The sequence below is a fragment of the Chryseobacterium lathyri genome (assembly GCF_030812195.1).
In the GTDB taxonomy this organism is placed as follows: Bacteria; Bacteroidota; Bacteroidia; order Flavobacteriales; family Weeksellaceae; genus Chryseobacterium; species Chryseobacterium lathyri_A.
Genome location: NZ_JAUSSF010000001.1, coordinates 1,326,444 through 1,384,114, shown reverse-complemented (window position 1 = coordinate 1,384,114; position 57,671 = coordinate 1,326,444). Strand labels below are relative to the sequence as shown.

Here is a 57,671-nt window from a genome sequence, read left to right as displayed (position 1 = left end):
CAGACAGAAACGTCAATCTCAGAACTGGATGAGCTTCCGGTAGAATATCTTTTCAGAGATTTTGAGGAGATGAATGATATTGAGCAGGAAGCACTTGAGCTAGCTCAAGGGAAAATTCTGGACATTGGTGCCGGTGCCGGCTCTCATGCCTTATATCTTCAGAATAAAAGAAACCTTGATGTGTTAGCGTTGGATATTTCACCGAAATCTATTGAAGTATGCAAACTGAGAGGAATTAAAAAGACAATGTGTGAAAATATGCTGAATTTTTCCGGGGAAAGTTTTGATACCGTTCTGCTTCTGATGAATGGAACCGGAATTTTTGAAAGTCTGGAAAAAATTGATGCCTATCTTCAGAAATTGTATGCTTTAATCAATGATAATGGACAGATCCTGATCGACAGTACAGATATTCTATATATGTTCGATCGTGATGAAGATGGGGGAGTTTATATTCCGGCAGGTGGCTATTATGGTGAACTGGATTATGTGGTTCATTATAAAGGAGAATCGGAAGACCCTATCAAATGGCTCTACCTGGATTTTACAACTTTGAAAAATGCTGCAGAAAATAACGGCTTTAAGGTGGAAAAAGTAATGCAGGATGAAGATTCTTATCTGGCAAGCCTGACTAAGAAGTAGCTTGAGAATAGATCCTGAAAAGTATAGATTATTACAATCATTAAAACGGAAATAAGAATTGGGACAATATAGGAAGCTGCTCTGTAAGGCAGCTTTTTCGGTGTAAATGATACCGATAATATAAGCAAAATTAACATTCCGATTCCACCCACAGAAAGCTCAGGATTTCTTGTAAGTCTAGAGGTATTTTGAGTCCCGATTTTATACAAAAAAGAAACTAAGAAATGCTGAACAGGCAGATAGAGAAATCCAAAAATAAAAGTAAAAACGGCTGGTGCGTATTTTTTTAATTTAATAAAATTTATTCCCAATAATATTGATCCCGGAATGGTTCCCAAAATAAAACTGATCATTAAAATGGCATTCCTTGAAAATAATTGTATGGCAGTTGGATCTTCTGTAATATGATCTTTCCACATTTCCTGCTCTTCTTGAAGTTTTAAATCTTCCTGAGCTTTTTTATGCTGAATGATTTGTTGGATCTGCGATTTTTCCTGTTCCCTGAAAATTTTTCCTCTTTCTCCCAGTACTTCAAAAGCCATTTGAACAGCTTCAGGAGTAAAGCGATTTCCTTTTCTTAGATAATTTTCCAGTTCGGGATCGGATAATTTTCGTAAAACACTCTTTTTAACCATAGCTTTAAAAATAAATGGGCATTTAAGAATGCCCATTTTTATTCTTGTAAGTTTAAAATTATCCTATTTCAATACCATTTTCCACATTGCTGTCATCCGGTGTTACGAAAGACAGTTTTCCATCAGGTTTTGTTGTTAATAAGAACATTCCCTGAGATTCAATTCCTCTGATCTTTCTTGGGGCAAGATTCAGTAAGATCATCACCTGCTTTCCGATCAGTTCTTCCGGTGTGAAGCTTTCTGCAACCCCAGAGACCACAGTTCTGATATCAACCCCTGTGTCCACTTTAAATTTCAGTAATTTATCAGCTTTTTCTACTTTTTCAGCTTCTAAAATGGTGGCTGTTCTAAGGTCTATTTTAGCAAAATCATCAAAAGAAATCTCTTCTTTCATAGGGTTGGCATTAGGGTTTGTTTTTTTATTGTTTTGTTTGGTCTGTTCCAGCTTTTCAATCTGAGCTTCGATTACACTGTCTTCAATTTTTGAATAGATTAATGGAGCGTTTTCGACAATTTTATGTCCTGCTTCAATTAAAACCTTTGAATGTTCAATTGTATTCCAATCTAATTGTTGGACGTTGAAAATATTATATATTTTTTGAGCAGTAAAAGGAAGGAATGGTTCTGCCAAATTCCCTAATGCAACGGCAATTTGGGCTCCGATAAATAATGTGTTTTTAGTTTTTTCTACATCATTTTCAAATGTTTTCCAAGGTTCTTCAGCTTGAAGATATCCATTTCCAAATCTTGCTAGATTCATGAAAGCTGTTAAAGCATTTCTAAATTCATAATTGTCTAGATAATTTCTAATTTCAATTGCACTTTTACTTATCTGTTCAAGCTCTGGAGCATTAATGTTTCCTTCGGGTACTCTACCTTCGAAAAATTTATTAATTAAAACAGCCACACGATTAATGAAATTACCAAAAATATTTACTAACTCAGAATTATTTTTAGTCTGGAAATCTTTCCATGTAAAATTATTATCCTTTGTTTCAGGTGCTGAAGAAAGAAGGGCATATCTTAAAACATCCTGCTGTCCAGGGAATTCTTCTACATATTCATGGGCCCATACCGCCCAGTTTCTGGACGTTGAAATCTTATCGTTCTCCAGGTTTAGGAATTCAAAAGCAGGAACATTTTTTGGCATGATGTAATCACCATGAGCTTTCATCATCGCCGGGAAAATAATGCAGTGGAATACAATATTATCCTTCCCGATGAAATGAACAAGATCACTGTTTTCGCTCTGCCAGTAATCTTTCCAATCTTTTCCGTTTTTCTCTGCCCATTCTTTCGTAAAAGAAATATAGCCAATAGGTGCATCAAACCAAACATACAGAACTTTCCCTTCTGCATTCGGAAGTGGTACAGGAACTCCCCAGTTCAGGTCTCTGGTCATGGCACGCGGCTTTAATCCGTCGTTTAACCATGATTTAACCTGTCCGTAAACATTGGGTTTCCAGTCGTCTCTATGGCCTTCAATGATCCATTCGTTTAGAAAATCTTCATATTCATTTAAAGGAAGGTACCAGTTTTTGGTATCTTTAAGAATAGGAACATTTCCGCTTAACATGGATTTCGGATTGATCAGCTCTGATGGGGATAGGGTAGAACCACATTTCTCGCACTGGTCTCCGTAAGCATTTTCGTTGCCACAGTTCGGGCAGGTTCCTACAATATATCGGTCTGCCAGGAATTCTCCGGCCTGTTCATCAAAATACTGCTCAGAAACCTCTTCCGTGAATTTCCCTTTTTCATACAAAACTTTAAAGAAATCCTGGCTGGTTTCGTAATGTTTTTTGGAAGTTGTTCTGGAATATTCATCAAATGAAATTCCCAGATCCGAAAAAGACTTTTTTATGATCTCGTGGTATTTATCAACGATATCCTGAGGCGTTACTCCTTCTTTTTTTGCTCTGATCGTAATAGGAATCCCATGTTCATCTGACCCGCAGATAAACGCTACATCTTTTCCTAATCTTCTCTGAAATCTTGCGTAGACATCCGCAGGAATATATACACCTGCCAAATGTCCTATATGAACCGGTCCGTTTGCATAAGGCAAAGCTGCCGTAATCATCTTTCTGTTTGACATTTATAGTAAAGTTTTAACTGCAAAGATAAGGATTATCTGTCTAAAAGCGCCTAAACTTCTGCTATAATAAGTTTTTTACCACCTTCAAAGGATTTAATATTACATTTAGTTAAACAATTGTTTAACTAAATGTAAAAATACAATATATGTTATGCATTACATACGGTAATGTAATGTTGTGAGAAACAGATATTTGATTTTTTAATAGACAAGCAATTTACATAAAATTATCCAAATTTTCAATAATATTATAATAATTCTAATTTTTTTATAAATTGCAAGGCTGGTTTGTACAGCCTTATTAAGAAAACGAAACTAAAAAAAACGATATTGTGAAAAATTTTACAACGGTATTAAAAATTGCGCCTGCCTTTTTATTGGCCAGCTCAATGATACATGCACAGACACAAGACACTATAACCAAGGAGAAAAAAATCGAGGAGGTTGTATTGATAGGGTATGGTAAACAAAAGAAATCTGACCTTACTGGGTCTATTACTTCTGTCACTGCCAAAGATTTCAACGGTGGTGCAACTTCTGCCGGTCAGCTGATCCAGGGCAAAACACCCGGGGTGCAGATTACGAATAACAGTGGTGCTCCTGGATCCGGAACCAAGATCAGAATCAGGGGTACATCTTCTTTAAGTGGAGAAAACTCTCCGTTGATCGTAATTGATGGTGTTCCTCAGGATTTTGTAGGAATGAATGGCGTTTCTGATCCTTTATCATTAATCAATCCAAATGATATTGAAACATTTGATATCCTGAAAGATGCTTCTGCTACTGCTATCTATGGTAACAGGGCTTCTAATGGTGTTATTTTGATCACAACTAAGAAAGGAAGCTCAGGAAAATTTAAAGTTAATTTTTCGACAGTGGCTTCAGTTTCCACTAAAATGGGAAATGTAGATGTATTAAATGCTCAGGAATTTAGGGATTTTGTTAATTCTAATCCTTACGCACCGGCAAAGTATAAAACTAAACTGGGAAATGCTGATACCAACTGGCAGGACCTGATTTACCAGGCTGCATGGGGTACAGATAATAATGTAGCACTTTCAGGAGGTATTAAAGGTTTACCTTACCGTTTGTCATTAGGGTATAATGAGCAGAATGGTATTGTAAGATCGAATTCTTTCCGCAGAACTTCAGTAGGATTGAACCTAAATCCTAAATTCCTTGATAACCATTTATCTGTGAATATTAATGCAAAAGGAACCTTTACGGATAACAGATTTGTGGATGGGGGAGTGATCAAAGCAGCTACTTATTTTGATCCTACACAGCCCGTATATTCAGGAAATTCCAACTATGGAGGCTATTACGAATGGCTGGATGCAGGATCTGCAACCGGATATAATGTGAATGCCAATACCAACCCTCTTGGACTAATTGATGGAGTACGAGATGTATCGTCTGTAACCAGAGGATTAGGAAATATTCAGTTGGATTATAAACTTCATTTTCTTCCAGACCTGCATTTTAATGTAAATGCCGGGTATGATTATACAAAAAGTGAAGGGCACAAATTTAAAGATGCAATTTACAGACCTGGTTATGGTGATAAGGGAAGCTCGAATTTCTATTCAATGGAAAAGAAGAACAAGCTCCTGGAAACCTATTTTAATTATGTTAAAAATATAGCTCCCATTAATACGGGAGTAGATATTACAGCAGGATATGCTTACCAGGATTTCCGAACAATTGTCCCGGGAGCTATTACATATAAAGGAAATGGTACTACCTTGCCACCTGATCTGGATTTTGAAACACAGAATACACTGATATCTTTTTATGGAAGAGCTATTTTTACAGTAGCTAACAAGTATATTATTTCCGGATCTGTTCGTAAAGATGGTTCTTCAAGATTTTTTAACGGGACAAGAGATAATGTTTGGGGTGTTTTTCCTGGAGTTTCCTTAGCTTGGAAACTTAATGAGGAAAACTTCATTAAAAATATTTCAGCCATCAGTACTTTAAAACTGAGAGCAGGATGGGGGAAAACCGGACAACAAGAGCTACCGGCTCTGAACGGTAACAAGCCTAATAATTACCCGGCATTTGCTGCCTATAATCCGAGTTACCCAGGTGCTAATTATCAGTTTGGAAACGAATATTATTTTATGTTCAGACCTGCTAATTATAATCCAAATCTTACTTGGGAGACTACCACTACGAAAAACATCGGATTGGATTTTGGTTTTACTCAAAATAGAATTACCGGATCTATTGACCTTTTCAGAAAAGATACTAAAGATCTGTTGGTATACGCTGATGAAGCAGCTGGAGGCTTAAGTAATGCCAGCTGGCAAAATGTAGGGGATATGAAGAACGAAGGTATTGAAGGAAGCATTACCGTAATTCCTGTTAAAAGTGAAAAAACTACTTGGGAACTTAGTTTTAATGCTACTCATTACAAACCAATAGTGACTAAGTTGAAAGACAGAGCTGACGCATCATTCAATATGGAAGTTGGTGGTATTGAGGGAGGTGCCGGAAACAGAATTCAGGCACATGCTGTGGGATATGCTCCAAACTCATTTTGGGTATACCAACAGGTGTATGATACTAATGGAAAACCTGTAGATGGGGCATTTGTTGACAGAAATGGAGATGGTGCAATCAGTACAAAGGATATGTACTATTACAAGTCTACTACTCCGGATGCTATTTTAGGTTTCTCTACTAAGGTTTCTCATAAAAACTGGGATTTTGCCCTTAGTGCCAGAGCAGTATTAGGAAACTATGTGTATAACAATATGGCATCCAACAGCTCATTGCAGTCTGCATCTACCAATGAATACCTCCAGAATGTATTCTTCACTGCTCCGGAATATAAATTCTCATTACCTCAGTATAAATCAGATATTTATGTGGAGAATGCGTCGTTCTTAAGATTGGATAATATAAACATTGGCTATAATTTCGGTGAAGTTTTTTCTAAAGGAAGCAATCTGAAAGTATACGGTATGGCACAAAACGTTTTTGTAATCACTAAATATACAGGAGTGGATCCTGAAGTTTTTGGGAACATAGACAACGGTTACTATCAGATGCCTAGAATATATTCATTAGGCTTTAATTTTCAATTTTAAATAATAATTACGATGAAACTAAATACAATCAAACTTAAAAATATAGTACTGCCTCTTTCTGCTGCATTTCTACTGACTACAGCATCATGTATAAAAGATTTGGAAAGAGAACCGATAACAGACGTTACCTCTGCAAGTATTTATAAAGATTTTTCTAACTATAAAAATATTTTAGCAAAACTTTATGGAGGTCTTGCTATGGGAGGACAGATCAGCGGGGATGGTGACCAACCTGACAGTGATATTAATGGGATTAACGGAGGTTTTTCGCAATATACAAGACTACTTTATACTCTGAATGTAATTACTACAGATGAAGCTGTAATAGGCTGGAATGATGGAAACTTACATACTCTTCATAAAATGACCTGGGATGCTTCTAATGAATTTATTGCAGCCATGTATTACAGAGTATATACGGAAATAGCTTTTTGTAATGAATTCCTGAGAAATGTTACAGACGAAAAATTAGCGGCCAACAATATTACCGGAGACAACCTTGCTCAGGCAAAATTAATGAGAGCTGAAGCCCGTTTCCTGAGAGCACAATCATATTATCATGCTATAGATATGTTCGGGAATGTTCCTTTTGTAGATGAAACATACCTTCCGGGATCTATAAATCCTCCACAGAGAATAGACAGAAAATCATTATTTAATTTTATAGAATCTGAGCTGGTAGCCGTAGCAGGTGAATTAAAGGATCCTAAAACCAACGAATATGGTAGAGCCGATAAAGCTGCAGCCTGGTCACTATTGGCAAAATTATATTTAAATGCTGAAGTATATACCGGAACACAGAGAAATACAGATTGTATCACTTATTGTAACAAAGTAATTGCAGCAGGTTATTCTTTAAAGCCAAAATATGATGATTTGTTCCTTGCAGATAATAATATCAGTAATCCAGAACAGATCCTAAGTGTAAATTTTGATGGAATTAATACTCAAACCAATGGTGGAACTACTTATCTGGTTCATGCGGCAGTAGGGGGAGGTATGAAAGCTTCTGATTTTGGAATCAATGGTGGTTGGAGTGGTATTCGTACTACTAAGGCATTTGTAAATCTTTTTCCAACTAACGGAACTGATAAAAGAGGAAGATTTTTTACGGCAGGACAGAATTTGGAAATTAACGATCTGGGTTCTTTTACAGATGGATATGCATTTATCAAATATAAGAACATTAAAAGCAATGGATCTGTAGGAGCACACGACAACTGGGTGGAAGCCGATATTCCTTTGTACCGTCTGGCGGATATTTATCTGATGTATGCTGAAGCTGTTCTTAGAGGCGGTGGCGGTGGTAGCCAGGCGACTGCAGTAAGTTATGTTAATCAGTTAAGAGAGCGTGCATATGGTAATACAAATGGAAATGTAACCTCAATAAATCTGAATTTCATTTTAGATGAAAGAGCAAGGGAATTATCCTGGGAAACGACCAGAAGGTCAGATCTAATCCGTTTCAATAAGTATACTACAGGAGATTACCTATGGCCATGGAAAGGAAATGTAAAAGACGGAAAAGCAGTGGAAAGCTATAGAAACCTTTTCCCTATTCCAAATAAGGACATTGTCGCTAACCCTAACCTGATCCAGAATCCTGGTTACTAACCTTTAAATACTGTTAAAATGAAAAATCTATTCAAAATATTATCCCTGTCAGTATTGGGAATATTACTGGTATCCTGTGAAAAGGATGAAGATAAAGCAGTAATCAGTGAAACTTCTGCAGGTAAGATTTCCTCTGATAAAAATACAATCGTTCTCAGTGAGCTTACAGCAAATGAAGCTGTAATTAGCTTTTCATGGACAAAACCTTCGTTTAATATTGCCGTAGTTCCTTCTCAGCAGATAGAATTTGGGATCAAAGGTGATAACTTTAAAAAAAGTGCTACTGTTGATTTTTCCAATGATGTAATGGCAGGTTCCGTTACACATGCTGCAATGAATGCTGCCATGTTCAATATCGGAGCGATACCGGATGTTGTAAATGATATTGAAGCAAGACTGAAAACATCTGTAGGATCAGCAGCTTTTTATTCCAATGTAATAGCTCTTAAAGTAACACCTTATACTCCAAACCCGGATTTAGTATACCCTAAAATTAATGTTCCAGGAAGTTACGCAGGAGCAGCAGGTTACGCAGATTGGACACCCGGAAATTCACCAAATTTATTCTCTCCCGGAAAAAATAGTGAATATAGAGGATTTATCTATGTGACTGCAGCCAATAGTGAATATAAGTTTACAATCAATGAAGATTGGGCAGGTGACAAAGGCGATGATGGAACTTTCACTGGAAAATTAGTAGAAGCAGGTGAAGTTAATGTAAAAGCTGCAACAGCAGGTACTTATTATCTAAAAGTTGACTGGGCCGCAAATACCTATTCCTCAGTATTGGCCAACTTTGGTATAATCGGAGATGCTACACCTGCAGGATGGGGCTCAGATACAGATTTTGTCTACAATCCGGCTACCAAAACTTATGTGATCAATTCCATTATGCTGAACAGCACAGGAATGTTTAAGTTCAGAGGAAATGATGACTGGACATTGAAATTCCAGCCTTCAAAATATGACCAGACGCTGGTTTCAGGAAAAGCCGTGCAAACTTATTTCAATGCTGAAAATACAGTAACCAATGATCCTGGCTATAAAGTATCTGAAGCAGGAAACTATAAAATAGAACTGGATTTACATAATTCAGCATATTATAAGTTAACGGTTACAAAATTGTAAAACGTATAAAATAATTTGATAAAGTGTTGCTTTACCGCAGCACTTTATCTATTTTTAAGTTTATAAATAATCATTATGAAGAAAATTACAGTTGGAGCTATGCTGCTCTCAATGATGTTCGCGGGTGTTAATGCACAGTCTTTGAAATCACCGGATGGAAAATTTGAAATGAATTTTCAGCTGAAACAGGGAGTACCTTATTACAACCTGAAATATAACGGAGCTGTGGTCGTAGAAGATTCTAAGTTAGGATTGAGATTATTTAAAGATACAGCTATCAAATTTGCTTCCGAAATTGCTAAAGCTGAAGATGCAAAATTTGACCTGAACAACGGGTTCACGAAAACAGAAGAAAAGCGTGACTCTAAAAACGAAACCTGGCAGCCGGTTCTCGGTGAAAAGAAAAACTATGTTAATCATTATAACGAGCTTGCCGTTACTCTTGATCAGGCTTCTACAAGCAGAAGTATTGTTGTAAAGTTCAGACTGTTTAATGATGGACTGGGATTCAGATATGAATTTCCACAACAGAAAAACCTGAATTATTTCGTGATCAGAGAAGAAGATTCCGAAATTGATTTCCCTACAGATATGAAAGCGTGGTGGATGGTTGCAGATTATGATTCCCAGGAATACCAATACCAGGAAACAAAGATCTCTGAAATTCCTTCCCAATGGGATAAGGCCTTCGATGCTAATGCCTCCCAGGCTCTCGTTAAAAATGCTGTCCAGTCTCCATTAATGCTTAAGAAGGAAGGTAAAGCTCCATTGTATGTGAATGTGGCAGAAGCAGCTGTTTTAGATTATCCTGCTTCCCATCTTGAAGTGGATGCCCAGAATTTTAAGTTCAAAACACATCTTACTGCTGACAGACAGGGAGCAAAAGGATATATTCAAACCCCTTCAGTAACGCCTTGGAGAACAATTATCGTGTCCCCGAAAGCAGAAGAGGTGATGGAATCCAAAATGATCTTCAATCTTAATGAACCCACAAAATATACCGATACTTCCTACATTCACCCTACCAAATACATGGGCGTATGGTGGGAAATGATTATCGGAAAATCCCAGTGGGCTTATTCTACTGCAGAAAACGTACATCTGGACAAAACAGACTTTTCAAAATTGACTCCGAACGGAAAACATGCGGCAAACAATACCAAAGTTAAAGAATACATCGATTTTGCAGCTGAAAATGGTTTTCAGGGATTGCTGATTGAAGGCTGGAATATCGGTTGGGAAGACTGGTTCGGTCATTCCAAAGAATTTGTTTTCGATTTCATTACACCATATCCGGACTTTGATATCAAAATGCTGAATGATTATGCCCACTCAAAAGGCATTAAGCTTATTATGCACCATGAAACTTCAGGTTCTGCAACCAATTATGAAAGATGGTCGGACAAAGCTTTCCAGCTGATGAATAAATATGGTTATGATGCCGTAAAAACAGGCTATGTGGGAGATATCATTCCAAGAGGAGAGCATCATTACTCACAGTGGACAATTAACCATTTTTACAGAATTGCTGAAAAAGCAAACGATTATAAAATTATGGTCAATTCCCATGAGTCTGTACGTCCTACAGGAGAAAGCCGTACCTATCCGAACTATATTTCTGCAGAAGCAGCTAGAGGAACTGAATATGAAGCATTCGGAGGAAATAAGCCGGATCACCAGACTGTTCTTCCGTTCACAAGATGGATGGGTGGGTCCATGGATTATACGCCGGGAATTTTCCAGACCAAGCTAGACTATTATTTCCCCGGAGATAAGCGTTTCGTGAAAACTACACTTGCCAAACAGCTTGCTCTCTATATAACCATGTACATGCCTCTTCAGATGGCAGCAGACCTTCCTGAAAACTATAAAAAACACATGGATGCATTCCAGTTTATCAAGGATGTTGCAGCAGATTGGGATGACACTAAGATCTTATCGGCCGAGCCGGGGGATTATGTTATCACAGCCAGAAAAGCAAAAGGGACTGACAATTGGTTTGTAGGCGGGATTACCGATGAAAATAAGCGTGAATACACCGTAGATTTCTCTTTCCTGGACAAAGGGAAAAAATATGAGGTAACCGTTTACGAAGATGGAAAAGATGCAGATTATATCGATAATCCACAAAGCTATAACATCTACAAAAAACAGATCACCAGCAAATCTAAATTGAATTTCAAAATGGCGAGAAGCGGCGGTTTTGCAGTTTCTGTTAAGCCTGTCAATTAAGATTAAATTCATAAGTTTGTTATGCCCCGGTTCATTATATTCGGAAAAATGGGCTGGGGCATAACTTTTTTAAACTAAAAAACACTGACAAAAATATAAGTTATACTGAACAGAGTTGACCTTGTTGATCAAAATACAATCATAAATGAAAAAAATATACACAATTTTTGCCCTTTCAGCAGCTTCTGTAGCTTTTTCTCAAATTCAGAAAGTAGAACCTGCTTTTTGGTGGAAAGGAATGAAAAATCCTGAACTGCAGATCCTGGTATACGGAAAAGATATTGCCCAACATGAAATTGAACTTTCCGACGGTATTCAGGTAAAAGACATACAAAAAGTTGAAAATCCCAATTACATTTTTGTCACGGTCAATACCAATGAGATCAATGTTCCGAAATTTAAGATTAATCTTAAGAAGGGAAAGAAAAGCATCAGCTCCTACACTTATGAGCTGAAACAAAGAGTGCCCGGATCCGCAGACCGTGAATCTTTTACGTCAAAAGATGTCATGTATCTTATCATGCCGGACCGTTTTGCCAATGGTGATGAAAAAAATGATTCCAGACCCGACCTTATTGAAAAGGCAGACCGCAGCTTACCGAACGGAAGACATGGCGGAGACCTTCGCGGAATCATCAACAACCTTGATTATATCCAAAACCTTGGAGCCACGTCCGTTTGGCTTACACCCGTGAACGAAGACAATGAAAAAGTATATTCCTATCACGGATATGCGCAAACTGATCTTTATAAAATCGATGGCCGCTACGGGACCAATGAGGAATACCGCGAACTTTCCCAGAAGCTGAACAAGCGGAATATGAAACTGGTCATGGATTATGTGACCAACCATTGGGGAGTCTCCCATTGGATCATCAAAGACCTGCCTTCAAAAGACTGGATTCATTGGTTTGATGAAGGGAAAAATGGTTTCTACCGGTCCAACTATAAAACAACGACCCAGTTTGACACCAATGCCTCAGAAATTGATAAAAAATATGCACTGGATGGCTGGTTTGATACCACCATGCCGGATGTCAATCAGAAAAATCCATTGGTTTTAAAATATCTTACTCAAAATGCTATTTGGTGGATTGAATATGCCGAATTGGGCGGACTGCGCGTAGATACCTATCCGTACAATGATAAAGAAGGTATGGCCAAATGGGCGAAAGCAATTACCGACGAATATCCTAAATTCAATATTGTAGGTGAAACATGGCTGTATACGGCAGGACAGATCTCAGCATGGCAAAAAAACTCTAAAACCGGAGAAGCAGCAGGCTACAATTCAAATCTGCCTTCCGTTATGGATTTTATGCTGTTTTCCGATATGCCGAAAGCCCTTAAAGAAAAAGAAAGCTGGGATAACGGAATGATTAAACTGTACAATGTTTTTACCAGTGACTTCCTGTATCCGGATATTAATAATCTTCTGGTTTTCTTTGAAAATCATGATACTGAAAGATGGAATGAGATCTTCAATGCTGATCCTAAAGCCTATAAAATGGCATTAACCATCATTTCTACGGTCAGAGGGATTCCACAGATTTATTACGGCTCAGAAGTAGGCATGAGAGGAGATAAGACTAAAGGAGGCGATGCCGATATCCGCAGAGATTTTCCTGGTGGATGGAAGTCGGATGCGCAGAATGCTTTTAATCCTTCATCACAGACGCCAGAACAGAAAGAATTTTATCAGTTTAGCCAAAAATTACTAAACTGGAGAAAAGGAAAAGAAGTGATTCATACCGGAAAAACTAAAAATTACGTTCCTCAGGAAGGTGTATTTGTCTATTTCAGATATGATGCTAAGGATAATGTAATGGTAGTCATCAACAATAATGAAAAAGATCAGACATTAGACCTAAAACGTTTTGCAGAATCATTAAACGGTGTGGCAAAAGGTAAAGATGTTATTTCAGGAAAGGAATTTTCTATGGAAAAAAGTCTCACTGTACCTGCAAAAACTTCAATGATCATCGAACTCTAAAACTAAATCAATCATACAATGAAAAAAATAACAACTGTTTATACATTCGTGTTTTTTATACTTGGTTTTATGGGAATACATGCCCAGTCCAACGTGACCAAATTTGAAAAAGACAAAACAGAAATAGGAACTATGCTGGACGGCTTTAATACTGCTGCTGCAAAAGCTGATTTCAATGCTTATTTTAACTATTTTGCAGACGAATCCACGTTTATCGGAACCGATGCCACAGAAGTTTGGGATAAAAAAGCTTTTATGGTTTGGGCAAAACCTTATTTTGACAAAAAGAAAACCTGGAATTTCACTTCTCTTAAAAGAAATATCTATTTCAGCAAAGATGGTAAACTGGCATGGTTTGATGAGCTTCTGGATACCCAAATGAAAATCTGCAGAGGTTCAGGCGTTGTAGAAAAAATAAACGGCAGCTGGAAAGTAAAGCAGTATGTACTTTCTGTAACTGTTCCGAATGATGTAGTAGATAAAGTGGTTGCTGAGAAAGCTGCCATTGAGAATACCTTAATTCAAGAATTAAAAAAACAATAATGAATTCTCCGCACAGTACTTTTTCAAAAAAAATAAAACCAAACCTATCCATGGCCCAGATCATTAATATGAGTATGGGATTTTTGGGAATCCAGATGGCTTTTGGTTTGCAAAATGGTAATGCAAGTAGAATTCTTGCCAATTTCGGAGCAGATGTTCATGAATTATCTTGGTTCTGGTTGGTAGCGCCGATCACGGGACTTATTGTTCAGCCGATTATCGGACACATGGGAGATAATACCTGGAGCCCGCTCGGAAGAAGAAAACCGTATTTTTTAATAGGAGCGGTTTTATGCGCAATAGGTTTGGTCATGCTCCCCAATGCTGCTTCTGCCACACAAATGCTGGCTGCCAATGTTTTATTGATGGCGGTTATTTTCCTGGCTATGATGGATGCCTCAATCAATGTAGCAATGGAACCTTTTCGGGCTTTGGTAGGAGATATGCTTCCGAAACATCAGGCAACGATTGGGTTTTCCGTTCAGACGATCTTAATTGGAATAGGAGCTGTTATCGGTTCTGATTTGCCGAACTGGTTAACAAAATTAGGGGTGTCAAATGCCGCTCCCAAAGGTTTTGTAGCGGATAATGTGATCTACGCCTTTTACATTGGGGCGGCAGTTTTAATTTTATCAATTTTGTATACCATTATTACGACCAAAGAATATTCTCCGGAAGAATTTGCATCATTTGAAGGTGGGAAACCCATTGTGAAAAATGAATCGAAATTCTCAGATATTTTTAAAGATTTCAGAAATGCCCCTTCTCAGATGAAAAAACTGGGGATTGTTCAGTTCTTCTCATGGTTTGCATTATTTACCATGTGGGTTTTCACAACCAGTGCTTTGGCAACCCATCATTTCGGGCTTTCTCCTGACGATACGCATTCAGTGGAATTTAATAAAGCCGGAGATCTGACGGGAAGTTTATTCGGAAGCTATAATTTCTATGCGATTTTCTTTGCATTTGCGTTGACTCCAATTGCAAAATTTATTGGTAAAAAACAAACCCACGCCCTAGCTTTGGCTTGTGGAGGATTAGGTCTGATTTCCATGTATTTTATTAAAGATATCAATCATCTTTGGATTTCAATGATAGGATTAGGATTTGCCTGGGCAAGTATCCTGGCAATGCCTTATGCTATGCTGATTGACTCAATTCCGCAAAAGAAAATGGGGGTTTATATGGGGATTTTCAATTTCTTTATTGTAATCCCGCAAATTATCAACGGTATTTTCGGAGGCCCCATTGTAAGCAGTGTTTTTGGAAAACAAGCTATTGATTATATTGTAGTAGGAGGCATCTGTATGTTAATAGGAGCTGTCGTTACAATGATCTTTGTTAAATCAGAAGATGAAACTCCTAAGGAAATAGAAGAGGAAATCCAACAGGTACATTTTTAGATAGTTATAAATATCACGGAAAAAATTCAATAGAAGCGGGCTTTAGCCCGCTTTTTTTAATTAATACCATCACCAAAGGCTTTAGCCAAACTTAATGACCCTGAATATTGGATTCATTAATGGTTAAAATAAAATTGCTGTGACAAATTGTAAAAAATCACTCTTGTCAATTAATGATCTACGCCAAAGCCGTTTCAATTTCGGAAACTGTCTTTGAAAAATTTTCATCTTTTAATTGAGGAACCATCATTCCCTGAGATTTGAAAACCTCTACATCCGTAATTCCAATGAAGCCAAATAAAGTTTTTAAATAGTGCTCCATATTCTCAATAAGTCCGTTTTCATACACACCGCCAATGGCAAAATTCAAATACAATTTTTTGTTTTGCAAAAGACCTTTTGGCGTTCCGTCAGCATAAGAAAATGTTTTTCCGGCAACTGCAATACTGTCGATCCATGATTTTAAAGTCGAAGGAAAAGTGAAATTGTAAAAAGGAACACCAATAACGATAATATCAGCTTCCTGAATTTCATTCAATGCTTCGTCAGAATATTTTGAGGCTTCCTTCTGCTCATCATTCTTTTCTTCATCAGGAACTCTGGAAGCACTGAAATGATGAATGCCCAAATGAGGAATTGGGTTTAAAGCTAGATCACGAACTCTCACTTTACTGTCAGGATTTTTATCCAACAGTTGATTGATGACAGTTTGAGAAAGCTTGTTACTTACAGAGTTTTCCCCACTGATACTGGTTTGAATATTTAAAATGTTTGTCATTTTGTTTTTATATTTTTTAAAGTTGTCTTAATGACAAAATTATTGTAATTTCACTTTCTAAAGTATGGCAGTTACCTAAAGGAAAGTGAAAAAAATGGAAAAGCAACATAATCATAAAGATTGCATGCAGGCATTAAAGCCTGTCCGTGACACCTTAGATGTTATTAACGGCAAATGGAAATTGCAGATTATCATTTCTTTAAACGCAGGCAATAAACGGTTTACAGAAATTGAAAGGAGTATTCCGAAACTGACCTCGAAAGTTCTGGCTAAAGAATTAAAAGAACTTGAACAGAATGGATTAGTTGAAAGAATCGTTAAAGATACCTATCCCGTAAGCATAGAATACCATCCTACGCAATATACAAATACCCTACACCCTGTTGTGGAATCTTTAAAAGACTGGGGTGAAAACCACCGTAAACATATTTTCGGAACCGCCGTAGAAGCAGGGAAATAGAGCTCGTGAAATAGATTTTACAGATAAGATATTTACTTTTAAACATCTTTTCAATCTGCCAGAGATCAAAACATATTAACATCACATTTATAAAGAATAATAGCAATAAACTTCTGCTTTTGCGGTTAACCAAAAATAGCATCTCAACAACTACATTTTCCAGCTGTATACCTTTCTTAACCTACATCAACAGTTTCAAAGGCTCCCATCCCTTACATTTGTACCATAAATAATCACAGTATGAAAACAGTATATCATAAAGCAGATTCAAGAGGCCATGCAGATCACGGCTGGCTAAACAGCTACCACACCTTCAGTTTTGCAAATTATCAAAACAAAGACAGAATGAATTTTGGTGTTTTAAGAGTATTGAACGACGATACCGTTTCACAGGGAATGGGATTCGGAACACACCCGCACAAGGATATGGAAATTATTTCTATTCCTCTGGAAGGAGATCTGGAGCATAAAGATTCAATGGGAACTACCGCCGTTATCAAAAAAGGGGAGATTCAGGTAATGAGCGCCGGAACCGGTGTAATGCACAGTGAATACAATAAAAATAAAGATGAGGCAGTAAAATTTCTGCAGATCTGGGTTTTTCCTAAAGAGCTGAATGTTGAACCAAGATATGATCAGAAAAGCATAAAAGAAGGGGAAAAGATCAATGGATTTCAGCAGATCCTGTCTCCAAACAAAAATGATGACGGAGTTTGGATCCATCAGGATGCCTGGTTTAATTTAGCTAACTTTAAGGCCGGAAACGGTAAAAATTATATGCTTAACAAAAAAGGAAACGGAGTGTATGCCTTTGTCTTAAAAGGAAGCGCTAAAGTAGGAGATAGAATTTTGAATGAAAGAGACGGATTGGGAATCTGGGATACCCAGAGCTTTAATATTGAAGCAGTGGATGATGCTGAGATCTTATTAATGGAAGTGCCAATGGAACTGCCGGCTTATTTAAAATAACATTAACAAATCTTCGTCATAAAGAGAACACAGTATAAAAATAAAAAATAATGAAAGTTTTAGCAATAACAGGAAGCAATTCGGATGCTTCAATGAACAGACAGTTAGTAGCGTATGCATCATCGCTTTTTGAAAATGCAGAAGTGGAAATAGTAGATCTGAATCCTTTCGAAATGCCGATCTATAAACATGAAAGAGAATTGGCGGGAGGCGTTCCTCAGGAAGCACACGATTTTGCAGCAAAAATTGACGGAGCCAATCTTCTTTTGGTTTCATTGCCCGAGCATAACGGAACATACTCTACAGCATTCAAAAATGTGTTCGACTGGGTATCGAGAATCAAGGACAGAACTGTATGGAATGAAGTGCCAATGTTGCTGATGTCTACCTCTCCCGGAGGCAGAGGCGGAGCTGGAGTTTTAGAAGCTGCATCCAAACGTTTCCCTTTTCACGGTGGAAATATTGTAGAAACTTTCTCACTTCCTTTCTTTAATGACAACTTTGATAAAGCGGATCAGAAGATTTCTAATGCAGAGAAAGACAGCGAATTAAAAGAAAAAATCAAGAAGATTGCAGCCATTGAAACCATCCTTGAAAAATAGAATTTGAATATTAATTTAAAATTACTATTTTTGCAAAAAGAAAAAAGATGAAAATTCAGACCACTTTTAAAGAATGTTTCTCAGAGAAAGGGAAAACTGTGGACTCTGAAATTCTGAGATAAGATAACGGCCGATAATCTACCAAGATTGTCGGCTTTTTTATTTTCGAAATCTGAATAAAAAGTAATTGAAATATAAAGATAAAAAGACATCAGATGTCAGATCGTAGACATACAATAATCTGAAATCTGAAATCTAATATCTAAAAATCTAAGTAACATGAGCAACACTTACAAATCAGCAGGCGTAGACAAAGAAGAAGGGTACAAAACGGTTGATAAGATCAAAAAAGCAGTAGGCGAAACCCACAACTCAAATGTATTGAACCATTTGGGAAGTTTTGGAGCTTTCTATGAGATCGGAGGATACAAAAATCCTGTGCTGGTTTCAGGAACAGACGGAGTAGGAACGAAACTGAAAGTAGCTTTGGATACCAAACAATACGACTCTATCGGTATTGACTGTTTCGCCATGTGTGCCAACGATATCCTTTGCCACGGTGCAAAACCATTATTCTTCTTAGATTATCTGGCTTGCGGTAAGCTTGATTCGGAAATTGCTGCTGAGATTGTTCTTGGAATGGTTAAAGCGTGTAAGGATAACAACTGCGCATTGATTGGTGGTGAGACTGCTGAAATGCCGGGAATGTACCAGCCGGGAGATTATGATGTTGCCGGATTCTGTGTAGGAATTGTTGAAAAAGATCAGATCATTGACGGTTCTACCATCAAAGCAGGAAACAAAATTATTGCTCTGCCAAGCTCAGGATTCCACTCCAACGGATTTTCATTGGTGAGAAAAGTATTCCCTAACTTCGAAGAAGAGTTTGAAGGAAAACCTTTATACGAAACCCTTTTAGTGCCTACAAGATTATATTATAAAGACATTCACAAAGTATTGGAAGAAGTAAAAGTTTCCGGTATTGCCCACATTACAGGTGGTGGTCTTTATGAAAATGTTCCAAGAATTATTCCGGAAGGATTATGCGCTTCTATCGATGCTGCCAAGATCAAAATTCCTAGTGTAATGCTTGAATTGGAAAAAAGAGGCGGAGTATCCCGTGAAGAAATGTTCGGAACCTTCAATATGGGAGTAGGTATGATCATCGTTGCAGATGCAGATCACGCTGAAAAAGTATTACACCTTCTGGACGATGCTTACGAAATCGGGGAGATCACGGAAGGAAGCGAGAAGATTAATTTAACAATATAACAATATAACAATATAACAATGTACCGGTGTACCAATTGAATTCATTGTTACATTGTTAGACTGATACATTGTTACATTAACAGCATGAAAAACATCGTTATACTCGTTTCGGGTTCCGGTACCAACCTGCAGAGAATCATAGACACTATTGACAGCGGAGAGATCCAAAATGCAAAAGTATCTCTGGTAGTAGCAGACAGAGAATGTTACGGACTTGAAAGAGCAAAAAATCATAAAATAGAAAACATTCTGATCCCAAGAGGAAAAAACTTCAGCAGTGAACTGGGGAATGTGATTCCGAAAGATACGGATCTGATTGTATTGGCAGGGTTCTTATCCATCCTGAAACCTGAGTTCTGTGAAAACTGGACCGGGAAAATTATCAATATCCATCCGGCACTGCTTCCGAAATTCGGAGGAAAAGGAATGTGGGGAATGTACGTTCATCATGCGGTTATTGAAGCCAAAGAAAAAGAAAGTGGAGCTACTGTACATTTTGTAACTCCAGGAATAGATGAAGGGGAAGCGATTCTGCAGAAATCATTTGAAGTAACGGCAGAAGATACCCCGGAAACCATAGCAGAGAAAGTACATCATATTGAATATGAAATATTCCCAAAAGCAATTAACAAAGTTTTAGGAAATCAATAGATAATGTACCAATAGAACAATGTACCAGTTTACCAATTAAATTCATTGTTACATTGTTAGACTGATACATTGTTACATTTTTAAGAAAAAATCTAAGTAAATAAAAGTAAGGCCGGGGGTGAAAGACCGGGCTACAGTTTGAAATAGCTGTAAAAAGTAAAAAATTGAAAGTAAAATGAGTAAAAAGAGAGTTTTAATCAGTGTTTCTGACAAAAGCGGATTGATCGAGTTCGCCCAGTTCCTGGAAGCCCGGAATTATGAGTTGATTTCTACAGGAGGAACGTTCAAACACTTGAAAGATGCTGGTTTAAATCCGATTCAGATCGATGAAGTAACCAATTTCCCTGAAATGCTGGACGGAAGAGTAAAAACCCTTCACCCGAAAGTCCACGGAGGTCTTTTAGCAGTCCGTTCCAATGAAGAACATATGAAAACTGTTCACGAGCACGGAATTGACCTGATCGACATGGTGATCGTAAACCTTTATCCTTTCTTTGAAAATGTGAACAAAGACATTTCTTTACATGAGAAAGTAGAGTTTATTGACATCGGAGGTCCTTCAATGCTTCGTTCTGCCGCTAAGAACTTTGATTCTGTTACCGTAATTACTGATGTGGAAGACTATGCAACGGTAAGACTTGAAATGGAACAGAACGGGGATACCTACATCGAAACACGTAAAAAGCTTGCAGGAAAAGTATTCAACCTTACTTCAGCTTACGACGGGGCTATTTCAAGAATGCTTTTAGATGAAGAATATCCTACCTATCTTAATGCTTCATACAAAAAAGCATCAGATTTAAGATACGGTGAAAACCCTCACCAGACTGCTGCTTACTACGTTTCTACATTTGAGAACGGCGCAATGAAAGATTTTGAACAGCTGGGCGGTAAAGAACTTTCTTTCAACAACCTTCGTGATATGGATCTTTGCTGGAAAGTAGTAACGGAATTCAAAGAAGAAATGGCATGTTGTGCAGTGAAACACTCTACACCTTGTGGAGTAGCGATCGGGACTTCAGCTTTAGAAACTTACCAAAAGACTTTCGAATGTGATCCAGTTTCTATTTTTGGCGGAATTGTTGCAATGAACTACAAGATTGATGCGGCAACAGCTGAAGAACTGAACAAAACGTTCCTTGAGATCGTAATGGCTCCGGAATTTGATGAAGCAGCTCTTGAAGTTTTAAGAAAAAAGAAAAACCTTAGAATTATAAAAATCGTTAACCCTGTATCTGACAAACAGACCTGGGTGAAGATTGACGGTGGTATCCTTGTTCAGGATAATGACAATCATTTCTCTGACGATATCAAAGTGGTAACTGATGTACAGCCTTCAGAAGAGCAGAAAAAAGCCCTTCTTTTCTCCCAGAGAGTCGTGAAGTATGTAAAATCAAATGCGATTGTCGTTTCCAATGGTATCCAGGCATTCGGAATTGGTGGCGGACAGGTCAACAGAATCTGGGCTACTGAACAGGCCATCGAAAGAGCAAAAGAAAAATTCACAGGAGATCTTGTTTTGGCTTCCGACGCATTTTTCCCTTTCCGTGACGTGGTAGATTTTTGCGCTAAAGAAGGAATTAAAGCTATCATCCAGCCAGGCGGAAGTGTAAAAGATCAGGACAGTATTGAAGCTGCCAATGAGCACGGTATCCCAATGATGTTTACCGGAGTTAGACACTTTTTACATTAATTAAAATAGAATTAAAAAATAATTTGGGATTGTATTTATAGCATTCAAAATTATATATTTGTAAAATAGACTAGATAATAAATAAAGTATGAGAATATTAATCATAGGTGAAGGCGGTAGAGAATCTGCTTTAGCGGCAAAGCTTCAGAATGACCCGAGAATTTCGAAAATGTTTTTTGCTAACGGTAATGCTACCACCGATGTAATAGGGAAAAATGTTCATTTATCAGAGATCAAAGAACTGAGAGATTTCGCCATTAAAGAAAAGGTAGATCTTACGATCGTAGGTCCGGAAGCTCCTCTTGTAGCAGGATTGAAGGATGAATTCAAAAAGCACGATCTTAAAGTTTTCGGTCCCAACCAAAAAGTAGCAAGCCTGGAAGGAAGTAAGGCTTTCTCTAAGAAATTTATGCAGACCTATGATATCAAGACAGCGAAAGCTGTGGTATTTGATTCATACAATGATGCTAAAGAATATGTTCAGACACAGCAGTATCCATTAGTGATCAAAGCTAGCGGTCTGGCAGGCGGAAAAGGAGTTGTGATTTGTGACAACCTTGAGGAAGCTGAAGCTACGATCCACGACTTCATGATCAGAAGAATTTATGGAGATGCCGGGATCCGTCTGGTTATTGAAGAATATCTAGAAGGTTTTGAAGCCTCAATCATTGCATTCTCAAACGGTGAAAAGATTTTCCCTTGTATTGCTGCAAAAGATTATAAAAAAGCCGGAAACGGAGACACAGGACCAAATACCGGTGGTATGGGATCTGTAGCGCCAAGCCCTGATTTTACTCAGGAGCACTATGCTGATTTTGAAAAAAATATCTTACAGACTACCATTAACGGTCTTAAAGGAGAAGGATTCAGCTTTAAAGGGATCATTTTCTTCGGACTGATGGTGACTAAAAACGGAACTTACCTTCTTGAATACAATATGAGATTCGGAGATCCTGAAACTCAGGTATTGATGGCATTAATGGAAAACAATCTTCTTGATGTGATCCAGGACTGTATGGAAGGAAAAGATATCCAGCTTAAATTTAAAGACGAAAAAGCAGTATGTCTCGTTATGTGTTCCGGAGGTTATCCTAGAAATATTGAAACAGGATACGAAATTGTAGGGGAAGAAAAACTGAAACATTCTAAACTTCTTTATGCAGGAGCTGTAAGAAAAGGTGATAAAGTGGTTTCCAACGGCGGACGAGTTCTGAACGTGGTGGCTACAGGAGCCACTTACGACGATGCCCGCAAAAAAGTGTACGAAGATGCAGCCCACATCCATTTCGACTATGGATTCTACAGAGAAGACATCGGAAAGTTTTAAAATAAATCAAAAAAGATTTGGAACATTTCCAAGTCTTTTTTTGTAAAACAGTCAATATTAGATACAAGATCTCAGAGCCTAGACGTCCAAGTCTTAATCTGATATCTAACATCTGGTATCATTAATCAATCATCATTTATCAATTATAATAATGAACAACGGTATTATCATATTAGATTTCGGATCACAGTACAACCAGCTTATCGGAAGAAGAATCCGTGAGATGGGTGTATACTCTGAAATCCTTCCTTTCAATACACCTCTACAGGATATTTTAGCAAAACAGCCAAAAGGAATTATCCTTTCCGGAGGACCAAGCTCTGTGAACGCAGAAAATGCTCACCTGGTAGAAAAAGAACTCTATGAGCAAGGAATTCCTGTTTTGGGAATTTGTTATGGAATGCAACTTACAGCTCACCTTTTGGGTGGAAAAGTAAACAAAGGTGAAAAAGGAGAGTACGGAAAAGCCCATTTGGATATCATTAAAGAAAATGCTTTATTAAAAGGAGTTACCCAGAATTCTATTGTATGGATGAGTCACTTTGATGAAGTAGGAGCGCTGCCTGCAGGTTTTGAATTAAATGCAAAATCAGGAGTAATGGCCTCTATTTCCAATGAAGACAGAAAAATCTACTGTGTTCAGTTTCACCCGGAAGTTTCCCATACAGAAGAAGGCGGAAAAATGCTTGAAAACTTTGTTTTTGGGATCTGTAATGCCGAGAAAAACTGGAAGCTGACAAACTATATCGAGAAAACAGTTGAAGAAATCCGTGAAAAAGTAGGAGACAGCAGAGTGATCCTTGGGCTTTCAGGAGGCGTAGATTCTTCTGTAGCAGCCGTTTTAATTCACAAAGCAATCGGTGACCAGCTGACTTGTATCTTCGTGGATACAGGACTATTGAGAAAAGATGAAGGCCAAAAAGTAATGGACAACTATGGAGAACATTTCCATATGAACATTAAAATGGTGGATGCCAAAGAAAGATTCCTTTCAAAGTTAGCAGGAGTAGACGATCCGGAACAGAAAAGAAAGATCATCGGAAACGAGTTTATTCATGTTTTTGATGAAGAATCCCATAAAATTGAGGGTGCTAAATTCTTAGCTCAGGGAACCATTTATCCTGACGTGATCGAAAGCCAGTCTGTGAACGGGCCATCTGCAGTGATCAAGTCTCACCACAATGTAGGAGGACTTCCTGAAGATATGGAATTCGAATTATTGGAGCCGTTAAGAGAGCTCTTCAAAGATGAAGTAAGAAAAGTAGGTGAGGAGTTAGGTATTCCCCATCATTTGGTACACAGACACCCTTTCCCGGGCCCTGGATTAGGGATCAGAGTATTGGGCGCTGTAGATGCTGAAAAAGTGAAGATCCTTCAGGAAGCTGATGATATTTTCATCGAAGAATTATACAAAAATGACCTTTACGAAAAAGTATCCCAGGCTTTTGTAGTGCTTCTTCCTGTGAAATCAGTAGGAGTTATGGGTGATGAGAGAACTTACGAATATACTGCTGTAGTTCGTTCTGCCAACACCATCGATTTTATGACGGCAACATGGAGCAGACTTCCTTACGAGTTTTTAGATACGGTATCCAGCAGAATCATCAACGAAGTAAGAGGAATCAACAGGGTAGCTTACGATATTTCAAGCAAACCGCCTGCAACGATTGAGTGGGAATAATTTCACTCTAATTATAATATATCCTGCTCTTCATGGGCAGGATTTTTTATTCTCTCACATTATAAAAGTAAAAATCTTCAGCGGAAAAGGCTTCCGGATTTCCCATATAATCAAAATAAGTAGCATAAATATCTTCATCTATTGATAAGCATTGATCATATAATGTGTTGACGATAATATATTGTATATCACTAAAATTGTTTAAAATAGAATGGATCTGAGATGAATATTTGCTTTCCAGGAAGATAATAGGATAATTTAAATAAATATATCCTATCACTTGCTTATCCGAAATTAAAGTGGCGAATTTTTCCGCATATATTTCAATATCAACCTGGTAATCAATTGATAAAGCGTTTACTACTGATTGGAAGATGCCGTGTTTCCAATAGGTATTTGAATTAACTGCCTTTCGTATGCTTTTGGTGATATCCATTATTAAATTTATTTAAAAGATTCGAGAAGTGCTTTCCTTTGGGAATTTAAGTTAAATTTTTTCCCTAAATTTAAGTAAAATTACGTCAAATGCAAATAGAAACAAGAGCCCTGACCCTTCAGGATTATGATGAACTGGTAATAACAATGAAACGCGCCTATCCGCAGATGTCTGAATCTATTTGGTCTAAAAAGAGCATCGAAAAGCTCACCAGAATATTCCCCAAAGGTCAGATCTGCATCACCGTAGATGGTAAACTGGCTGCTGTAGCCCTATCGATTATTGTGAATTATGACGAATTCGGGGACGATCATACGTATGTTGATATTACAGGAAATTATACCTTCAATACCCACCTTTCTACAGGAAATGTGCTCTATGGAATTGAGGTTTTTGTAGATCCGGAGTTCCGTGAGCTGCGTCTTGGAAGAAGATTGTATGACGCCAGAAAAGAATTATGCGAACTGCTCAATTTAAAGTCTATCATTCTGGGCGGAAGAATCCCGAACTACCATAAATACAGTGACGAGCTTTCCCCGAGAGAATACATCCGCAGAGTAAGAGACAAGGAAATTTACGATCCCGTACTGTCTTTCCAGCTTTCCAATAATTTCCTTCCCATAAAGATCCTCAAAAAATATCTTCCCGAAGATGAATCTTCACTGGAAAATGCCGTTTTGCTTCAATGGAACAATATCTATTACAGCAAAAAGCCAAATACCATGCAGGACAGCATTATCCGTTTGGGACTTGTACAGTGGCAGATGAGACATTTTAAGAATATCGATGCTTTTTATGAACAGGTAGAATTTTTTGTCAATGTAATGGGCGATTACAAATCCGATTTTGTTCTTTTTCCGGAACTTTTCAATACCCCGTTGCTGGCACCGTTCAATAAGCTTTCAGAAAGAGACAGTATGATAGAATTGGCTAAACTGAGTGAGGAAATCAAGAATAAAATTTCAGAGCTGGCCATCAGCTACAATGTCAATATTATTTCCGGAAGTATGCCTGTTTTTGATCATGATCATAACGATTTATACAACGTGAGTTATCTGTTACACCGTGACGGCCGGATCGACGAATACCGGAAGATCCATATCACGCCGAATGAAAGAAAATATTACGGAATGAAAGGAGGAAACGAGATCAGGGTTTTTGATACCGACTGCGGAAAAATTGGCCTTGTCATCTGTTATGATGTGGAATTTCCCGAACTGCCGAGGATTTTGGCAGATCAGGGTATGAAAATCCTGTTCGTACCTTATCTTACAGATACCCAGAATGCCTATATAAGAGTACGCCATTGTGCAGCAGCAAGAGCTATTGAAAATGAATGCTATGTAGCTATTGCAGGTTGTGTAGGAAACCTGCCGGGAGTGAACAATATGGATATACAGTTTGGGCAGGCTGCTGTATTTACACCTTCAGATTTCGCCTTTCCATCCAATGCTGTGAAAGGAGAAGCAACTCCCAATACCGAAATGACCCTCATTGTAGATGTAGACCTTAATCTCCTGAAAGATCTCCATCATAACGGTTCGGTTCAGGTGATGAATGACCGGAGAAAAGATCTCTATGAAACCTACCTGAAATAAAGAGTACAACTTTGATACAAAATATCCTGTTCATATTGAACAGGATATTTTGTTGACATTAATTTTCCCTCTAAAAACAAAAAAGAGCAGATAAATCTGCTCTGTATTTACAATAGGTTTCTTTTATGAATACTGAGGACAAACCACGGCAGGGCATATCAACTTGGGGCATCTTGGTCTTCCGTCAGTAGGGCAGCATTCATATGAACAGTTACCGATAATAATACCGTTCCCATTAATTCCTTTTAACTGCTCTCTTGAAAGTTTGTTGTTACGTAAATTTTTCATTTTTTAATATTTATAGGTTAGTTGAATTTGATGAGTATAAAGATAAAAAAATCCGTTAAATAATATCAGCAATGAAATTTTTTTCTTTGTGCTTAGCGTTTAATGTCTGTGGTTATTGAAAAAAAAATGAATCAAGAATTTATATTTTTTTTTGGATATTCTTAAAATTTACTATCTTCACTGATCAATTTAAATAAAATATAATGACAGGAACAGTAAAATGGTTTAACGAAACAAAAGGTTTTGGTTTTATTACACCAGACGGGGGCGGAAACGATATTTTTTGCCATCATTCAGCCATTCAGTCTTCAGGCCTTAGAACTTTGAAAGAAGGTCAGGCGGTAGAATTTGAGATTAAAGAAGGTAAAAAAGGACCTGAAGCAGACAATGTTAAAGTAGTAGGATAATAACTTATTAAGATATTGTTGAAAATAAAGCTGCCAGAAATGGTAGCTTTTTTCATGGAATCTATTGCAGGAAAGCGATTTCTTTTTCCAGTTTGAATTTCAATGATAAAAATAACAATAGGAACAATTTTTGGAGTAATTTGCATCAACTATTTAGAAATATATGTTTGACAAGCAGCAAAGAAAACTGAAAAGATCGGCAAGACTCATTTCTGTACTGAGTAAATACGGATTTAAGGATATGCTGGCAAGGATGAATACAGGAAATAAGCAGGACCAGATTTCTATTGACCCGGATGAGATCATTTCTAAAGGTACAGTATATGAAAGAATAAGACTTGTGCTGGAAGAGCTTGGACCTACATTTGTAAAGCTTGGACAGACCTTCAGCAATAGGGAAGACCTGCTTCCGCCAGAACTGATCCAGGAATTACAGAGACTTCAGGATAAGGTGGATACGGTAGATATGAATGTTGAAGAAATTCTGGAAAATGAATTCAATATATCTGTCAGAGATCATTTTCAGGAAATTCAAAAAGATCCTTTGGCTACAGCATCTATTGCGCAGGTTTATAAAGCTGTTTTACTGGATGGAAGTCCTGTGATCCTTAAACTTAAAAAAGCTGATGTGCAGACCGTTATTGAAGATGATCTGCTTCTCATAAAAGACCTGGAAAAGCTGATCTCCGCCTACTCTGAAATAGGAGAAAAGCTTAATCTGAAACAGGCAATTTCTACTTTTGAAAAATCTTTGCTGGAGGAAGTTTCCCTGATCAATGAAAAGGAAAATATTCTGCATTTTGCAAGAAATTTTAAAGGAAATAAAGAAACCTATGTTCCGAAGATCTATGAAGAATATTCAAACAATAATATTCTTTGTATGGAGTTTATCGACGGTATTAAGGTGACGGATAAAGCCTCCCTTTTAGCCCATAACATTGACCCTGTAAAGGTATCGGAAGTAGGTTTAAGACTGTTTGTTTCACAGATTCTGGATTACGGGTTTTTCCATGCTGATCCGCACGCCGGTAATATTTTAGTGAAAAAAGACGGGAAAATCGTTTTTATAGATTTCGGTGCGGTAGGAAAGATCCAGCCGAATGATAAGGAAATTCTTGAAAGCTTGATCGTCAGTTTTGTGGCTAAAAATCCACATAAAATTGTCCGATACCTCAAAAAAATGGCAGTCAGTTATGAAATTCCTGATGAAAGAAGATTTGAAAATGATGTGGAAGATATCCTGAACTTTGTTCACAGCTCATCACTGCAGGATATCAATGTTCAGGTGATCATCAATAAAATGAAAGATATTCTGAAGGATAACAGGCTCTACATGCCGGATTATTTTTACCTTTTGTTTAAAGGGATCAGCCTGATAGAAGGTGTAGGGAGAACAATCAATCCTGATCTTGACATTGTGAAAAGTCTTCATCCTTATACCAGGAAAATCTTTACAAAAAAGATCAAACCAAAGAATCTTTTAAAAACCGGAATGGACCGAATGATGAATTTCACAGACAACGTAGATGAAATTCCTAAAGAACTCAGATCTGTATTACAGAAACTGGATGACAATAAATTCACGGTTTCCAGCGAAATTAAAAATATTGAAAAGACCAACCAGCTAATCAAATCCAGCATCATCAATTTAATTCTGGCCATGATTCTGGGGGCAAATATTATTGCCACAGCTATTGTTTTTGTCTCAGAATCCGGTCCGCGGATTGGTGAAATGTCTTTGGTGGCCGTTTTAGGCTTTGTATTTTCTGTTATATTAGTTTTGGTTATTTTACTGAGAGTGACCAGGAAATAAATGAATAACTGAAAATTAGAATCAGTTTTAGAGAATATACAAACTTACTTTTATAATTTTGTATCTAGGATCTGCCGACCAGCAACAAAAAATAACCTATGGAAAAACTCATTTTAATAACTTTGGCCTTCTGCAGTTCACTGTTTATAGCCCAGAAAACTCATGAAGATGGACTTTTGGGAGATTTTGACGGTAATGGAACAAAAGAATATGCCTATACCAAAGTCAGTGATTGTTCCGACGAATGTGATGGGAAATGCGAAACCACTATTTATTTCAATGATAAAAAAATAAAACCGTTTATCATTTCACCTGCTAAGAATGGTGGATTATATAACCTGGGAGACCTCAATGAAGATGGGAAAGAGGAAATAGGCTTTTATCCGGACTGGTGTACGAGCTGCTGGCACGGTTTTCTTGTTTATACTTTAAATAAAACCGGATGGAATACATTGGTACCTTCTATCTCTACCCATTGTTCACAGTGGGAAGACGGGAAATTCCCGATCAAAAAAGATCCTAAAAAGAAAGGCTATGTGATCATTACCTCAAGCATTTGGAAAGATGATGATATCAGGATTAATAGTGAAAGCGTGAAGGTGAAGTGAATTTCAGGATCAGGTGAAAGTGTTTGAGGATTTTAGAGTAAATGGGCTGAGGGTGAGTTGCTGATTGCTAGTTTGGAGTTGTTGAGTCAATGACTAGTGTCTGATATCTCATGTCCGGCATCTTGATTCTTGTTCTTTAGCCTCTAAATTTAAATACCTATCTTTGCACCATGGAAAAACTCACTTTTGCGGATTTTGACCTGCCGGTTAAAATTCTTGATGTTTTAGCGGATCTGGAACTATTCGAACCTACACCGATTCAGGAAAAGAGCATTGGCCCTATACTTTCCGGAAGAGATGTAATGGGGATCGCACAGACCGGAACCGGGAAAACATTGGCTTATCTTCTGCCCGTTCTTAAAACATGGAAATACAACAAAACTGGGAATCCTACTGTTTTGATTCTGGTTCCTACGAGAGAATTGGTGGTACAGGTAGCTGAAATTGTTGAGAAACTGACAGAAAATATTACCGCAAGGGTAATCGGAATATATGGAGGGAAAAACATCAATACGCAGAAACTTTTATTTAATAACGGATGCGATATTTTAGTAGGAACTCCGGGAAGGGTAATGGACCTAGCCATCGACAATGCGATTTCATTAAGGGAAGTACAAAAGCTGATCATTGATGAGTTTGATGAGATGCTGAATTTAGGTTTCAGACCACAACTTACCCATATTTTCGAAATGATGAAGCCGAAGAGACAGAACATTCTTTTCTCTGCTACCATGACGGAAGCGGTAGATGAAATGCTGGATCAGTACTTTGCCAGCCCGATAGAAATTTCATTGGCGAAATCAGGAACGCCTCTTGAAAAAATTGAGCAGACGGGTTACAAAGTGGAAAACTTTAATACAAAGATCAACCTTCTTGAGCATTTATTGAAGAACAATGAAGATATGTCTAAAGTGTTGATTTTCACAAACAATAAAAAGAATTCTGATCTTCTGTTTGCAAAAATTGATGAACTTTTCCCTGAGCAATTTGACGTAATTCACTCAAACAAATCACAGAATTACAGGCTTAAAGCCATGAAAAGATTTGAAAACGAAGAGATCAGAGGATTGATTACCACCGATGTAATGGCCAGAGGTCTTGATATTTCAAATATTACCCATGTTATCAACTTTGAAACCCCTGAAATTCCTGAACAGTATATCCATAGAATAGGAAGAACGGGTAGGGCAGATAAAGACGGTAAAGCAATTACTTTCGTGACTAAAAAAGAAGAAGCTTATGTTCTTGATATTGAGCTTCTGATGGACAAAGATCTTAAGTTTAATGATTTCCCTGCTGAAGTGAAAATCAATCCTAAGAAGATTGCTTCCGAAGAAGATGTGATCATCATGAAAAATCCTGCACAGGTAAAACTGTATGAAGGAGGAGGAGCATTTCACGAGAAAAAGGACAAAAACAAAAAAGAAAACTGGGGTGGACCTTCAAAAAGAAAAGCACCGAAGAAATTTGGAGCTAACAGAGCCCAGCAGAAATCGATATCAGTATCAAAATCTAAGAAGAAGAAATAAAAAAAATCCCGTTCAGGGATTTTTTTGTTTATAAATGTATTATTTCATATAAGGCTTCATAACCTTTGCCCAGATTTCATAACCTTCCGGGGTGATGTGAAGCATATCTTCCAAGAAAAGATCTTTTCTTACATTTCCGTTGGAATCTTCCATGGCTTTGGTAATATCTATGAACTCTGCGTGAGGTTCTTTTTCCATAAAAGCGGCAATCTTCTTATTCGTTTCTTTCATCTGCGGCCACAGTATTTCGCGGCTCGGCGAATATTTAATGGAAATATAGTCTACTTCAATATTCGGAAATCTTTCACGGATCTTTTTATAGAACGTTTTAAACCTTTTCACTACTACTTTAGCTTTCAGATCATGGTTGTCTGCAAAATCATTATCACCGCAGTAGATAATAATCTGTTTAGGCTGATAAGGGTCTAAAAGATCGTCAGCGAAATCATTTAGATCCGTCATTCTTGAACCTCCAAAACCCCTGTTGATAATTGTTTTATCAGGGAAATAGCGGGCAACATCTGTCCATTTTGTAAAAGAGGAGCTTCCTATCAGAAGGATGGCATCTTTTGGCGGCGTATTTTCCTGATCTGCTTTTTTGAAATTTTGAATGTCCTGCCAGAACATCGGCTTTTTTTCCTGTGAAAAGAACAGGGCAAAATACAGCAATAGAAATGCTGAAAGAATCTTCTTCATTGTAATCAATTTTAAAATATCTTATAAATGTAAAAAAAACTCTCGATAAAATCGAGAGTCTGTGTTTATCTTTTGTAGGTAACATAGGTGAGATCATCGGTACCATCACCATTCTGATCGTATGCCCCAAACAGGTGGGCCAGTTTCAGATCCTGGCTTGTAAGGATTTCCACTCTGTACCATCTTTCAGTGTCATTATCATTTTTAATGCTCATCAGCTTAGATTCTTCCGTATACGTAAACTTTCCTTCAGTTTTTCCGCTCATCTGGCATTCAAGGCCGTTTTCGGAATAATACGTATAGCTGGTATAATAATCACTTCTGAAGTGCAGAATATTTTTAGCTTCACAGTCAGAAGGCGTTTCTGTTTTAAGTACTGTTTTATTGTCTTTTCCGGAAATAGTTTCTATTTTGCTCACCTTCCAGTCTCCGCTCATCATTTCTAATTCATAGGCTTCGATATTGTCATCATCACATGAAGTTAGCGCCAAGGCTGAAAAGGCAAATAAAAGTAGCTGTTTTTTCATTTTCACAAATTTAAGAATATGCTAAAATATAAATAAATTTGAAATATCTATAATGAAATCATGCTTTTTTAAACGAATGTTTATAAATAACAGTATTTTTTATAATGAAGATAAGAGAGTGATGCTAAAATGTGAAGATTTTAGGTTACAGGAATAGTCATGTTTGAAACTTCTGCCTTTTAACGAGACATTAGGAGTACCAGACTTGCAAGCTGAATTATTAACTTAACAACTCCAAAACCAATAATCAGCAACTGATTATTCCAAACCCTAATAACTCATCTCTACAATCTTATAAGCATCCTGAGGGGTTAGTTTTTTATATTCACCCAGACCAGACCAGTTTCTGTCTGTAAACGCTTTTTCCACCCTTTCAGCAGTACCTTTGTAATCTTCCGTGTATTCTGAAAGCTTTGTTTTAATATTCAGGCTGTGGAAAAACTCTTCCATCTTTTTGATTCCAAGTTGTGCTTTTTCTTCCACAGTTCCTTCTTTAATTCCCCAAACTCTTTCAGCATACTGCGCCAGTTTCCCTTTTTTCGTTTCAAAATTATAACGGTAATGGGAAGGTGCAATAACGGCTAAAGTTCTTGCATGATCGATCCCGAAATAAGCAGTCAGTTCATGTCCCATGGCATGTACGGCCCAATCCGTGATCACTCCTTTCTGGATAAGCCCGTTCAGAGCCATCGTACAGCACCACATAAAGTTTCCGGCAGCATCATAATCAAAATCATCCGCCAAAACTTTTGGAGCTGTTTCCTGAAGACTGATCAGAATGCTTTCAGCAATTCTTTCCTGAAGATCTGCAGAAGAAGGGGCTGTCATATACTGTTCCAGAACATGCGTGTAAGCATCTGTAATTCCATTCACAATCTGGTTTTTAGGAATCGTTCTGATGACTTCAGGGTCCAATACTGAAAACTGGGGGAAAAGACCCGGTCCGCCGGAAGATAATTTTTCATTAGTTTCTCTTCTCGAAATTACATAACCTGAATTCATTTCAGAACCTGTTGCTGGCAATGTAAGAATACTTCCGAAAGGCATTCCTTCTCCTTCAAAGGTTCTTACCGAGTTTTTAAGGATTTCCCATGGCTCGCCATCATAATTAGCAGCGGCAGAAAGGAATTTAGTCCCATCGATCACAGAACCGCCACCTACAGCAAGAAGGTAGTTGATATTTTTTTCTTTGATAAAGCGTAAAGCGTTAATCAGCACTTCATATTCCGGATTGGCAGGCACGCCTCCGAATTCATATAAATCATGATCTTTCAGAGCTTCCTTTACCTGATCGTAAACACCATTGCTTTTGATGCTCCCGCCACCATAGATCATTAATATTTTGGCATCTTTTGGAACTTCACGGGAAATCTTCGCGATCTCGCCTTTTCCAAAAAGTATTTTTGTCGGATTTTTAAATTCGAAATTAAGCATTGTTCTAAATTTATTTGACCCAAATTTACGGAAAGCAATATGAAAACAGAGTTAATGAAATTTTAAAATTCCTATCGAAGTCTTTTATAATAACAATATAAATTTTACCTGTTCTGAGAGATTTATTATGATTTTCTTTACAGGGATTTAATCCGGATAGAAAAATAGGTTTTAACGCAGAGGTTATATCTATAACTATAATTTGAGGTTACAAAGGATAAATCAGCAAAATTGATTCATCGAATCTATAGCGTAAAACAAACTGTACAATCTGCTTAATCAGCAAGAATTTTAAATATAAATATGGTATTTCTACTGAGAAACGGTTTGACTACAATTCTCACTCTTAAAGTAAACACCATTATTTTTAGATTCCAGTTTCCCGGTTTTTCTGTTGATCTTTATAAAGTAAGATTCTTTAATTTCCGGACAGCCTTTAGACTTTGAGGCATACAGATACATATGTCTGTCTTCAATTTTATAGGAGCCACTCAGTTTATTGCTTGTATCTATTGTAAAGCCATAAGTTTGAACCAACAAAATAGCTTCAGGAAGATTATCAACCGTTCCGATGAAATCTCTCAGTTGCTGCTCACTAGAGAAATATACAGATCGGTCTTTTTTGCAGGCAAGAATATATGAGAAGCACCGGTTGCCTATACATTGCTGGAAGAAACCTTTCTCAGGAAGAGGCTCATTAATGGTCATGAAATCCGGCATCTGGCTCTCGTAGATCACAGCTTTTTCTGGGTCAGGATCATTGGTAAGCACTCTCCAGTAGCCATAGTCTTTGTCCGGAACAATGAACGGATACAAATGTTCCGCGGTGTCCAGAATATCCGGAATTTTTTTGAAATCGGAGGGAACTGTATTTTGGGACAGTAATAAACCCGGAATCAGAAAAGAAATGATCGAAATAATTTTCATAATTATTATTTTCTTAAATAATAGTAAGGCTGTTTAAACTATTGCAGTATAATTTTATAGTATCCTTTTTCGTCTGTTACATCAATACCTACACCTGTAAATGTTAATTTATTGATCTGATACCCATCACAACCTCCTTTAAATTCTGACGACTGTATTGAAAAATCAAAAGCTTTGACATTAGATTGGAAAGTGTAATTCTTTGTTTCATTATATGCACCCACATTTTCTAAAATAACTATATCGTCAGATGTTCTGGTTAATTGTACACCAACCTGATTTTCATCCTTGACTGAATAGGCTGTAAGTGTGCCGTTTGTGATCAGATTTTCATCATTAGAATCAACGAATTTAAAAGCTATCGTCTGGGGAGCATTATAGCAGTCTTCACCGCAGCCTGTGAAAATAAAAGCAATTAATAGGAATATGAATATATTTTTCATTGGATTAATTTCTGTGAAAAGTAAAATTAATCATTAAACCGGTGTATTCAAAATTATTATAAACTTGTATTGTTATAACAGGTCCCCAATATATAAAAGATCGGCTATAGAGCTTCTCTCACAGTAAATAGTTTTAAATAAAATTATCAAATTAATTCTCATAAAAAAAATACTTTGGGATCCTTCATTTTTTTGTCATTTGTCAATTAATTTAAAACCAAAATCCACTACATTTGTTATATGATACACGACCAACGAGCAGAAAAATTCAGGCAGATCGTGGAGAATAAATTCCAGATCTACAATTCATTATTTATGAGCCTGCCTTATGATAAAATGACGAATATCGGGATGCTTCTTCCCTTCCTTTACGAGGAAAGCCGAAACGGATATGAAGACGGCAAAACCCCTGAGGAAATTGTCGAAGAATTCTTTAAAAACCATACCGATCTCCAGACAGAGGAGCAGAAAGTAGAACTCCTTTTTAAGATCATACAGTACATCGAAAGACAGGTAGTCTTATTTGACAGTATAGAAGACGCTGCGTTTCCAAACCTTCATTCTGAGAGCGACAACGGAACGGTGACCAACCTTTTTGAACGATCATACCAGGATCATAAACTTGAAAAAGTTCGTGATAAGCTGAAGGATTTTACAGTAAAAGTAGTTTTTACAGCGCATCCGACCCAGTTTTATCCAAGCTCGGTACAGAGGATTATCCAGGATTTACGGGGAGCTATTACCGGTGATTCCGTTACCCAGATCGATATGCTTCTGCAGCAGTTAGGAAAAACACCTTTCGTTAATAAAGAAAAGCCAACTCCAATTGATGAAGCCCTAAGCATCATTTCTTATTTAAGATATGTTTATTATGATACAATCGGAGAGCTGTTTACCAAAATTAAAAAGACGTTTGGAAACGGACATTTCCATCTTCATGAAGATATTATTCAGCTTGGTTTCTGGCCTGGTGGTGACAGGGACGGGAATCCATTTGTAACCGCTGATGTTACCAAAAGAGTGGCAGAAGAGCTTCGTTCCGCAATTCTGAAATCTTATTACAGCCATTTGAAATTTATCAGAAGAAGGTTAAGCTTCAGGGGCGTATCTGAAGTATTGACGCAGTTAAGTGATGAGCTTTACGGGGCCATTTTCAACGGAAATATGATCACAGCAGAAGGTATTCTGAAAAAGGCAGATGAAGCAGAAAAAATACTGGTGAATGATCATAATTCCCTGTTTTTAGACCTTCTGGCGAATTTCAGAGACCGGGTGAAAATTTTCGGAACTCACTTTGCAACACTGGATATCCGTCAGGACAGCAGAATCCATCAGAAAGTTATTGATGAGGTTTTTGCAAAAGTATATGGTACTGTTGAGGCTAGTGAAGAAGAAAAATTCCGTAAGCTGATTCAGCTTGATCGTAAAATTAATGCAGATCAGTTTGAAGATATCGTTAAAGATACCTTATTAACGGTTTCACAGGTTTCCGAAATCCAGGATTTGAATGGACAAAGAGGGATGAACCGCTATATCATTTCGAATTCTGATGCTGTAAAGGATGTAATGAATGTATACGCATTTTTTAAAATCTGCGGATATCAGGATGAAGACATCAAAATGGATATTGTTCCGCTTTTTGAAACCATGGAAGGCCTTGCCAATTCTGAGAATGTAATGAACGAGCTTTATCAGAATCCTGTTTATAAAAAACATCTTGAAAGCAGGGGAAATCAACAGACGATCATGCTCGGCTTTTCAGACGGAACAAAAGACGGTGGATATCTGAAGGCCAACTGGGAGATTTACAAGGCTAAAGAAGTCTTAACTAAACTTTCCGTTCAGAATGGAATTAAAGTTGTATTCTTCGACGGCAGAGGCGGACCACCTGCAAGAGGAGGAGGGAAAACCCACGATTTCTATGCTTCGCAGGGAAATACCATTGCTAACAATAAAATAGAGCTGACTATCCAGGGACAGACCATCACAAGTATTTTCGGAAATAAAGAGCAGGCTAAATATAATTTTGAACAGCTTCTGACCGCCGGAGTGGAAAATGATGTCTTTAAAAACTCCAAGAAAGATCTTACAGAACAAGAAAGAAAACTGATTGCCGAGCTTGCTGATATCAGTTACAAAAAATATTCAGACCTTAAAGCTCACCCGATGTTTGTTCCTTATCTGCAGGAGATGAGTACCTTGGAATATTACGGTAAAACGAATATCGGAAGCCGCCCGTCCAAAAGAGGAAATGGTACTGAACTGAAATTTGAAGATCTTAGAGCGATTCCGTTCGTAGGTTCATGGTCTCAGCTGAAGCAGAATGTTCCCGGATTTTTCGGATTTGGATTTGCCATGCAGCAGATGAAAGAGCAGGGAAGGCTGGATGAAGTAAAAGAACTGTATAAAGGTTCTGACTTCTTTAAAACATTAGTTCTGAATTCGATGATGAGCATGAACAAATCCTATTTTCCATTGACATATTACATTAAAAATAATCCGAAATTCGGTGCATTCTGGAATGTTCTTTTTGATGAATATGTTCTTTCAAGAGATATTATGCTTGAACTTACCGGTTTCAAAATGCTACAGGAAGAAGATCCGTTGTCCAGAAAATCGGTCAAGATCCGGGAAAAGATCGTGCTTCCACTGTTGAGTATCCAGCAGTATGCACTGATGAAGATCCAGAAAGGAGAGGGAAATAAGGAAGCCTATGAAAAGCTGGTGACCAGATCATTATTCGGAAATATTAATGCGAGTAGAAACTCAGCTTAATGTATCATAGCAAACGCCTCTCGATCGAGAGGCGTTTACTTTTATTCAACCTGAATGATTGCGATATTTTCTTGACTAAAGCACATTTGTGTAATAAGGAGAGTTAAAATTATTCCTTTAAGAATTTCTCATAGAAAACCTGATCCTTCGTTTGAATTTTCAGATAATAAGTTCCCCTCGGAAAATCTTCCACTTCTATAGATTTCTGACTTCTATTTTTTCTGATCAGTTTCCCTAAATTATCATAAACCTCTAGCGACAGAATTTCACCCTCGAAAGCTACATTCAAAATATTTTTAACAGGATTCGGGAAAATGGCAAATTTTTCTTTTTTCACCATTTCAGAAGTATTCAATACCTGATTGTAAAGACTTCCAAAATTAAGAATACCATAACCCATCTGGTCTGTGTGTGCGGGATAAAGTGAAGCGGTCTGTCTCAGTTTGGTTCTCATCAGTTCCCTGCTCATGGAAGGAAAAGCCTGGATAAAACATGCTACGCCACCAGCGGCTATAGGCGTTGCAATGGAGGTTCCGTTTACTGAAGTTAAGGTGCTGTTGGTAACTGTAGCAGATGCAGTTCCTCTTGCACTTCCGTCAGGTTTTACCACACCAAGCGCATTCGGGCCATACGATGAAAACCCTGAAGAATTTCCTGTTGCATCTACTGATCCTATGCTGAATACCTTGGCATTGTCTGCAGGAGTCATTATGTAATGCCATGGCTGAAGACCTGAATTTCCTGCAGCTGCGAGCACAAAAATTCCTTTGTTGGCCGCTATTTCAGCAGCTCTTGCGATGAAAGAGGTCGTTCCATTCATATCTGAATAGCTGTAACTGTATCGGGAATCGTCAAAAACGTTATATCCAAGAGAGGCTGTGATGATATCAACTCCTTTTCTGTCTGCTTCTTCGGCTGCTTCTATCCAGTATAATTCCTCTTCCGGAACTTCACCAACAGCATTTTCACTGCGGTAAAGATAAAAATCGGCATCCGGTGCTGATCCTACGAAAGTGTTTTCGATATAGCCTCCGATGGCTCCCAGCACAGCAGATCCGTGATTGCTTATGGCAGTGCTGTACACATTGTTTGTTTTGGTGACAAAGTCATAAACAGCTTTGATCTGATTGTTGGTCCGTAATCTTTCAAAGGCAGATCCGGTATCTACATAAGGAAAGCCCGCATCGATAACTGCAATGGAAATTCCTGTTCCTGTAAATCCGGCAAGGTGAAGAGGTCTTATATTGATCTGATCGATCTGTGCAGAGCCTGAACCGTAATCAAAGACGGTCAGAGTCTTTTGAACGTCGGAAGAAGAATTCCATTTATTCTGATGGGCAGCTTTAGGAACAGAAGTACTGTTTCTGGCGAAACTTCCTACCGATGATACATAAGGCTGTGCCTGTAAAATTGCTATTTGAGCCGGAGTAGCATTTACAGCAGCGCCGTTAAGCCATTTGGAATAATCTGTAACAGTAAAACCGAGGTTCTGAAGATTTTGGATATAAGACTGTTCAATGGGAGCATCCTGATCATTCAGCGGAATACCCAGTGAAGTGCGTCTGTTAAGAGATTTTTGGGTCAGTTCTGAAAGCGGATTGGCATAAAAAGCAGCTTTATTCGGTTTGCCCGTAAAATAAACAAAAACAAGCTCCGTCTGAGCATTTATGGTAGAGTAACCCACTAAAAGACAAAAGAGTAAAAGTTTTTTCATAAAGTTATTTTCTATAAAGATAAAACAAAATCAATAAAATTTTTGATAGGATTTTAAATTCCTTATTTTTACACAAATATTTATTTATGAAAAAAATTCAGATGGTTGACTTGCAAAGTCAGTATTACAAAATAAAGAATGATGTAGATAATGCAGTTTTAAATGTAATGGATTCTGCGGCTTTTATCAACGGTCCTGAAGTAAAGTCTTTCCAGAATGAATTGGAATCTTATTTAGATGTAAAGCATGTGATCCCGTGTGCTAACGGAACGGATGCTTTGCAGATTGCGCTGATGGCTTTGGATCTTAAAGAAGGAGACGAAGTGATCACCGCAGATTTTACTTTTGCTGCTACAGTAGAAGTTATTCATCTGCTTAAACTGAAATCAGTGCTGGTAGATGTAGATTACGATACATTCACCATTTCTACTGAAGAAATTAGAAAAGCAATTACCCCGAAAACAAAAGCAATTATTCCGGTACATATCTTCGGACAGTGTGCCAATATGGAAGAAATCTTAAAAATTGCAGAAGAACATAATCTTTATGTAATTGAAGACAATGCACAGGCAATTGGTGCTCAATATACGTTCTCTGATGGAACTGAGAAATATGCAGGAACAATGGCAACTGTAGGAACCACTTCATTCTTCCCCTCTAAAAATTTAGGCTGCTATGGTGATGGTGGGGCTATTTTTACCAATAATGATGAACTGGCACACCGTTTAAGAGGAATTGTTAATCACGGAATGTATGAAAGATATTATCATGATGAGGTAGGAGTGAACTCAAGGTTAGACAGTATTCAGGCTGCCGTTTTAAGAAAGAAACTTCCTCACCTGGATTCTTACAACGAGGCGAGAAGAAAAGCTGCTGATTATTATGATGAAGCTTTTGCCGGACATGCAGATATCTTAACGCCGGAAAGATCGGAAAATTCAACGCATGTATTCCATCAATATACTTTGAGAATCCTGAATGGAAAGCGTAACGAACTTCAAAAATTCCTTACAGAAAAAGAAATTCCTGCAATGATCTATTATCCAGTAGCCTTGAGAAAGCAGAAAGCATATTATCAGGAAAGCAATGATGCGGATTTTGTGAATACAGATAAGCTTTTGGATCAGGTAATATCTCTGCCAATGCATACGGAACTGGATGAAGAGCAGCTGAAGTATATTACGGATGCTGTGTTGGAGTTTATGAAATAAAAATATGCTTCAAAGCAAAAGAAGACTTAAGAAACACAACGATTAAAAAATAATAATAAAAATGGCAGTACTTGTTACAGGAGGGCTTGGATATATAGGTTCCCACACAGTAGTAGAACTTATCAATAATGGTTTTGAAGTTATTATTGTAGATGATTTATCCAACTCCGAAAAGTTTATTTTAAAAAACATTGAAGAAATTACAGGTAAGAAACCCATTTTTTATCCTTTTGATTTAAAGAGAAGGGAACTTCTATCCCAGGTTTTTGATGCACATCAGATTGAAGGATGCATCAATTTTGCAGCTTCCAAAGCAGTTGGAGAAAGCCAGGTAAAACCGGTAGATTATTATGAAAATAATTTATTCACCCTGATCAATATTCTTCAGGAATTTAAAGAAAGAGGAGTCTCTAATTTTATATTCAGCTCTTCTTGTACGGTATATGGACAGGCGGAGAAGATGCCTATCGACGAAAATACACCGTTAAAGCTTCCTGAAAGTGTTTACGGTAAAACAAAGCAGATGGGAGAAGAAATTCTGATTGATTTTGCAAAAGCTTATAACAGAAGGATTTCTCTCCTAAGATACTTTAATCCGATAGGTGCTCATCCGTCAGGGAAATTGGGTGAATTGCCATTAGGTGTTCCTAATAACTTAATTCCTTATCTTACCCAAACAGCAGCCGGAATCCGCGAAAAACTGAATATCTGGGGTGATGACTATGATACAGCAGATGGAACAGCGATTCGTGATTACATTTACGTTGTTGACCTGGCTAAAGCCCACGTAAGTGCGCTGAAAAGATTACTGGAGAGCAGCGAAGAAACAATGGTTGACATCTTTAATTTAGGAACAGGAAAAGGCTCATCCGTACTGGAAGTTATAAAGGCTTTTGAAACGGCTAACGATGTGAAAATCCCTTACCAGATCTGTGCTAAAAGAGAAGGGGATATTACCGTTGCCTATGCTAATGCTGACAAAGCTGAAAAAGAGCTTCACTGGAAATCTGAAACTTCATTAGAAGAATCTTTAAGAACAGTCTGGAAATGGCAGCAGTATCTTGATTCCAGGACGGTTTAAAATAAGAACTTAAAAATAAATATTAATACAAAATCTTTTCCCGCAATATGAGCCTTCGTTTTAAAAGAATAACTGTTGTAAGGGAATTTTAATTGACATTATTATGAAAACACAAAAAATAGGTATTACATTTTCTTCATTTGATCTGCTTCATGCAGGACACATCAAAATGCTTGAAGAAGCTAAAACAGTTTGCGATTATTTAATTGTAGGGCTTCAGATCGATCCGTCTCATGACCGTCCGAATAAGAACAGGCCTACACAGACCATTGTAGAAAGATACATCCAACTGAAAGCTGTAAACGCAGTAGACGAGATTATTCCTTACTACACAGAAGAAGACCTTGAAGATATTTTAAAGTCTTTCGTCATTGATGTGAGGATTATCGGTGATGATTATATGGACAGAGATTTCACCGGAAAAAAATATTGTGAAGAGAAGGGCATTGAAATCTTTTATAACAAAAGGGATCATAGATTTTCTTCCAGTGATTTGAGAAAACGAATTTATGAAGCGGAAAAGGAAAAATTTTCAAAAGCTGAAGCATTAAAATAAAAAAATCCCGGAAAATATTTTCCGGGATTTTTTCTGTATTATATTGGAGCTTGCTGGTCGTCGCCTGCTGCATTGGAGTTGATATCTTTTTTTCTTTTAGGTTGCTCTACCTTCTCACCCTGCTTAAACCTGTAGGTAAGAGAAACTGAGAACTGTCTCGGTTGCCATTGCATATAAGAATCTCTTACGCTGTTTGCTGTATATGTTGTAGATCTCATCGCTCTGGTATTGAAAATATCTTGAACGTTAAATGCTAAAGTTCCGTCACCTTTCCAAATTGTTTTAGATGCACCGAAACTGATGGCATACATATCTTTTCTATCCTGATAAGCAGTTTTTTGGCCTCCTCTGTAGAATCCTTGTAGTTGAAAACTGAATGTTTTATCAACTTTAACCGTTGAAGTAAGTCTTGCTCTTGTGGAAAAACCCTTACCGTTAAAATCAGCAACAGCCTGAATGGGATTGCCGTCTTTATCAAAGGTGTCATATAGAGTGCTACCTTTTGTATTGTAACCAAACAGATCTACATTTCCTAAGAATTTCAACCAACTTGTTGCATCCCAGTTAAAGTTTAAATCTAAACCGAAACGGTCATCTGTACCCAGATTAATAGGTTTTGTATGAGATACAATACGTTCACGTTCATTTAGATCTGTATCAATATATTTTTCCTTGAGATTGAATACTAACATTTTTGTATCATCAGTCTGATGTCTGTAATATAATGTTGGATTGATTATAAATTTCTTTTTTGAAATGCTATAACCAAATTCAAAAGAATCTACATATGATGGATTAAGATCAATATTTCCGTCAAAAATATTTTGGTTATCACTATAATTCGGGTTAGGAATCATAAAGAAAGATCTTGGGCGGTCAATTCTTCTTGTGTAGTTTACCAACAACTGATTATCCTTTGCAAATTCATAACTTAAATAAACACTTGGAAATAAGTTATTGTAATTTTTAGTGGTAAGAATCGGTTGTTTCGTAGGGTCAAGATTTTGATAATTAATATCTACTTTAGATAATTCATCCCTTAATCCTAACTGATATCCTAATTTACCTATTTTACTTTTAAACTGTAAATAAAAAGCATTGAAAGTCTCTTTATATGTCGCATCATAAGTATATGGTTTAAGGAAGCTTAAAATAGGTGCTGAAACAGTACTCTGTAGAACATCATTACTGTAATCGTTCGTGTTGATGTCTATCCTGTAACCCGCCTCTAATTTCGAATTTTCACCGATCGGTAATTCGTAGTCAGCTTTACCTATAACAGCTTTATTAATGGTGTTCTGGTTAACCACATTTTTAAGTAAAAATGCCCCATTTTGAGTCTCATCAACATTTGTATCATTATAGGATCTGCTTCTTTGCAAGCTTAATGATAGAAATAGATTTTGACCTTTATCATCAAATTTATGATCTAAACCAAAATCTCCCTGAAAGGCTAAATTATTATTAGTTCCAAAAGTGGTTCTATTAGAAATACCATTCGGATCTGTGAAATAAGAATATTTATAATCAATATTTCCAAAATTTTCACTATCAAAAGTTCTTACAGTTCCTGATGCGTTTACTGAAGTTTTTTCAGAAATATCATAAACGATACCTGCAGAAGCGTTATAGTTATTATTTTTACTTTTAGTTTCAGAGTCCTGGTTTCTGATAACTAAATCATTACTTTTTACTGCATTAGTAAAATAATCATCTGTTCTGTTAGTGTTTTTTGATTCTCTGTAACCTCCGCCGCCATTTAGAAACCATGTAAAGTTTCCTTTTCTCCAGTTAAGGTTGGCATTCAGGTTGGTTTGAGGAAGATAGCCTAAAGTTCCGATAACACTACCGTTAAAACCGGTCTTCTTGCTTTTCTTTAAAATAATATTCAAAATACCGGCAGTACCGCTCGCCTCAAATTTAGAAGAAGGGTTGGTAATTACTTCAATTCTGTCGATCTGATCTGCAGGAATACTTTGAAGCGCATTAGCTCCATCATCAATCCCAAGGAGAGCTGAAGGTTTTCCGTTGATCAGGAATTTCACATTAGAGCTTCCTCTCATCGAAACAGTACCGTCAGTATCCACAGAAACAGAAGGAACATTAGAAAGGACATCCTGAAGATTTCCGCCTTTACTTACAATATCCTGTGAAGGATCATAAGTTCTTTTATCAAGCTCAACTTTATAAGGTTTTGTAGCTGCTGCAGTGATCACCACACCTTGTATTTCCTGGGTTTTGCCATCCAGAGTAGTGGTAGCTTCTGGCTGTATGGATAGGGCACCAATATTTCCAGGACCTGCAATACTTTTATTGACTATGCTTTTTTTGTAGTCAATTGCTTCTACTGTAATGTCGTAATTTCCAGGTACCAGTTCCAGCTTGTACTGTCCTTTTTCATCGGTCAATACTGCATCGCTTAATGTCTTGTTCGCTTTATTGCTGAACGTCACAGAAGCATAAGGAACCGGCTGGTTGCTTTTGTTGACAATCATTCCCGTAACGCCTGCCTTGTCCTGGGCAAATGCCATTGCAGCTGCCGAAAGTACAAACGTGAGGGCTAACGTTTTTTTTGTGAGAATGTTGACAATTTCCGTCTGATTCATAAGGTATTTTTTGTGTAAAATCGTAAAGTATAAACCTTAATATTATGAAATCATGAATTGGGTCTGATTTCGGATATTATGATTTATGTATTTATTTATAGATGTATAAGTCGTATATGAGAGTTAAATGTTAATTGTTATATTGTTAAATAAAAGTTAAATATTTTTTTTATTTTATATTCTTTGAATTCAGCCAGTCCTGATAAGCTTTTGCATTGATAGCATGCTCTTCCGCACTTGCTGTAAACTTATGATAGCCAAATCTTGCAGGATCAGCACACATAAATATGTAATTGTTGTTTTCCGCACTTAAAACCGCATCTACAGAACTTTTATCTACCACGCAGATAGGGCCCGGAGGAATTCCGGCATTAGCATATGTATTGTATGGTGATGGTGTAGACAAATGCTTATATAATACTCTTTTGATCGGCTCTTTAAAATTAGTCTGTTGGTTAATTGCATAAATTACAGTAGGGTCAGACTGTAGCTTCATTCCTTTTCTGTAACGGTTCAGGTACAGTCCCGCGATTGTTTTCATTTCATCCTTTTTCCCTCCTGATTCTTTATAGACAATAGATGCCAGTGCATAGATCTGATCTCTGGTCAATCCGGATTGCTGTTCCTTATTTTTTCTTTCGCTTGTCCAGAATTCATTGTACTGTTCATCAAACTTTTTGAAGAATTCCCTTGGGCTTACCGTCCAGAAAAAATTATAAGTGTCGATGAAAAAATATTTCTTTAAATCCTCTGCATTTTTATAACCTTTTTCCACGGCCACCTGATTTAGGTCACTGACAAAATGTAAAGAGTCCAGCTCTGTTTTTTTTGTGACTTTTCCAATCATTTGGTACATATCTCCAAAATCGCCTATTCTGAAGCTGTTTTCAGATTGGTTACCCGCCTTGATCATATTTACAAGATTGGTGTTGCCTGCACCTGATTGAAAGTGATAGCGGCCCGGCTTGAAAAATTTATCGAGATTTTTATCCCTGGCAACCGCTTCAAAAGCTTCCTTATCTTTTACATATGGACCCACTGAATCAAGAATCTGCTTGAAATCAGCTTTATGAGGAATAAGAACATATCCGTCTTTTTCTACGTTGTTTCCATAATATTTATTATAAAATCTCAAACCAAAAAATCCTGCCGCTCCAACAATAATAAGAGCGATAATGAGAACAGTTTTTTTCATTATTAAAAATTTGATTAAAAGTTTAGTTTTTAAATAAGATCTATTTTACCTCTAAAAACTTGCTTTGCAGGACCTTCAAGCCAAATATTTTGAAAAGAATTTCCTTTTTTTTCAGCATGAACCTTAAGATTGCCTCCTAAAGTTTTAACTTTTACAGAGATTAGATTATTTTTTTGAAGAAAAGTTAAAGCAGAAGCTGTAACTCCTGTTCCGCAGCTGTAAGTTTCATCCTCAACGCCTCGTTCATAGGTTCTTACAAAAATTTCATCATCAGTAATTTTTTCAACAAAATTCACATTGATGCCGTTTTCCTTATAATTTTCTGAATTTCTTATGCCATGACCTGCTGCGAAAACATTATAATTAACCAGATCTTCCACATATTTCACATAATGAGGCGATCCTGTATTCATTACCGTATCTTCTCCGTCTGCGGAAATGGTATCCACATCAATCATCTTTAATTTGATGATACCGTTATGGATCTCTGCTTCATGCTCACCGTCTGTAGCAATGAACTTACATTTGTCCTCGAAAATATCTAAAAAGAAAGCAAAGGCCACAAGACATCTTCCGCCATTTCCGCACATCGTACTTTCACCCCCATCAGAATTATAATATACCATTTTGAAATCATAGGTATTATCATTTTCCAGAAGGATAAGTCCGTCCGCACCGATTCCGAAACGTCTGTCACATAATTTTTCAATAAGATCTTTCTCCTTAGGGAACTGCAGATCACGGTTGTCAATCATTACAAAATCATTCCCAGTCCCTTGATATTTATAAAATTCCATATTTTTAGTCTAAAATTAACAAGCAAAATTAATATATTTAAAATGAAAAACGAACAGTGTTAGCTGTCCGTTTTCTTATTTATAATCGTTTTATCTAAATCCGCCTCCGCTCGACTGCCGTCTTGTGGGGCTGCTGTTTTGCTGAGTGTTACTCTGCGTGCTTGTACTTCCCCTGAACCCACCGGAAGATTCTGTTTTGGTGTTGTTCCTGTTCTGGTTTTGGTTGTACTGTTGCGTATTTCTGAAACCTCCGCTGTTATTCTGATTATTTCGATTTCCCTGATTATTCTGAGAGTTTCCGCCTGAATTTCTAAAGCCTCCGTTGTTCTGGTTGCTTTGTGGTCTCTGGCTGTTATTAGAGTTGGTATTGCTCGGATTTCTGAATCCGTTATTACTGCTGTTGTTTCTTGTACCTGTTCTGTTATTGTTAAACCCGTTGTTATTGTTAGTACCAGTATTCTGGAATCCGTTATTAGGTCTCTGCGAAGTTATCGTAGTTTTTCTTTCAACATATACTTTTCTTCGGCTGTCCCCTGAATTATAGTAATAATAAGGCACCCCATTATCATAATAATAATTGACATCGTTTCTGTAGTAATAGCCGTCATTCCCATAATAACCGCCGTTTCCGTAATATCCGGAAGGAGCATAGTAATATCCGTTATTATAATACGGATCTCCATAGCCACCATTATTTGCATATCCGTCACTATAAGCCAAACATGATGTTAAACTGCTGATAGCTACGATACTGAATGCTATTTTAAATAAATTTTTCATGACTTTATTGTACTTTTTTCTTTTAAACTTTTTTTCCAATTGAGGTATCCTAAGATAGCCATTATAGTAAATACCAAATATTGAACCGAAGTGATTCCAAGTTCCTTAAAAATCATCATGGGGATGCAAATAAGATCTCCGATGATCCAGAAAATCCAGTTCTCAATGCGCTGTTTGGCCATAAACCACATGCCTACTAAAAATATAGAAGTTGTAATTACATCCAGCCAATTCGCCCAATCCAGATGATACAATCCTAAGCTGGTGCCTTCCATGGAAAATGTATTGTCAATATAAGGTTTGTAATAATAAATAAGGGTGACGAGCGCAAGGCTTAAGATAAACAGAACGCCTGCGAACATTCTTTCTTTGTTTGTTGCCCAGCTCACATCTACATGAACGTGGTCTTCAGAATTTTTTGACCATAAGATCCAGCCGTAAATACTCATTGCTGTATAATATACATTAATCATACAATCTCCGAGCAGGCCAAAATTAAAAAGAATATAAACATAGATCAGCGTAGAGATGATACCGGTAGGATATACCCAGATATTCTTTTTAATTGAAAAATAGACACTCAAAATTCCGAAAAATGTACCGGTGGCTTCCAGTAGAATTTGTAGACCACTGTAGTTTTCATACGGCTTTACAAAAAGATCATATAAATTCATGTGATCAAAAATAAACAAAAATTAGCACTTTTGGAAATAAATTAAATAATGTGTAAATCAGTTTTTTAAATATTTTTATTTAAAATAAATCATGAAAGTTTATTAATAAACGTTAAGGTTTGTAAAATTTTTATATTTTCGTAAATCTTTAATTAAATAAAAAAACATGTCTAAAATTTGGGTTAAGAAGCCAATGAGCGCTTATGAAGCTGATATCAAAAAGAGCCAGCTGAAACGCGTTCTGGGAAAATGGAGCCTTACTGCTATCGGAATCGGAGCAATCATTGGAGGAGGAATTTTTGTACTTACAGGAACAGGTGCTTATTATAATGCAGGGCCTGCACTGGCACTTTCATTCGTAATTGCGGGGATCGCCTGCGTATTTGCAGCACTTTGTTATGCTGAATTTGCTTCCATACTTCCCGTAGAAGGTTCCGCTTATGCTTATGCTTATGGAACGGTAGGAGAAATTTTTGCGTGGATCATAGGCTGGGGACTGATACTTGAATACGCTATGGGGTCAATGACCGTCGCCGTATCCTGGTCAGGATATTTTGCCAAGCTTCTCAAAATGTTCGGACTGCATCTTCCGGCTTATCTTACAACAGATCCACAGACTTATATTGCAGCAGGAAATTCTGGGTTTTCCATGAATTTACCTGCATTTTTGATTGTTTTCTTTGTGATTTCTATTCTGGTAAGAGGAACAAAAGGTGCTGCTAAAGCTAATAATTTTATTGTAGTGCTTAAAGTTTCCGCTATTATTTTTGTAATCGTTGCAGGGGCATTTATTATTTTAAATTCAGCTGAACCTTTTAAAAACTGGATTCCCTTTATTCCTGAACCAACTACTATCACGGAAAATGGAGTTTCACATTCCGCCTACGGTATTGCAGGTGTTGTTGCGGGAGCATCGGCTATTTTCTTTGCTTATGTAGGCTTTGATGCCGTTTCTACACAGGCAGGAGAAGCTATTAATCCTAAAAAGGACGTACCGTTTGCGATCATCGCTTCGCTGATCATCTGTACCCTGTTATATATCCTTGTTTCTTTGGTATTAACAGGAATGATGCATTATACAGACTTTAATCCGCTTGGTAAATATCCGGATGCGATCAAAGCTCCTGTAGCATACGCATTTGATATTGCCGGATATGCCTGGGCAGGATATATTATTACCATTGCTGCTACAGTAGGGTTGATCTCTGTACTGATGGTAATGATTATGGGACAGTCAAGAATCTTCCTTGGAATGTCTAAAGACGGATTGATTCCTGCTACTTTTTCAAAAGTAAATCCTAAAACTGGAGTGCCTACAAAAAACCTTCTTATTTTAGGAGTAGTGATTGCTATTGTTGCTTCCCTTACCCCAATCAATGATCTTGCACACATGACCAGTTTCGGGACATTATTTGCATTTACAATGGTTTGTGTAGCGGTTTGGGTACTTAGAGTGAAAGAGCCTAATCTACAGAGAAACTTTAAAGTTCCTGCTTTACCGCTTATTGCTTGTTTAGGTATTGCAATCAACGTTTATCTGATCTTTAACCTAAGTAAGGAAGCTCAGATGTATTCTTTTGCATGGCTTATCATTGGATTTTTTGTGTACTTCCTGTATAGTAAAAAGCATTCAAAACTTCAGAACGGAGGTTTTGGAGAAACTTTTAAAGCAGAACAGGAGCCTTTAGAAAAACCTGATCTAGATTAATAAAAAATATCAACTTAAAATCCACAGAATTCTGTGGATTTTTTATTTTTGTTTCTATGAAAAAGCTTATACCATTTTTATTTTCCTTTTTAGGGATTTTTACATTTTCTCAACAGATAGAAAGTTTTGAGACGATTCTTAATGACAAAATAAGCATCAGGGCTTTGGAAATTGATGATGAGAAAGTTTGGTACAGTGGAACAGATTCAAAATTCGGATTTGTTGATCTTAGAAACAATGAAAACCGGAAGCAGATTAGCCTTTCCGATAAAAAGCTCCAGTTTAGGACGCTTGCACAGGATAAGAATTCTTTTTATGCCATTAATATTGAAAGTCCTGCCTATTTTTTTAAGATTGATAAAAAAGATCTGAAATCAGAAATTATCTTTACTGATACTGTAAAAACCGCTTTTTACGATGCGCTGCATTTTGTGAATGATCAGTTGGCTTATACCTTCAGCGATGCAGATAAGGATAATCTGCTGAAACTGGCTGTTTACCGAAACGGGAAATGGAAAATGTTTAAAAATAATGTACAACTGAACAGTGGTGAAGCAGCTTTTGCAGCAAGCAATACCAATATTGCATCCACAAAAAAGTATCTGTGGATTGCAACCGGGGGAAAAGCCTCACGAATTCTGAGAATGAATTTGAAAAAAGAAAGTATCCGGGCTTTTGAAACGCCTTTTGTTCAGGGAGAATCTTCCCAGGGAATGTATTCAATAGATTTTTATGATAACCGATTCGGGATTGCAGTAGGCGGAGATTATACCAAACAGGATGCAAATATCAATAATATTGCCACGACAAACGATGGTGGTAAAAGCTGGCAGGTTCAGGCGTCTGGGCAAAATGCAGGTTACACGACCTGCGTAAAAATTAAGCCGGGATCAAAAGGAAAAGAAATCATTGCTGTAGGGGATAAGCATATCAGTTATTCTTCTGATTTCGGGAAAACATGGAAGAAAATTTCTGATGAAAAAGGATTTTTTGTTTGCAGCTGGATAGATGGCAACACCATTGTTTTTGCAGGAAAAGATAGAATTTCGCTCATGAAATTAAAATTTTAAATCTTAGGGATAGAATTTATCATTATTAGAAGATTCCAGTAACAATCATATTTAGACTCATTATAAAATACGGCCTAATATATTTCATGGTTTAAAATTCATTCGTAATGGTTAATTTTGCAGGATGAAATTTATGTTAAGTTTCATGATTCGATAATATTTTAAATTTTGAAATGAATTCTTTAATAGATAAGTATAATATTCCCGGACCGCGTTACACGTCTTATCCCACTGTTCCTTATTGGGACGAATCTACATTTTCTCCTGAAAATTGGAGGGAAAGTGTGATCAGGTCATTTCATGAGAGTAATGCAGAGGAGGGAATTTCTATTTATATTCACTTGCCTTTCTGCGAGGCATTGTGCACATTCTGTGCCTGCCACAAACGCATCACAAAACAGCACAGCGTTGAGATTCCGTATTTGGAAAGTGTTTTAAAGGAATGGAAGCTTTATCTTGAACTCTTTGAAGAAAGACCAAAGCTTAAAGAACTTCACCTTGGAGGCGGTACCCCTACATTTTTTTCACCAAAAAATTTAAAAACCTTATTGGAAGGTATCTTTGAAACTGTAGACATAGCAGAACATCCTGAGTTTTCTTTTGAAGGACATCCCAATAATACGACAAGGGATCACCTTCAGACGTTATACGATCTTGGCTTCAGAAGAGTAAGTTTTGGAGTTCAGGATTATGATCCTAAAGTTCAAAAGGCGATCAACAGAATACAATCCTTTGAAAATGTAAAAAATGTAACAGAATGGGCTAAGGAAATCGGTTACAGAGGAATCAGTCATGATTTGGTTTTCGGACTTCCGCACCAGAGTTGGGAGGCTATGGAGCATACCATCAGAAAAACCATGGAACTGAAGCCGGACAGGCTTGCTTTTTATTCCTATGCACATGTTCCATGGGTAAAAGGGGTAGGACAGAGAGGTTTTGATGAAAATGATCTTCCTAGTGGTGAAGAAAAACGCCGTTTGTATGAAGACGGAAAAAAACTGCTTGAGAATTTAGGATATATAGAAGTAGGAATGGATCATTTTTCTCTTGAACATGATGATCTATACCAATCTCTGATTCATAAAAAACTTCACAGGAACTTTATGGGCTATACTTCAAGCAATACCCAGCTGATGATAGGTCTTGGAATGTCTGCTATTTCAGATTCCTGGTACGCTTTTGCACAGAATGTAAAAACGGTGGAAGAATACCAGAAGATTATTGAAGAAGGCAAAATTCCTGTGGTAAAAGGCCATATCCTTAATGAAGAAGACCTTACTGTAAGAAGGCATATTTTGAATCTGATGTGCCAGCTTGAAACAACATTTACTGATAAAAATTCTTTTCCGGAACTGGAAAATGCATTTGAAATGCTGCAGGAAATGGAAAAAGATGAACTGGTGGAGATTTACGACAATCAAATCAAGATCACAGAAAAAGGAAGAGCATTTACGAGAAATGTAGCGATGGTTTTTGATCTCAGGATGATGAGGAATAAGCCGGAAACGAGAATTTTTTCTATGACGATATAAAAATAAAACAAAAGCGGTTCCATCGGAACCGCTTTTTTATTGAAGTAAAATTTCTATCATTTAATAATAAGTTTCTGGCTGTAAGACTTCACATCTCCTGATTTGATGATCAGGTAATAAGCTCCGGCTGGAATTCCTGTAATATCCACGCTGCCGTCGTTTTCAATTTTTGCTTTTTCCAGAACTATTTTTCCTTCTGTACTGATAAGATCTGCAGTATTGTTCATATCTGCCAGGCCTTCAATGAAAACCTTTTCGGAAGCGGGGTTGGGATGGACGTACATTGAAGTTAAGCGGTCCGTCTCGTCTGTTGCCAGTGCTCCGGTTGTGATTTTAAATATCTTCCCGCTGTTTACTGCTGCCACAAATAATTCTTTCTGAGAATTCTGTCCGAAAGTAGAAAAGTTGTTCCCTGAACTTGGAGAATTCCACACAATAGAATTATCCGGATTCAGAATCCCAATCTGTTCAGAACAGTAATCTGCAAAGAAATATTTCCCCTGAAGGGCGGGATACTGGCTTCCTCTGTAAACATATCCGCCGGTTATGGAACATTTTCCTCCTGAATGATCATAAACCGCAACCGGGAATGTCATTGTGGACATGGGAGCGCAGCCTGCTGTATTGTAGGCATTATTGCCTTCATAACAGCGCCATCCGTAATTGATTCCGGCCTGGGTAACAGGCATTTTGTTGATCTCTTCGATGGCTCCCTGACCAACATCAGCGATCATTACATTTCCAGTGTCGGTGTCAAATGAAAATTTCCATGCATTTCTAAGTCCGTAAGCCCAGATCTCGTCAGCTCCGGTCACTGAAGTCCCTGCAAAAGGATTTCCGGGTGGAATATTATACGGTCCTGTGGCATTCACATCTATCCTTAACATTTTTCCCAGAAGTGAATTTATGTTTTGGGCATTGTTGTTGGGGTCTCCACCGCTTCCGCCATCTCCTGTAACGATCCAAAGATTTCCGTCGGGAGCAAAATGAATACTTCCACCATTATGATTGGCAAACGGTTTCGGGATATTCAGGAGAATTTTTTCAGAAGCAGGATCTGCAACATCCGGGTTGGTAGAGCTTGCAGAATATCTGGCTACAATAATATTTCCGGCGGTATTGTTGTAATACACAAAGAAATATCGGTTGGTTGCATACTGGGGATGAAATGCAAGGCCAAGGAGGCCTCTTTCTCCTCCGTAAAGCACTTTAGAGCTGATATTCAAAAAATCAGCACTGTTGATCGTGCCGTTAGGCTGAATGATTTTGATGATCCCGTTCTGCTGTACAACGAAAAGACGGGTGTCATTGGCATTTGTAATTTCAACAGGGCTGGTAAGCCCGGACGCAAATTCTACCAAATTAATGCTTTGAGAATTAACGATTAAAGAAGAAAAAACGCCTAGGGTAAAAAATAGTTTTTTCATAATATTTTGATATTTAGTGTATTGATCTATGAATGAAAATTTTATACCAATCGGAATTTGAAAATTTCATTACGATAAGGAAGAAAAATTATTAAATCTTAAATAGAAGTTAAAACCCCGATATATCTGAAAATAAACTGTTTCTGCTGTTAAAAAATTCATAAAATAATAATAAAATCATTATATTTGCCGACTTAATTTAACGTAGTTATAACAAAATGCAAGGAAAAGGACTTATTACAATTGTTGCTATTGTACTAGGGTTAATTTGCTTAAATGAGCTATTACCAACTTGGTACGCCAGCAAAATTGAAAGGCAGGCGACTGCTGTTGCAGGAGACAATCCGGAAAAGTATCAGAAAGAAATTACAAGACTTTCTAAAGATACTTTGGATCTGGTATTCACAAAACTTTATTACACTAAAGCCAAAGACAAGGAAATGAAACTTGGTCTTGACTTGAAAGGAGGGATCAATGTTCTTTTGGAAATCAACCAAAGAGACCTGGTGAATGATTTAACCAATTATTCTACCAATCCTGTTCTTATCGAGGCTTTAAACAAAACGGATGAAGTTCAGAAGAATTCTACAAAATCTTACATCGATAATTTCTTCGATCAGTTTGAGGCGATCAACAGAGCAAAAGGAACGAACCTTAAGCTTGCAGATCCTGAACTTTTCGGGAATACCAATTTATCGGAGATCAAGTACAATACGACTGATGATCAGGTAAAAAGTATCATCAAAAGAAGAATTGATCTTTCTGTAGGTACTGCTTTCGAAGTAATCAGAACCAGAATCGATAAAATGGGTGCGGTGCAGCCAAACGTTCAGAGAGTACCGGGTACGGCAAGAATTTCTGTTGAAATGCCTGGTATGAAAGATATCGACAAGGTGAAGAAAATGCTTCAGACTTCCGCAAAACTTCAGTTCTGGGAAGTACAGCAGGTTCCAGAAATAGCACCATATTTCCAGACATTGACTACAATGGTGGGTATAAAAGGTGATTCTATGGGAGTTGCGAAGAACATCAACTTCATGAGCCTTTTAAACCTTGACAAATTAAGATCAAACGGTGTTGCAAGCGTAAAACTTTCAGATACTGCTGCTGTAAACAAAATTTTGAACAGCAAGGTAGGTCAGTCATTACGTCCGGCTAACATTAAATATACACAGTTCATGTGGGGTTACAAACCTGAAGCTACAGATACTGAAAGTTTAGTATTGTATGCGATCAGAGGTAACATCAACCAAAAGGCTCCGGTAGACGGTGCTGTTGAAACGGCGAGCATTGGCTATGATGAGCTAAGCAGAGTGGTAGTAGACATGCAGATGGATTCCAAAGGAGCTAAAGAATGGAAAACATTAACTGAGAAGAACGTAGGTAAACCGGTAGCGGTAACACTGGATGGCAGAGTATATACTGCACCAAACGTTGTAAACGCTATTCCTAACGGTAGAACACAGATCTCAGGTAACTTCTCTCAGGAGGAAGCTAAGGAATTGGTAGACGTTTTAGGAGCTGGTAAATTACCGGCGGGTGCAAAAGTAGTTCAGGCTACAGTAGTAGGACCTTCATTAGGACAGGAATCTATTAATGCAGGGGTTATTTCATTTGCTATCGCATTCCTGATTATTATTGTTTATATCATTTTCTATTACGGTGGTGCAGGTGTGTACGCTGTAATTGCAATGATTATCAACTTATTCTATATTTTCGGAATTATGGATTCCGGAGACTTTACATTAACGCTTCCGGGTATCGCGGGTATCGTTCTTACGATGGCAATGGCGGTCGATACGAACGTAATCATCTACGAAAGAACCAAAGAAGAATTATTTGCAGGAAAAAGCATTCTGGAAGCTTACAAAGACGGTTTCAAGCATGCATTAAGTGCGATTGTTGATGGTCACTTAACGACCTTATTAACGGCCGGTGTACTTTTCTTATTCGGAACAGGACCTATCAAAGGATTTGCCCTGACTTTAGGAATCGGTATCTTAATGACATTCTTTACTTCCGTATTGCTTTCCAGAGTAATGATCTTCACAAGATTGAATAAAGGAAAACATCTTTCTGTCTGGACTCCTCCAACGAAGAACCTATTCAGAAATACCTGGATCGATTTTATCGGAAAAAGAAAATATGCTTATATCATTTCGGGTATTTTAACAGTGATTTGTGTTGTATCTATCGCAATGAACGGATTCAAATACGGAATCGACTTTACAGGAGGTAGAAATTATGTGGTAAGATTTGATAAAGCTGTTAATGCTGAAGATATTGAACAGAACCTGGTAAAAGTATTCAAAACTGAAGATGGTAAAAACTCTTCTGTTGAAGCTAAAACTTTCGGAAATGACAGACAGCTGAAAATTTCTACAGATTATCTTATTGAAGATGAATCTTTAAAAGCTGACCAGACTGTAGAGCAGAAATTATATGAAGGATTAAAGGCTAGCTTACCTGCCAAGACTACATTGAATGATTTCAAATCTGCAGATAAGGAACATGCAGGAATTATCTCTTCTGAAAAAGTAGGTCCTACGGTAGCAGATGATATCAAAACTCACGGTATGCTTGCTGTAGCAGCTGCTTTGGCGGGTATCTTCATCTATATCTTATTTAGATTTAGAAAATGGCAATTCTCATTGGGTGCTGTTGTAGCTTTATTCCATGATGCGGTAATTATTTTAGGAGCTTATTCATTGCTTCATAAATTTATGCCGTTCAACATGGAGATCAATCAGGATTTTGTTGCAGCAATCCTTACAGTACTGGGATATTCAATTAATGATACCGTTATTATCTTCGATAGAATCAGAGAGTATTTAAGAGAGAAGAAAGCCTTAACATTAGCTGGATTATTTGATGACTCTATCTCAAGTACATTAGGTAGAACATTCAACACTTCATTTACAACGATTCTTGTGATCCTGGCGATCTTCATCTTCGGGGGTGATAACCTGAGAGGATTTATGTTTGCCATGTTAATCGGTATCGGATTCGGTACTTATTCATCA

46 protein-coding genes (2 of these 46 cut by a window edge) are annotated in these 57,671 nt (G+C 37.3%); 29 read left to right on the top strand and 17 right to left on the bottom strand.

Annotated elements, in window-relative coordinates; genetic code table 11:
* Positions 1 to 642, top strand: the 3' portion of a protein-coding gene (locus J2T03_RS06195; protein ID WP_307210082.1) for a class I SAM-dependent methyltransferase. Its footprint begins 63 nt before the window's first position; only the last 642 of its 705 coding nucleotides appear in the window; its start codon lies off the left edge, out of view; the stop codon is at positions 640 to 642.
* On the opposite strand, the gene J2T03_RS06190 is transcribed toward J2T03_RS06195, so the two are convergent.
* Both J2T03_RS06190 and metG read right to left on the bottom strand, forming a co-directional pair.
* Positions 615 to 1,277, bottom strand: coding sequence for a hypothetical protein (locus J2T03_RS06190; protein WP_307210080.1), 663 nt, complete (start codon positions 1,275 to 1,277; stop codon positions 615 to 617). The two genes, J2T03_RS06195 and J2T03_RS06190, sit on opposite strands and share 28 nt — an antisense overlap.
* A gap of 58 nt (positions 1,278 to 1,335) precedes the next feature.
* Entirely contained in the window at positions 1,336 to 3,375 is a 2,040-nt protein-coding gene (metG, locus tag J2T03_RS06185) for a methionine--tRNA ligase (RefSeq protein ID WP_307210079.1), read from the bottom strand.
* A 332-nt stretch (positions 3,376 to 3,707) separates the two neighbouring features.
* On the opposite strand from metG, the gene J2T03_RS06180 reads away from it, so the two are divergent.
* The 7 genes from J2T03_RS06180 (at position 3,708) to J2T03_RS06150 (ending at position 15,383) form a co-directional block, all read left to right on the top strand.
* Positions 3,708 to 6,470, top strand: a complete 2,763-nt coding sequence (locus tag J2T03_RS06180; protein ID WP_307210077.1) for a SusC/RagA family TonB-linked outer membrane protein — start codon at positions 3,708 to 3,710, stop codon at positions 6,468 to 6,470.
* Between the two features lie 12 nt (positions 6,471 to 6,482).
* Positions 6,483 to 8,084: a RagB/SusD family nutrient uptake outer membrane protein gene (locus tag J2T03_RS06175; RefSeq protein ID WP_306845738.1), complete on the top strand. Its 1,602-nt coding sequence runs from the start codon at positions 6,483 to 6,485 to the stop codon at positions 8,082 to 8,084.
* Between the two features lie 18 nt (positions 8,085 to 8,102).
* Complete coding sequence (locus J2T03_RS06170) at positions 8,103 to 9,212, top strand: SusE domain-containing protein (protein ID WP_307210075.1); 1,110 nt, start codon at positions 8,103 to 8,105, stop codon at positions 9,210 to 9,212.
* Positions 9,213 to 9,287: 75 nt separating this feature from the next.
* Entirely contained in the window at positions 9,288 to 11,444 is a 2,157-nt protein-coding gene (locus J2T03_RS06165; RefSeq protein WP_307210074.1) for a glycoside hydrolase family 97 protein, read from the top strand.
* Positions 11,445 to 11,589: 145 nt separating this feature from the next.
* The gene (locus J2T03_RS06160) at positions 11,590 to 13,437 is read left to right on the top strand and encodes a glycoside hydrolase family 13 protein (protein ID WP_307210073.1); all 1,848 of its coding nucleotides are present in this window, start codon (positions 11,590 to 11,592) and stop codon (positions 13,435 to 13,437) included.
* Between the two features lie 18 nt (positions 13,438 to 13,455).
* Positions 13,456 to 13,980 (top strand): nuclear transport factor 2 family protein, encoded by a 525-nt coding sequence (locus tag J2T03_RS06155; RefSeq protein ID WP_307210072.1) that lies wholly within the window; start codon positions 13,456 to 13,458, stop codon positions 13,978 to 13,980.
* A complete protein-coding gene (locus tag J2T03_RS06150; RefSeq protein ID WP_306845744.1) occupies positions 13,980 to 15,383 on the top strand; it encodes an MFS transporter in 1,404 nt (467 codons plus the stop codon). The genes J2T03_RS06155 and J2T03_RS06150 overlap by 1 nt, the downstream gene beginning before the upstream one ends.
* 178 nt (positions 15,384 to 15,561) lie before the next feature.
* Here J2T03_RS06150 and J2T03_RS06145 read toward each other — a convergent pair whose 3' ends face one another.
* Positions 15,562 to 16,161, bottom strand: coding sequence for an FMN-dependent NADH-azoreductase (locus J2T03_RS06145; protein WP_307210071.1), 600 nt, complete (start codon positions 16,159 to 16,161; stop codon positions 15,562 to 15,564).
* A 94-nt stretch (positions 16,162 to 16,255) separates the two neighbouring features.
* Here J2T03_RS06145 and J2T03_RS06140 point away from each other — a divergent pair, with 94 nt between their 5' ends.
* The 8 genes from J2T03_RS06140 (at position 16,256) to guaA (ending at position 24,816) form a co-directional block, all read left to right on the top strand.
* The gene (locus J2T03_RS06140) at positions 16,256 to 16,621 is read left to right on the top strand and encodes a winged helix-turn-helix transcriptional regulator (protein WP_306845746.1); all 366 of its coding nucleotides are present in this window, start codon (positions 16,256 to 16,258) and stop codon (positions 16,619 to 16,621) included.
* Positions 16,622 to 16,861: 240 nt separating this feature from the next.
* Positions 16,862 to 17,590 carry a pirin family protein gene (locus tag J2T03_RS06135; protein ID WP_306845747.1) on the top strand — a complete coding sequence of 243 codons (729 nt, stop codon included), beginning with the start codon at positions 16,862 to 16,864 and terminating at the stop codon, positions 17,588 to 17,590.
* A gap of 50 nt (positions 17,591 to 17,640) precedes the next feature.
* Positions 17,641 to 18,192: an NADPH-dependent FMN reductase gene (locus J2T03_RS06130; protein ID WP_307210069.1), complete on the top strand. Its 552-nt coding sequence runs from the start codon at positions 17,641 to 17,643 to the stop codon at positions 18,190 to 18,192.
* Between the two features lie 279 nt (positions 18,193 to 18,471).
* A complete protein-coding gene (purM, locus tag J2T03_RS06125; RefSeq protein ID WP_307210067.1) occupies positions 18,472 to 19,464 on the top strand; it encodes a phosphoribosylformylglycinamidine cyclo-ligase in 993 nt (330 codons plus the stop codon).
* 84 nt (positions 19,465 to 19,548) lie between these two features.
* Positions 19,549 to 20,115, top strand: a complete 567-nt coding sequence (gene purN, locus J2T03_RS06120; protein WP_306845752.1) for a phosphoribosylglycinamide formyltransferase — start codon at positions 19,549 to 19,551, stop codon at positions 20,113 to 20,115.
* A 175-nt stretch (positions 20,116 to 20,290) separates the two neighbouring features.
* On the top strand, positions 20,291 to 21,808 hold the full coding sequence (gene purH, locus J2T03_RS06115) for a bifunctional phosphoribosylaminoimidazolecarboxamide formyltransferase/IMP cyclohydrolase (protein ID WP_307210065.1): 1,518 nt from the start codon (positions 20,291 to 20,293) through the stop codon (positions 21,806 to 21,808).
* Between the two features lie 88 nt (positions 21,809 to 21,896).
* The gene (purD, locus tag J2T03_RS06110) at positions 21,897 to 23,135 is read left to right on the top strand and encodes a phosphoribosylamine--glycine ligase (protein ID WP_306845755.1); all 1,239 of its coding nucleotides are present in this window, start codon (positions 21,897 to 21,899) and stop codon (positions 23,133 to 23,135) included.
* Between the two features lie 151 nt (positions 23,136 to 23,286).
* The gene (guaA, locus tag J2T03_RS06105) at positions 23,287 to 24,816 is read left to right on the top strand and encodes a glutamine-hydrolyzing GMP synthase (RefSeq protein WP_306845757.1); all 1,530 of its coding nucleotides are present in this window, start codon (positions 23,287 to 23,289) and stop codon (positions 24,814 to 24,816) included.
* A gap of 46 nt (positions 24,817 to 24,862) precedes the next feature.
* Here guaA and J2T03_RS06100 read toward each other — a convergent pair whose 3' ends face one another.
* On the bottom strand, positions 24,863 to 25,252 hold the full coding sequence (locus J2T03_RS06100; RefSeq protein WP_307210064.1) for a hypothetical protein: 390 nt from the start codon (positions 25,250 to 25,252) through the stop codon (positions 24,863 to 24,865).
* A gap of 89 nt (positions 25,253 to 25,341) precedes the next feature.
* On the opposite strand from J2T03_RS06100, the gene J2T03_RS06095 reads away from it, so the two are divergent.
* Entirely contained in the window at positions 25,342 to 26,850 is a 1,509-nt protein-coding gene (locus J2T03_RS06095) for a carbon-nitrogen hydrolase family protein (RefSeq protein WP_307210063.1), read from the top strand.
* Positions 26,851 to 26,973: 123 nt separating this feature from the next.
* Here J2T03_RS06095 and J2T03_RS06090 read toward each other — a convergent pair whose 3' ends face one another.
* Positions 26,974 to 27,138, bottom strand: a complete 165-nt coding sequence (locus J2T03_RS06090) for a hypothetical protein (RefSeq protein ID WP_306845761.1) — start codon at positions 27,136 to 27,138, stop codon at positions 26,974 to 26,976.
* Between the two features lie 200 nt (positions 27,139 to 27,338).
* On the opposite strand from J2T03_RS06090, the gene J2T03_RS06085 reads away from it, so the two are divergent.
* The 4 genes from J2T03_RS06085 to J2T03_RS06070 all read left to right on the top strand — a co-directional run bounded on the left by J2T03_RS06085 (position 27,339) and on the right by J2T03_RS06070 (position 31,495).
* Complete coding sequence (locus J2T03_RS06085; RefSeq protein WP_034706311.1) at positions 27,339 to 27,545, top strand: cold-shock protein; 207 nt, start codon at positions 27,339 to 27,341, stop codon at positions 27,543 to 27,545.
* A gap of 163 nt (positions 27,546 to 27,708) precedes the next feature.
* On the top strand, positions 27,709 to 29,358 hold the full coding sequence (locus J2T03_RS06080) for an ABC1 kinase family protein (RefSeq protein ID WP_306845763.1): 1,650 nt from the start codon (positions 27,709 to 27,711) through the stop codon (positions 29,356 to 29,358).
* Positions 29,359 to 29,456: 98 nt separating this feature from the next.
* A complete protein-coding gene (locus J2T03_RS06075; RefSeq protein ID WP_307210062.1) occupies positions 29,457 to 29,966 on the top strand; it encodes a hypothetical protein in 510 nt (169 codons plus the stop codon).
* Between the two features lie 170 nt (positions 29,967 to 30,136).
* Complete coding sequence (locus J2T03_RS06070; RefSeq protein WP_306845767.1) at positions 30,137 to 31,495, top strand: DEAD/DEAH box helicase; 1,359 nt, start codon at positions 30,137 to 30,139, stop codon at positions 31,493 to 31,495.
* 39 nt (positions 31,496 to 31,534) lie between these two features.
* Here the strand turns inward: J2T03_RS06070 and J2T03_RS06065 are convergent, their stop codons facing one another.
* The 5 genes from J2T03_RS06065 to J2T03_RS06045 form a co-directional block, all read right to left on the bottom strand.
* The gene (locus J2T03_RS06065) at positions 31,535 to 32,191 is read right to left on the bottom strand and encodes a GDSL-type esterase/lipase family protein (RefSeq protein ID WP_307210061.1); all 657 of its coding nucleotides are present in this window, start codon (positions 32,189 to 32,191) and stop codon (positions 31,535 to 31,537) included.
* 65 nt (positions 32,192 to 32,256) lie between these two features.
* Positions 32,257 to 32,718: a lipocalin family protein gene (locus J2T03_RS06060; protein ID WP_306845770.1), complete on the bottom strand. Its 462-nt coding sequence runs from the start codon at positions 32,716 to 32,718 to the stop codon at positions 32,257 to 32,259.
* A gap of 270 nt (positions 32,719 to 32,988) precedes the next feature.
* Positions 32,989 to 34,152 (bottom strand): iron-containing alcohol dehydrogenase, encoded by a 1,164-nt coding sequence (locus tag J2T03_RS06055; RefSeq protein WP_307210060.1) that lies wholly within the window; start codon positions 34,150 to 34,152, stop codon positions 32,989 to 32,991.
* Between the two features lie 312 nt (positions 34,153 to 34,464).
* Complete coding sequence (locus tag J2T03_RS06050; RefSeq protein ID WP_306845774.1) at positions 34,465 to 35,079, bottom strand: hypothetical protein; 615 nt, start codon at positions 35,077 to 35,079, stop codon at positions 34,465 to 34,467.
* 38 nt (positions 35,080 to 35,117) lie between these two features.
* Positions 35,118 to 35,522, bottom strand: a complete 405-nt coding sequence (locus J2T03_RS06045; protein ID WP_307210059.1) for a hypothetical protein — start codon at positions 35,520 to 35,522, stop codon at positions 35,118 to 35,120.
* A 240-nt stretch (positions 35,523 to 35,762) separates the two neighbouring features.
* Between J2T03_RS06045 and J2T03_RS06040 the strand changes: the two genes are divergently transcribed.
* Positions 35,763 to 38,297, top strand: a complete 2,535-nt coding sequence (locus J2T03_RS06040) for a phosphoenolpyruvate carboxylase (protein WP_307210058.1) — start codon at positions 35,763 to 35,765, stop codon at positions 38,295 to 38,297.
* A 109-nt stretch (positions 38,298 to 38,406) separates the two neighbouring features.
* On the opposite strand, the gene J2T03_RS06035 is transcribed toward J2T03_RS06040, so the two are convergent.
* Positions 38,407 to 40,011, bottom strand: coding sequence for a S8/S53 family peptidase (locus J2T03_RS06035; protein WP_307210057.1), 1,605 nt, complete (start codon positions 40,009 to 40,011; stop codon positions 38,407 to 38,409).
* 86 nt (positions 40,012 to 40,097) lie between these two features.
* Here J2T03_RS06035 and J2T03_RS06030 point away from each other — a divergent pair, with 86 nt between their 5' ends.
* From J2T03_RS06030 to J2T03_RS06020, 3 genes are all read left to right on the top strand, one after another.
* Positions 40,098 to 41,222 (top strand): DegT/DnrJ/EryC1/StrS family aminotransferase, encoded by a 1,125-nt coding sequence (locus J2T03_RS06030; protein ID WP_306845782.1) that lies wholly within the window; start codon positions 40,098 to 40,100, stop codon positions 41,220 to 41,222.
* A gap of 61 nt (positions 41,223 to 41,283) precedes the next feature.
* On the top strand, positions 41,284 to 42,303 hold the full coding sequence (galE, locus tag J2T03_RS06025; RefSeq protein ID WP_307210056.1) for a UDP-glucose 4-epimerase GalE: 1,020 nt from the start codon (positions 41,284 to 41,286) through the stop codon (positions 42,301 to 42,303).
* Positions 42,304 to 42,406: 103 nt separating this feature from the next.
* Positions 42,407 to 42,859, top strand: coding sequence for an adenylyltransferase/cytidyltransferase family protein (locus tag J2T03_RS06020; RefSeq protein WP_306845784.1), 453 nt, complete (start codon positions 42,407 to 42,409; stop codon positions 42,857 to 42,859).
* Between the two features lie 38 nt (positions 42,860 to 42,897).
* On the opposite strand, the gene J2T03_RS06015 is transcribed toward J2T03_RS06020, so the two are convergent.
* The 5 genes from J2T03_RS06015 to pnuC all read right to left on the bottom strand — a co-directional run bounded on the left by J2T03_RS06015 (position 42,898) and on the right by pnuC (position 48,911).
* Positions 42,898 to 45,465 carry a TonB-dependent receptor domain-containing protein gene (locus J2T03_RS06015; protein WP_307210054.1) on the bottom strand — a complete coding sequence of 856 codons (2,568 nt, stop codon included), beginning with the start codon at positions 45,463 to 45,465 and terminating at the stop codon, positions 42,898 to 42,900.
* A gap of 169 nt (positions 45,466 to 45,634) precedes the next feature.
* Positions 45,635 to 46,660 carry an endolytic transglycosylase MltG gene (mltG, locus tag J2T03_RS06010; protein WP_306845787.1) on the bottom strand — a complete coding sequence of 342 codons (1,026 nt, stop codon included), beginning with the start codon at positions 46,658 to 46,660 and terminating at the stop codon, positions 45,635 to 45,637.
* Between the two features lie 29 nt (positions 46,661 to 46,689).
* On the bottom strand, positions 46,690 to 47,457 hold the full coding sequence (gene dapF, locus J2T03_RS06005) for a diaminopimelate epimerase (RefSeq protein ID WP_307210052.1): 768 nt from the start codon (positions 47,455 to 47,457) through the stop codon (positions 46,690 to 46,692).
* Positions 47,458 to 47,547: 90 nt separating this feature from the next.
* Positions 47,548 to 48,237 carry a hypothetical protein gene (locus J2T03_RS06000; RefSeq protein ID WP_306845789.1) on the bottom strand — a complete coding sequence of 230 codons (690 nt, stop codon included), beginning with the start codon at positions 48,235 to 48,237 and terminating at the stop codon, positions 47,548 to 47,550.
* A complete protein-coding gene (gene pnuC, locus J2T03_RS05995) occupies positions 48,234 to 48,911 on the bottom strand; it encodes a nicotinamide riboside transporter PnuC (protein ID WP_306845791.1) in 678 nt (225 codons plus the stop codon). Before pnuC ends, J2T03_RS06000 begins: the two co-directional genes overlap by 4 nt.
* Before the next feature lie 166 nt (positions 48,912 to 49,077).
* Here pnuC and J2T03_RS05990 point away from each other — a divergent pair, with 166 nt between their 5' ends.
* From J2T03_RS05990 to hemN, 3 genes are all read left to right on the top strand, one after another.
* Positions 49,078 to 50,619 (top strand): APC family permease, encoded by a 1,542-nt coding sequence (locus J2T03_RS05990; RefSeq protein WP_307210050.1) that lies wholly within the window; start codon positions 49,078 to 49,080, stop codon positions 50,617 to 50,619.
* 56 nt (positions 50,620 to 50,675) lie between these two features.
* Positions 50,676 to 51,689: a WD40/YVTN/BNR-like repeat-containing protein gene (locus tag J2T03_RS05985; RefSeq protein ID WP_307210048.1), complete on the top strand. Its 1,014-nt coding sequence runs from the start codon at positions 50,676 to 50,678 to the stop codon at positions 51,687 to 51,689.
* Positions 51,690 to 51,862: 173 nt separating this feature from the next.
* A complete protein-coding gene (gene hemN / locus J2T03_RS05980) occupies positions 51,863 to 53,221 on the top strand; it encodes an oxygen-independent coproporphyrinogen III oxidase (RefSeq protein WP_307210046.1) in 1,359 nt (452 codons plus the stop codon).
* Positions 53,222 to 53,277: 56 nt separating this feature from the next.
* Here the strand turns inward: hemN and J2T03_RS05975 are convergent, their stop codons facing one another.
* Positions 53,278 to 54,648 carry a PQQ-dependent sugar dehydrogenase gene (locus J2T03_RS05975; RefSeq protein ID WP_306845798.1) on the bottom strand — a complete coding sequence of 457 codons (1,371 nt, stop codon included), beginning with the start codon at positions 54,646 to 54,648 and terminating at the stop codon, positions 53,278 to 53,280.
* 218 nt (positions 54,649 to 54,866) lie between these two features.
* Between J2T03_RS05975 and secD the strand changes: the two genes are divergently transcribed.
* Positions 54,867 to 57,671, top strand: the 5' portion of a protein-coding gene (secD, locus tag J2T03_RS05970; RefSeq protein WP_306845799.1) for a protein translocase subunit SecD. It continues 105 nt past the right edge of the window; 2,805 of the gene's 2,910 nt are visible here — the first part of the coding sequence; its start codon is at positions 54,867 to 54,869; its stop codon lies beyond the right edge, outside the window.

Bases quoted from the DNA above. Each gene is read 5' to 3' on its own strand.
- J2T03_RS06165 (WP_307210074.1), top strand. From the start codon at position 9,288: ATGAAGAAAATTACAGTTGGAGCTATGCTGCTCTCAATGATGTTCGCG.
- J2T03_RS05985 (WP_307210048.1), top strand. From the start codon at position 50,676: ATGAAAAAGCTTATACCATTTTTATTTTCCTTTTTAGGGATTTTTACA.
- J2T03_RS06020 (WP_306845784.1), top strand. From the start codon at position 42,407: ATGAAAACACAAAAAATAGGTATTACATTTTCTTCATTTGATCTGCTT.
- J2T03_RS06150 (WP_306845744.1), top strand. From the start codon at position 13,980: ATGAATTCTCCGCACAGTACTTTTTCAAAAAAAATAAAACCAAACCTA.
- purM (WP_307210067.1), top strand. From the start codon at position 18,472: ATGAGCAACACTTACAAATCAGCAGGCGTAGACAAAGAAGAAGGGTAC.
- J2T03_RS06090 (WP_306845761.1), bottom strand. From the start codon at position 27,138: ATGAAAAATTTACGTAACAACAAACTTTCAAGAGAGCAGTTAAAAGGA.
- dapF (WP_307210052.1), bottom strand. From the start codon at position 47,457: ATGGAATTTTATAAATATCAAGGGACTGGGAATGATTTTGTAATGATT.
- J2T03_RS06135 (WP_306845747.1), top strand. From the start codon at position 16,862: ATGAAAACAGTATATCATAAAGCAGATTCAAGAGGCCATGCAGATCAC.
- J2T03_RS06175 (WP_306845738.1), top strand. From the start codon at position 6,483: ATGAAACTAAATACAATCAAACTTAAAAATATAGTACTGCCTCTTTCT.
- mltG (WP_306845787.1), bottom strand. From the start codon at position 46,660: ATGAAAAAAACTGTTCTCATTATCGCTCTTATTATTGTTGGAGCGGCA.
- purN (WP_306845752.1), top strand. From the start codon at position 19,549: ATGAAAAACATCGTTATACTCGTTTCGGGTTCCGGTACCAACCTGCAG.
- J2T03_RS06055 (WP_307210060.1), bottom strand. From the start codon at position 34,152: ATGCTTAATTTCGAATTTAAAAATCCGACAAAAATACTTTTTGGAAAA.
- J2T03_RS06100 (WP_307210064.1), bottom strand. From the start codon at position 25,252: ATGGATATCACCAAAAGCATACGAAAGGCAGTTAATTCAAATACCTAT.
- J2T03_RS06095 (WP_307210063.1), top strand. From the start codon at position 25,342: ATGCAAATAGAAACAAGAGCCCTGACCCTTCAGGATTATGATGAACTG.
- J2T03_RS06160 (WP_307210073.1), top strand. From the start codon at position 11,590: ATGAAAAAAATATACACAATTTTTGCCCTTTCAGCAGCTTCTGTAGCT.
- J2T03_RS06130 (WP_307210069.1), top strand. From the start codon at position 17,641: ATGAAAGTTTTAGCAATAACAGGAAGCAATTCGGATGCTTCAATGAAC.
- J2T03_RS06060 (WP_306845770.1), bottom strand. From the start codon at position 32,718: ATGAAAAAACAGCTACTTTTATTTGCCTTTTCAGCCTTGGCGCTAACT.
- J2T03_RS06155 (WP_307210072.1), top strand. From the start codon at position 13,456: ATGAAAAAAATAACAACTGTTTATACATTCGTGTTTTTTATACTTGGT.
- J2T03_RS06045 (WP_307210059.1), bottom strand. From the start codon at position 35,522: ATGAAAAATATATTCATATTCCTATTAATTGCTTTTATTTTCACAGGC.
- J2T03_RS06070 (WP_306845767.1), top strand. From the start codon at position 30,137: ATGGAAAAACTCACTTTTGCGGATTTTGACCTGCCGGTTAAAATTCTT.
- J2T03_RS06170 (WP_307210075.1), top strand. From the start codon at position 8,103: ATGAAAAATCTATTCAAAATATTATCCCTGTCAGTATTGGGAATATTA.
- J2T03_RS06145 (WP_307210071.1), bottom strand. From the start codon at position 16,161: ATGACAAACATTTTAAATATTCAAACCAGTATCAGTGGGGAAAACTCT.
- hemN (WP_307210046.1), top strand. From the start codon at position 51,863: ATGAATTCTTTAATAGATAAGTATAATATTCCCGGACCGCGTTACACG.
- J2T03_RS06015 (WP_307210054.1), bottom strand. From the start codon at position 45,465: ATGAATCAGACGGAAATTGTCAACATTCTCACAAAAAAAACGTTAGCC.
- galE (WP_307210056.1), top strand. From the start codon at position 41,284: ATGGCAGTACTTGTTACAGGAGGGCTTGGATATATAGGTTCCCACACA.
- guaA (WP_306845757.1), top strand. From the start codon at position 23,287: ATGAACAACGGTATTATCATATTAGATTTCGGATCACAGTACAACCAG.
- J2T03_RS05975 (WP_306845798.1), bottom strand. From the start codon at position 54,648: ATGAAAAAACTATTTTTTACCCTAGGCGTTTTTTCTTCTTTAATCGTT.
- J2T03_RS05990 (WP_307210050.1), top strand. From the start codon at position 49,078: ATGTCTAAAATTTGGGTTAAGAAGCCAATGAGCGCTTATGAAGCTGAT.
- J2T03_RS06040 (WP_307210058.1), top strand. From the start codon at position 35,763: ATGATACACGACCAACGAGCAGAAAAATTCAGGCAGATCGTGGAGAAT.
- J2T03_RS06065 (WP_307210061.1), bottom strand. From the start codon at position 32,191: ATGAAGAAGATTCTTTCAGCATTTCTATTGCTGTATTTTGCCCTGTTC.
- J2T03_RS06035 (WP_307210057.1), bottom strand. From the start codon at position 40,011: ATGAAAAAACTTTTACTCTTTTGTCTTTTAGTGGGTTACTCTACCATA.
- pnuC (WP_306845791.1), bottom strand. From the start codon at position 48,911: ATGAATTTATATGATCTTTTTGTAAAGCCGTATGAAAACTACAGTGGT.
- J2T03_RS06050 (WP_306845774.1), bottom strand. From the start codon at position 35,079: ATGAAAATTATTTCGATCATTTCTTTTCTGATTCCGGGTTTATTACTG.
- purH (WP_307210065.1), top strand. From the start codon at position 20,291: ATGAGTAAAAAGAGAGTTTTAATCAGTGTTTCTGACAAAAGCGGATTG.
- metG (WP_307210079.1), bottom strand. From the start codon at position 3,375: ATGTCAAACAGAAAGATGATTACGGCAGCTTTGCCTTATGCAAACGGA.
- J2T03_RS06140 (WP_306845746.1), top strand. From the start codon at position 16,256: ATGGAAAAGCAACATAATCATAAAGATTGCATGCAGGCATTAAAGCCT.
- J2T03_RS06000 (WP_306845789.1), bottom strand. From the start codon at position 48,237: ATGAAAAATTTATTTAAAATAGCATTCAGTATCGTAGCTATCAGCAGT.
- J2T03_RS06075 (WP_307210062.1), top strand. From the start codon at position 29,457: ATGGAAAAACTCATTTTAATAACTTTGGCCTTCTGCAGTTCACTGTTT.
- J2T03_RS06190 (WP_307210080.1), bottom strand. From the start codon at position 1,277: ATGGTTAAAAAGAGTGTTTTACGAAAATTATCCGATCCCGAACTGGAA.
- J2T03_RS06080 (WP_306845763.1), top strand. From the start codon at position 27,709: ATGTTTGACAAGCAGCAAAGAAAACTGAAAAGATCGGCAAGACTCATT.
- purD (WP_306845755.1), top strand. From the start codon at position 21,897: ATGAGAATATTAATCATAGGTGAAGGCGGTAGAGAATCTGCTTTAGCG.
- J2T03_RS06030 (WP_306845782.1), top strand. From the start codon at position 40,098: ATGAAAAAAATTCAGATGGTTGACTTGCAAAGTCAGTATTACAAAATA.